The sequence below is a fragment of the Vibrio jasicida CAIM 1864 = LMG 25398 genome (assembly GCF_000400365.1).
In the GTDB taxonomy this organism is placed as follows: domain Bacteria; phylum Pseudomonadota; class Gammaproteobacteria; order Enterobacterales; family Vibrionaceae; genus Vibrio; species Vibrio jasicida.
The window spans coordinates 1-57,671 of record NZ_BAOG01000003.1 but is presented as its reverse complement, the minus strand read 5'-3'; the positions used below and the strand labels follow the sequence as shown (position 1 = coordinate 57,671).

Below are 57,671 nucleotides of genomic sequence, written 5' to 3'. Positions count from 1 at the left end.
ACAAAATCTACGGGAAAAAATACATTAACAAAGATTCGGGTAAGCTACTTGGGCACTCTCTCTCTTTCTTCTTTCATGCAGAAGATCTCAATGATTACTTTTGCTCCCCTTTCTTGAAAATCCCGATAAAGAAAACGAAAGCTTATTCTCAAAACAAAAAAATGGCGATTTGCACACTCACCCACTTTTGCTCCGATGAGCCCACCTTCTGGATCGATCATCAAATAGGGATCGATTACCTTGCGAGACACGCAAATGTTCATGATCTTTATTACTACGCAGTCGATAAGCTAACAGCCGATTACATGATCAACATTGGGGCCGAAAAGGTCGCGTTCGACACACCCAATAAGCATGGCATCGTTAAAATCGGCCATGAAAAATACATGCGTTGCTTGCTCAAATTAGATAGTGCGGTATGGGTAACAAGGCCAGAATTATTACTGCTTCTGAAAAACCACTATGCTTAATGTTCAACGACCATAATGTAACGAGCAATTGTTAGTTGGTTCATTTCAATAATAAAAACAAGGTAAGTTTATGTTTGGAGATTATCTAAAGCAGTTGAGAATTCAACATGGATTAACGCAAAGGGAACTTGCCACAAAACTAAATCTATCTAGCCCAGAATTCACCTCGGTTGACTCTGTCACCATTAGCCGCTGGGAAAGAAACGCCACAACCCCAAACTCGGTAAAAGCAATCAAAGTGCTACGACAACTGACTTTGGATCTCAAGCCGTATTTGCTGACAATAGAAGCCCCATCAGAAGGAACGATATTAGATGATATTCTCTATGATCGTTTTCACTCGCAACGTGCGCTACTAATGTCTTCTGAATACGAAGAATTGAAACCTCAGAAAGACACTAAAATCATTGAAGAATCGATGTTCTCGAATGAAACCGCAGATCATGCCAGCCGATTGAAGAACTTCTTTATCAATGCCGATGCACACTACCCTGGTTTGATTGACTTAGACTTATCGAGCTTTCATAAAGAAGATAAAGTTATCGCCAACGTTTACCTAGATGAAGAAAGCCATAAAGTCAGAGGCCACTCCATCTCTTTTTTATTCAAAATAGAAGATCTCGAATCACTCTTTACTAGACCGGAACATACATTACCGTTTAGTTTAGCGAAACCTTATACTGAAAATAGAGAACTCGCACTTTGCTGCCTGAGTCGATACGCCGCAAACCAGCAAGTCTTTATGATGCTTCACCCAACCTTAGTGGATTATCTTGCTGCAAGATCCAACATTACCAGCCTCTACTATTACTCGTTTGATAATCAGTTCTCGGAATACCTTGTCAGCTTAGGGGCCGAAAAAGTGGCCTATGATAGCCCTGATAAATCAGGTTCAGTAACGATAGGTAAAACGGCCTATCGCAAATGCTTACTTAAAATAGATACATCGATATTGTTAGCACAATCTTCAATGATATACCTACTCCATCAACATCAACGTCATAGCAAACGTTGTTAACCAAAACATAAAGACTATCTAAATTAATGTCGGACGATTCATCGCCGCCATTAATTTAGAATAATGACTCTACTGCAGCCGAATAAGGCTAAGTTCGGCAAATAACCTTAAATAAATATCTAATATACCCATATGAAATATGTTATCTGATATGAACATTTCTCACTTTTAAGATAAGGCCAAGAAATAATTTACAGCACGTATAATTGTAAATACATCATCAAGTTTTACTCTAAATTCTCAAAAATGCTGTAATTTCAGGGCTATCCATCCCAAAATTAAGACAAAAAATGCGAGAACTAGGCATCCATTCATTGCTCAATAGCACAAATGCCTTCTCAATTTAATATCAAACATAATACGATTCTTATGATATTTATGAACAAATACGACATGAATATTAATGCATTTTCAACCTCCTATCAGCCGTATCAATTTTAGAAGGAAGGTCGCAAACCGAATATCGTTTATGACCTTAAAACTATTCGGTAGAGGAATGTCATGCACATAACTTAAACGAAGAATAACAATTAGCTATGGACATGTTTTAGATATATGGGAGAAAGTAAGGTGTTCGGGAGTTATCTAAAATCAATAAGAACCGCGTTAGGGTTAACTCAGGAGCAAGCATCGATTAGGCTAAATCTATTAGGTGGTGATTTAGCAAATATAGATTGCGTCACCTTCAGTAGATGGGAAAGAGGCATCACTCAACCAAGCCTTAGTCGACGAGTAAGAGTGCTTCGTGCATTCGAGAATAATTTGCTGCCGTACTTATGTAGCCTAGGGCTAGACTTATCGCTAAAAGAAGATGTCGAGCAATTCGAGCTGTCGCTAAAGCAACGGTATCAGGATGCGATGTCAATCATATCTGGCATTGATTACAACAGTGTACGCCAAGTCGAGCACGAGTACATCGAAGAAGAGGAGCTGAGTCAAAATAATGAGCAAGACTTTATTCATAGTTTGAACAACTTTCACGACCAATTAAAGTCGCTCAATATCAAACACAACCTCTCTTCAATCGATCTGGTCGAATATCAAAAGGATGGCCGCGCGATCGCTTATAAGTACTTATCAAGAGGTAAACTGGTTGGTCATAACATTGGTATGTTTTTTAGCGACCCAACGTTAGAAAACGAAATTGATAGGACAAAGCGAAATCGTCTTCCCATCGATACCATCGATCTGAGATTAACGAAACCATTGAAAGACAAAGGTACATATTCCTACTACGCGATTAGCCAACATTCGAAAAGCGAACGAGTATTTCGCAGGCAATTGCACACTGAGTTTACTTTCCTCGCTCAAAATGCGCATATTCATCACTACTATGCGAGCGTGACCTTAAAGAGCTCTGTTGATGTCATGTTAAAAATGGGATTTAGCGTTGCCGCCTATGAAAGTGAAAATCCTGTTGGTGCAATTAAAGTTGGTTCAAAACGCTATACGCGTGCTGTCATGTACATCGAAACCAGTGAGCTATTTACTCAACCGGAGTTTCTTTACTTATTAACTTGCTGTGGTGTCTGTACGGAGCGCGAATGCGACACATGTCTAGAGCACCCACATTGCATTTGCTGATAATAAACATCGAATAACAAACAGCTCTTCAATTTTTCGCTACGTTAAGGTCAATGTCGACAACGTTTTGCTTCGTCGTTATTGGCCTTCCTCCGAATAGCAACGACCTTGAAAATTCACTAGCCTTTAACGTTCGATAAAGTTTCTATTCTTGCCTTTTTGCTGCAACTTACTTCTTGCGCCGCGTCCGTTGATATCACTATTTGTCGTCATCATATTTGTGATTGAAATAAATTTATAGGCAAATACCATTTTAGCATTCATTAATATGCTTAAGGTTGATTAGAGAACTTACTATAACGTACCAGTTCAATCACTCTTACAAATAAGTGAAAAGCACAAATAGTATCTTTGTTTATTAAATAATTTTCACGTAAGTGCATGAAAATAAAATTACTTAGCAATTTAAGGTTTTTTCATTTCATAGATGCTATCCAAAGTCAGAATACAATCACTATGATCAATCTTTGACGCGCGAAACAGACTTGTTCACAGGTGAAAAGCATGAAAAAGATTCGCTATCCATTCGATTTGCACGGAACGCTATCAATTCGATACAGGGATAAAGTAAACCCGATTTTCCTCGATACCGATGACGACAATCAATCAGTCATCGACATTGATGACTTTGCGGTCAGATCATTTAGCTACGACTCTGAAGATCGCCTACTTAAAATATCTCTGCAAAAAGCCTTGAACTTAACCGAGATCGCCGATTGCGGTACCGTATTTACAGGAATTGAATTAGAGCAGAATAATATCAAACTAGACATTGTTTATTGCCTGTACAATGCAGGTATTATCAGCTCAAGTATCTCTTACCCATTAGATGATGCCTCCCCTATTCAGTCTATCGCAGTAGCAAAACCTTTGACACTTCACTTAAAGTGACAAGGCAGCCTCATTAATAACAGGCGAAAAAGAAAGCCCTCACTCCTATAAGGAGTGAGGGCTTTCTTATGTATTCATCGTATATCGAAACTACATCTTTCTTGAATCGTCTTCAGTGCTCTCATAGAACGCTCTCTTACGCTCATACATGGCTTCATCTGCCATGGAGAACAAGTTATCAAGAGAGGTCCCCTCGCTTGATGCCCCACCAACTGAGAACTTAACTGGGTGACGCTTATGTTCTGAGAGTTCTATCCACTTGTCTTCTTGCGCAACTTCTAGAGAGAGGGTTAGTGCATCAAGCGCCGTGCTATCAATATTTTTCGCAATCACCGCAAATTCATCACCACCGATTCGGTAAAGCATGAATTCCTCTTTTAATACGGACTTAATCAATTGTGTTGATTTTGCGATTAACAAATCACCACGGTCGTGACCATAGTTATCGTTCAACATTTTTAATCCGTTAATGTCGATGATAATAATCGCTATTGACTTCCATCGCCCGTTTACCAACGACTGGCAAGCGAACTCATAATCTTCATCGAATGCTTTTCTATTTAGACAACGTGAAAGCTTGTCTCGACGAGCAAAATCTTCTAGTTCCAACCAAGAGTAGAGCTGCTTTTTGAATAGTTCGATCAGAATGCGTTCTTCTTCATTCATCTCATACTGACCATAATCGAAATAACCAAGTACGGTTCCTGTGGATGAGCGCATCGTTTTGATCTGCCCTCCCTTTGGATGGCTAAAACTAAACCGCATATCTGAACTTGTTATCAGACGATTCAACCCAGAGTTAATCACTCCTGGGATAGCATGATAACCAATACCTGCATGACTCGTGGTAAAGTTAATTAAAGTCATTAACTTCTCTTGGTGGGCTTCTTCTCGCGTTAAGTTGACACGCAATTCCGCTGTTTGCTCTTCAACTCGGAGCTCCAACTCTTGGTTAAAATTGGCGAGCTGAGCATTGGTATCCTGCACTTGCTGGTTAGCTTTCCGTAAATCTTGGTTACGAATTTCCAATTCATCCATGTGGTTGGTCAATTGTAACCACAACGAATCTAACAAGTTCATCAGTTGGCGGAACTCTTTAAATTGAAAACGTTTTGGTCGTAAGTCTGGGCGAGTGTTGTTTTTAAAACTGCGTACGACGATTTCCATCTCTCGAATCGGACGCGTAAGCCAGCGACTCGCGACCACGGCGATACATAACGTCACCACTAAGGTTGCGATTATGATATTGAGTAGCTGTTGCTTAGACTGCATCAACTCCTGATTACGTGCTACGTTAGACACAGAGTGAATCATCGAAACTTCTAATGGTTCAACAAAGTTGTTGTTCAGCACTTCAATATTGGTTAGATGTCGAGAGGCATCACCCTTCGTTTGACTGACAGAGCCATAATGAAAGTTGACACTTTCTTGTGCGTAAAGGAACGGTTGCGATATCTGAATCAAGTCCTGATACGACACTAATACAACAAGATAACCTTGGGGTTCATATTCGGAATCAGGCAGCAAAGTATATGGCAGCAATGGACTCACAAAAACAAGACCACTTTGACCACCTTTGAGTACCAAGCCTTCATCAAAATAGGTGGTATGAAACATTTTCCCTTGTTTGTATACCGCATCTGCTGCGCGTATTTTTTCTAATAACTTACTGTTTTCCAGATGGTAAACTGACCCGTTGCTCTCATACATCGGCTGCCAGTTTTTGTCTATGATGTACGTAGTACTGACGTTGGTCGCCAACTCTTCAAAGGTTTCAATCATTTGCCAAATGATGCTCGAGTAAAGAACGTTATCCATCCCCTGAACTAACAGGCGATCTTTCGAGTACCAACGCGTTAAATTGGCAATGAAGGTAAGGTCTTCTTTGACGGTTTTCTGAATACCTTGATTGGTATTCTCTAGCTTGATTTCTTTTTGCACTAACAAATCTGCTTGGTGTTTATCAATCATGCTAGTACCTACCCAATAAGCAGGTAACAACGATCCGAGCACCACGATCAACGTTAAGATATTACGCAAACTGATCATGATGAAGACTTCCTGCTTTTATGGATATGCTCGGAATGCTTTTGGATAAATTCAACCACAAACTCAGCGGCGCTTTCTGCTGGCATTCCAGCTTTAAAACGCTTGTAGCCACGAATCAAGGCCTCCCATGTGACCGCCATTTCCACCGTACTCGGCATAGCATAAGCGGGCGTTAGCTCTTCATACAAGTCACTGTAATAGGTGGTGTCAGAGTCATACCACTTGCGATTGATAGAACGATTAGTAGAAATCAAGTTTTGGTTGATGATCACATCTTCAATAAACTCTGGTTTTTGTACAATCATCGCCAAGGTTCGCATGGCTTTCTGCTTGGCAGGGTTGGCCATCGCCTCCTCGTTAAACGCCAACACTTTACCACCACTTAAAGAATGCATGTGATGATTGTTGTAAGTAGGCAAACTGCTGATTTTCAGTTCTTTAGAAAAATGTTGTTTTAGCTCGCCCAGAGCCCAATCACCATCGATAAGATAGGCAACTTCCCCTTCAATAAACTGCTGGCGAGCTTGCTCTTGAGAGTAGTTATCTTTGACAACTCCTTCTTGGGGCAACTCACCATAAAATCTAAGCGCCGCCGCTAGCGCACCAACATCAATATCGGTCACCGGTTTTGAGCGATGCTCCGAAAACATAGGTACAAACGACATTAAAAAGTACATGTTTGGATATTGCATCGCGAGTGAGGATTGCCCCTTCTTAGCCTCTTCCAACAATTTTTCCCACGTAGGTTGGAGCTCTTGGGTCAATTTAGTGTTTACGTACAACACAAGGTGGTTACCCAAACCTAAAGGCACACCATAAATGGCATTATCTACCGTTACCAATTCCAGAGCTTTGGGCTCAATGCTCTTTTCTTCTATCCAACTGCTAGGAATCTTAGCCAAGTCAAAGTAGTCATGCAGCCCAAGGAAGTCTGACGGCACCCAAATGACATCCGGTACGGTAATGCCAGTTTGCTTGGCCAATAACAATTCAGAGCGGATGTTGTTTACATCAAACTCTCTGATCGCCAATGTGTTTCCTGTTTGCTCTTCAAAACGTTCGTTGATTTCAGCAACCGTTGAATATTCAATGCCGCTCCATACTTGGATCTCCTGAGCAACAGTCAGGTTAGAGAAGCAAAGCAGTAAGGTTAAGCAGAGGTTTCTCACTAGAATTCTCGAAAATAGATGGTGTTACAAAGATAGCGAACCAATGTTGGTTATTCAAAACCGTCCAATGGTTCTGTGCGAATGATTCCATTAGAAAACGATCTTGTAGAAAGTAAAAAGCGCCGCTATTGCGACGCTTTGGAGGATTATATCACAGGTCTGGATTAAGCATACTCTTGCTCAAAGTTGCGCATAAAGTCGACCAACGCTTGCACACCTTCTAACGGCATTGCGTTATAAATTGAAGCACGCATACCGCCAACCGCGCGGTGCCCTTTTAGTGCTTTTAAACCTTTAGCGTCCGCTAATTCAAGGAATGTTCCGTCTAACTCTGGCTTTGCCAGTTGGAATGGTACGTTCATTAAAGAGCGGTTCTCTGGATGCACACCGTTACGGTAAAAATCAGACTGGTCGATGTAATCATAAAGCAGCGCCGCTTTCTCACGGTTCACTTGTTCAATAGCTTTAACACCACCCTGCGCTTTTAGCCATTTGAAAACTAGACCAGATAAATACCAAGCAAACGTCGGGGGTGTGTTGAACATAGACTCTTTTTCTGCCAGCACTTTGTAGTCCAAAATGCTTGGTAGTACTTCTTTCGCTAGACCAAGCAGATCATCACGAACAATAGCAATCGCGATTCCTGATGGGCCGATGTTCTTTTGCGCGCCCGCATAAATCACAGCGTATTTCGATACGTCAATTTCTCGCGAGAGAATCGTTGAAGACATATCCGCAACAATCGGTTTGTCGGTCACTGGTAGATCATTAATTTCAATACCATCAATGGTCTCGTTGGGACAGAAATGCACATACGCTGCGTCAGGGGCAATTTTCCACTCTGTTGCAGATAGTACGGCCGTTTTGCCATCAATCACTGTCTTCGCGTTGAAAACATCTGGTTCACAGTATTTTTTGGCTTCTGCCACTGCACTTTCAGCCCAGTAGCCACCATCGATGTAAGTCGCAGTTTCTGCATCACCTAATAGATTAAGCGGAACAGCGGCAAACTGAGCACGAGCACCACCTTGGCAAAACAGTACTTTGTAGTTACTTGGGATATTAAGAAGATCACGAAGGTCTTGCTCTGCTTCTTCCGCAACCTTGATGAACTCTTTACTACGGTGACTGATTTCCATCACTGAAGTTCCAAGATCTTGCCAATTAATTAGCTCCTTTTGTGCTTGCTGCATGACTGCTTTTGGCAGACCTGCTGGCCCTGCACTGAAGTTAAATACGTTGTCCGTATTTTGTTCCATGATGCTCATTGCTCCTGCTAAGTAAGTATGACGAAATTAATATCATGTTTTCGTGGGGATAAAAACAACAAAAGAGGTCTTACGACCTCTTTTTAATCTGAAAAAGCTAAAAACTTACGTTGTAAACTTGCCTATTGCATCAACGCAGGCATAAGCAACGCGATTAAAGGAAACTCTTGTCCATTTTCGAACTTCAGTTTCCCATCAGAAATTTGTGCTTTCAATTGGTAGCCGTTGTCTTTTTTCTCGATAAGTTCCATCACCATCAGCTCATCCACGCTTTCTTGGATGAATGGGTAAAGATCCACAAGCTCATCAGAGAAATAAGTGCTTAACGAACCACTTGTTGCCGTCATTAACTTCATTGGGTCTTGAGTGATATTATCCGTTCCTTCTGGTACAGACAATTGCCATTCGTTACGGAATTTACCTTCACCAAACGCAAGAGAAAGCTCATTCACTGACAATTTAAAGCCCTTGCTAAACAACGTATCAATGTGAGGAAGTAACGTTTGGATTTCTTGCTCATCTAGCATTGGCGAGTTTTGATAGATAGACATAATCTGATCAAACGATTGGCTGTCAACATCGGCGATTGAAAAGTCCAACTTAAAGTTGTCGACATCTGTCCCATCCGTCAAACGCAGTTGGTTGGCTTCTAGGTTCAATTTACTGTTGAGTTTGTCGCCAGTTTCATTAAGAGAAGTGTTACCGTTGTATGTCGCGTTCTCAATCATAAACATCGGAGCAAGTTGCGCATCAACGACATCCAGCTTCTGCAATGAGAACGTTTGTTCGCCTAACCAGTACCCCTTTGCTTGCTTACCTTTCCCTTGACCAGTCAGTTCGGTTAAATGAATTTCTTCGCCGTTTTCAAAATCCACTTGTACTGAAGGCACTGAAACTTGATAGTTCAGATCACCAAGCACCGTCACGTCACCAGTGATTTGTAATGGGCTCGTCGATAATGACATTCCTTGAGCATCGTTTTGATAGTTCCAGCTATCCAAATCTAAGGTAAAGGCAGTATTACCGTTTAGTTGGGTTTTACTGTGCATCGTAAGTGGTAGGAAATCAGCGTCCACCAGCTTAGAGTCCGCCGTAAGGCTGGTTAAACCGTGAGATAAGTCACTCGTAACATCGAAAGTTGTTGGCAAACCATCACGCTCAAGTTGAGTTTTGATATCTGGGTCAACCACGGTGTAACGAGTAAGGACAACCGAAGAGAGGTAACCGCGGTCGTATTTCACGATCTCGCCCTTCACCATGTCATCATTCATGTTTGCAATACCATCTTCAATTATGGTTTGACCAATCTGCCCAACCGCAAGTGGCCAACAAAGCGCAAGAGAAATGGCACCACCGATGGCACCTATTTTTTTAAGATTTTCCATAACATCACTTATTGAGTATTTGTGCTCAGTCTAACCCAAACCCTAAGCGGATAAAACATTGAGTTAAATCAGACTATTGATGGTTATTTTAGTTCATTAATCGAGAACAATACTCAGCTCTCAACCATTGCGGTGTTTAATTGATATGTTGTTTGTGCCAAGTTTTAACCGGAGCTCAAACACCTGTGAACCGTTACGCTGTATTGTGCCTCGACAATAATCCTATCAGTGCTGAGCAATTTCGATTGGAGTTGTCCGCCTTTTCAAGCAAATTTGATATTCTCTCTGTCGAATCCATAGAAGAAGCGCAGAGCGCACTCGAATACCTAGAAGAAAGAGAGCAAACCGTCGCTCTAGTCATCGCGAGTCACCACGCACACTTTAATGGTGTTGATTTTCTTATCGGTCTAGACCGAAAACCTCACACGCAAAACGCTCGGAGAATACTGATCAGTTGTTCATCCGATATCGAAGCTATTTTAACGGCGGTAAACGAAGGGCGTCTCGACCACTGCTTGACCAAACCTCTACCCGATAAAGTTCTTTTCAATACTGCCCAAAAAGAATTGACTCAATTTATCCTTCGTCACGACAAAGAAGATTTGCTCAGCTATAGCCAAATTCTCGATCAGCACAAGTTGTTACGTGCGCATATTGAAAACCAAATGAGTAACTATCAGGCGGGCTTTTTGAATGATTACCATGCCCTCTCTGATAGTGAATTGGCAGAGCAAGTGATTAGCGCGTTGCAATATTTTTTCACCCAAGATGACGATAGCGAAGCATGCCGAACCTACTCACCCGAACACTTACTAACGGTAGAGGGAGAGCCAAACAGCTTTCTATGGTTTATCACCAGTGGCGAGGTTGCGCTTTATAAGCGAGACGAACTTGGCATGCAACGTGAGGTCGTTCGTCACTCAAAAGGCAACATCGTAGGTGGCATGTCGTTTGTTACTGGAGAAAGCTCCTTCTCGACAGCGTTAACACTGACCAAAACAGAAGTCATAAAACTGGACAGAAAAGTGTTCCGTAAGGTGATGCAGAGTGATTCTAATTTGCTACCACTGTTTACTAATTTGCTCCTTCGCCACTTTAACCGCCGATTACAACGCAGTATCAATACCAAGTTGAAGCTACAAAAAACCTTAGAATCATTAGAGTCTGCTCATCAACAATTAATTGAACGTGAGAAGATGGCCATGCTCGGCCAATTAGTCGCAGGCGTAGCGCACGAGCTCAATAACCCAATCGCTGCGATATTGCGTGGCGTCGAAAATCTAACCCATACGCTGGAAGAATTACTCACCAAACTCCCAACCGACGACATTCAAGAAAAAGGCGTAGAACTGCTCATTCATGCCCAAAAAGCCAAGCCGGCCTCAACAGCAGAACTTAGGGAAAGAGTGAAACAACTCAACCATTACCTACCCGACCGCGCTTTAGGGAAAAAAGTGGTCAATCTAGGATTAGAATCAGACTTGGCCTTCATCGACAAACTCAATCGCCAAGAACCGGCGTCACTGCGCTCATTGGGAACGTTAGAACAATATCACCAAGTAGGCGCATCACTTCGCTCGATTAACGTCTGCGCCGCCCGTATTGCCGACATGGTTAAGAGCTTAAAAGGTTACGCTCGTTCAGATGATGAAACACTACACTATGCTGACCTTCATGAAGGCATAGAAGATACATTGGTCATCTTCGAGAATCGCCTCAAATTGCATCAGGTCGCGACAGATTATGCGAGCTTACCCAACACGTTGTGTCAGCCTATCGCGTTACAACAAGTGTGGACAAACCTCATTTCCAACGCAATTGACGCATTCCCAGAAAAAGGGAGACTCAGCATTCAGTCGCAACTAATCGAAAAAAACCATCAACCTTATGCTGTGATTTCGTTTAAAGACAACGGATGCGGCATTCCTGAACAACAGAAGAAAGCGATTTTCGAACTTAACTTTACAACAAAGAAAGAAGGTAACTTTGGCTTAGGTATCGGGCTTTCAATTTGCCAGCAAATCGTGGCAAGCCACAATGGTTGGATTGAAGTGGATTCAGAGTTGAACCATTTCACCTGCATGAAAGTTTGGCTGCCTATCACATCAGAAGGAGATGAAACATGACGAAATATCTGATTTTGTGCGTGGATGACGAAAGAGAAGTCTTGGATAGTGTCCTTCAAGATCTCATGCCCTTTGAAGATAACTTTGTTGTCGAGGGTGCAGAGTCTGTCACAGAAGCGAAACAGGTGATTGAAGAAATGACCGACGAAGGCGTTCGTTTGGCTCTCATTCTTTGCGACCATATTATGCCAGAACAAACTGGCATCAGCTTTTTGATTGAGTTGAGTCAAAATAGCGACACTCGATCTGCACGTAAAATTCTGCTCACAGGACAAGCTGGGCTAGAAGATACCGTAGAAGCGGTGAACCACGCCAGTTTAGACTACTACATCGCAAAGCCTTGGAAAGGCGAAGCGCTTCGAGAGGCGCTTGTGTCGCAACTGACTGCTTTCATGATAGAAAACGACGATAACCTTTTATCATGGACTGCAATTCTAGATTCCGAAGCCATTTTGAACGCTATGGCAAAACGACGCAGTAGCTTTGGTGAATAACCGCTCCCGATAGAAAACGCGGACAGATAAAGAGAATCTGGCGCGTTTTTTGCTGTTAAGTTGGCACAATTGAGTCAATTGACAAAACATCGACACATTTTTGTTGGTCGTAGACCTTCGTTTTTATTATGATGTCGAACAAATCAGATTACGGTTCAAGTGGTTACTTGGATCCATGGAACTATAAGACAAGGTTTATCGTTAGTTATGCGTAAAACACTATTAGCCGCTGCCCTTTTGTTGGCATCTAGCCAAGCTCTAGCTGCGAACGATTACAACGCTCCAGCAACAATGAGCAACTTTAGCTACGACTACATGGAAGCTCGTATCGGTGCAAGCCCAGTAACATTCGGTGCTGGTTTCAGCAAATCAATTCACCCAAATGCGCACATCATTGCTCGCATCGACTCTGAATTCGATGGTGATTTCGATTCAGCAGCGGGTTTTGGTTTCCACTCGCCACTAAACAACTGGGCTGATCTAACAGGTGCAATGCTAATGCGTGTTGTACAGCCTTCAAACTCAAGCAGTACTGATGTTGGTATGGAACTTAACCTTGGTGTTCGCCAATGGCTTGGTCCTCAACTAGAAGTGGGGGGTAAAGCTGGCTACGTGTCTATCGATAACGATGACGATTGGATTGGCTCTGTTTACGCTCGTTTCCACTCTACAGAGCTATTCTCTCTAGGTGCAGAAGCGCGTATTAATGATTTCTATGGTGATCAAGTGATGTTCACCACTCGCTTCAAGTTCTAATCTCAAGTTGATTGAAATCTAACTGAAGCCGAAAAACAAAAACCGAGGTACTCACCTCGGTTTTTTTGTTCTTAATTATTGATTCGTTGCAATGACTAACTCGAATGAAGTGGCTAAAAGCATCCAACTTCCTTTTGTCGCTTTCAACGCTCACTTTTATGACTCGCTGACTTCATCTAAGACGAGTCAATCATCGTGAAACTAAATAAGCTTACTCACACATTGCCAGTAGCTGCTTTTTACGTGGCTCTTGGATAAGTTTCCAATGAACGCCGTCAATTGCACCAGCAAATTTCCATAAAAGCTTCACGTCGACATCACTGCCGTACGCAACTCTTACTTTATTGAATACTTCCACTGGGCCAAGTTCCAAAAACGTCTCTACGTCATCGATTCCTGCTTTTTTCACCATACGTTCTAACGTCAGTTGCATGTTTGGCAGATCACGTAGGCGTCTACTGGCTGAGGACTTTTGGTATTTACGTTCCTTAATTGAACAATCTATAGATTTTTGTAACAACGTATCAAGACCAGCAAAGCCAGCATCGAATAAGTCTGTTACGTCATAGTAGTTAACTGTTGCCGTCGTTTGTTTTTTGACGTGCTTATATTTTTCACAGTTAAGTTGAGTAAATTCTGCGTCGAGTTCGTCTCCGCCGCGCAAGTAGCAACAGTCGTTACTTACAAGAGCAAACATAGCGTCATTGCTAAATAAACCAATGCCGCCGAACATTGAACGTTTCTGATACTCACTAAAATTGCTTACATAGTTAAAAAAAGCTTGGTCTGTCATGTCCATTGACCTCTTTAATCTGAATAAATTACCCCGATTAGCGATGTCACCAGATGAACAGCAGCTTAGTGCGAATTATAAAATGTCGATATGTTGGCGATATTTTTGTGAATTGCGCTCACCAACTGCCTTAATCATACTTAACGTTGAAAAATAAGTTAGGATCTATGTCACATATGCCAAAGTACAAATTCCACATACGTGATTAGTTTCACACTTACCCATCCTAAAGCGATGTTTTTTTGACACAATCACTGCCAAAAACCGAACGCCATGGTGATTAATACAGCAATTGCGAGAGTCAAACCTGTATTTAATTGATTACTAACATACTGTGAGGGTACACTGTACGAAAGCTCTCTAGCACAGCGTCGTAATGGAACATCTATCATTTTTTTGGCTACCCAATAATAAAGATAAGCTTATAAAAGCATTGGAATCTGAGTTCGCTCAACTGGTAGAACAATCCATTTCTACCGGTAAAATATCCCTTCCTCCCATCCCTGATGTCGTACTTAAAATTCAGCAGCTTTGTACTGAAGAACACACGACGATTGCCGACATTGCTAATGCCCTACTCGAAGACCCGGGCCTTGCTGCTGTCGTTGTTCGTGTCGCTAACTCTGTTATCTTTAACCGCCGCAACATCACCTGTAATGATCTCACGACCGCGGTTTCACGCTTAGGTATCCTGAGGGTAAGAGATATCGTTACCGCACAAGCTATTGAACAATTAAAGCACTCGGTGAACTTAACCAAAGAATGCAATGCCATCTTAGTAAAGAGCGCAGCGGTCTCCCGTGAGCTTGGCGCAGCAATGGTATTGGTGGTTCAAGAGTTTAAAAAACATGAGCCCGCTACCTATGGGCATCTCGAGCAAGAGAAAGCCTTACTTGTTGGCTTACTTGCAGATATCGGTTTGTTCTGCCTTATCAATGAATACCACCTGTATCTTGATAGAGGGAATTACCTCGATTCTGATATTGCTTTGCAAATATTCCAAACTCGCTGCTCTGCAACCAGTAAACTCGTGCTTGAGAAATGGGGCTTCGACAACGATTTCCGTGAAGTGTCTTCAAACGAAAAATATCAAACTTCCCGTCCAGAAGTGAGCTATCTGGATATCGCCCGCATTGCAAACCATTTACTGATGTTCCGTAATCAGGATGAGCGAATTGAAGAACACGAAGTAGAATTTAATTTAACTGGTGCAGAAGTCTTGTATGAACTCAGCAATATGAGTGATACTGACTTCCAAAGTGAAATTAAAGAAGTTCTCAGTGCCAGCGGCCTTTAATCTCCCGATACATCAAATCCAGCCACGTTAAAGCTCAAATAGTGTTTTGATTCGTTTATACGTGGCTAAGTTATTCTGCTTACCTCATAAAGGAATCATTGAGTTTTATGTTCTCAGGGATGCTATTTATCTTCGCCCCATTGGTGGTGGGCTATTTAATTCCAATTTCTCGAGCTTCGATGTTGGAGAAAATCAACAAGTCGACCTCATACCTCATTTACGTCATTCTTTCTTTGATGGGTTTGAGCCTTGCGGCATTGGACAACCTTGGTAGTAATTTACAAACTATTCTTCTTTACGCTGGCACATTTTTCGCCTGCCTGAGCGTATGCAACCTACTCGCTTTACCTTTGGTCGATAAGCTGCTTCCTTTGCAAACCGATCAGAATCAAAAGAAACTTCCTCTTTCGTCAATGGCTTTAGAGTCAATCAAACTTGTCGTTGTTGTGGGTGGTGGCCTAGTTGCTGGCTTGTTTCTTCCTATTGGTTTGTCTTGGGTGGACACAGCGAGCGAGTGGATTTTATTCCTTTTGCTTTTCTTTATTGGCATTCAACTACGCAATAGTGGTTTGACGCTTAGACAAATCCTACTCAACAAGCAAGGTATGGCGATTGCGACAGTGATCATTGCAACGTGTATGCTTGGCGGCGTAATTGCTGCAATGATTTTGGATCTTCCTCTTTATCAAGCTTTGGCGATGTCTTCTGGTTTTGGCTGGTATTCACTGGCTGGCATTTTGATGGGTGACGCCTTTGGGCCTATCTTTGGCGGCGCTTCTTTCTTAATTGAGCTGATGCGTGAATTGGTCGCGTTGATTGCCATTCCACTACTTATTCGCAGTTATCCATCTACAGCAATTGGCTACGCCGGCGCGACGGCGATGGACTTTACCCTACCCGTCATTCAAACCACGGGCGGTGTTCGATGTGTACCTGTTGCCATTGTAAGTGGCTTTATCTTGAGCTTATTAGTGCCAGTTATGATGCTTTTCTTTGTGTCTCTTGCTAGCTAGATCTCAGGAATATTCATTAACATCCATTACAATACGGCAAAAATTCAAATACCCAAGTAACCTCAAAATGCTCAATTCGAAGAGAATTTTCTGGTTCACCGCTTTGTTATCGAGCCCTTTAATTTTTAACTCTTGGATCGGTAATCAGTGACAGGCAAGGCATATGTCTATTGGGGTTACAAAGGGAATACAACCAAAAGGAATAATAATGAAACGCTTTGTCGTTGCGGCGCTCCTCGCTACAAGCTCAACTTTTACTTTTGCTGCTGATCAGCAATGTCTTGCAACTAAATACGATGGCTACATTGATGCTTCCCTACAGTGGTATCAAGATCTCGTAGACCTAACCGTGACTCAATACCCTGACTTAAACGAAGTTAGCCAATGGTTCTTAGAAGGCCGTAAACACCACTTCGAACTCAACCGTGAAGCAGTACATTATTTTCTAGAAAACGATCCAAGCCGAGTAGCAACAGAGCAACCGGTTGAAGCATGGTTGAAGCTAGAACAACACGATGTGAAGCAACTGGCGACACGCAGTGATGCCCTAGGTGAAGCGGCGAAGAAAACCTTCAGCGATCGTCAATCTGCTAACCATCCAAAGAACTACGACCTACGCTCAGCGTTTGCTGACTTGCTAAGCCATCCAAAACAGATCGATTCTGCGCTTAACAAGTATAATCAATCAATTGCTAAGATTGAAAAGCAGAAGTGTGAGTAAGACCCCGCCTAAAGTTTCATTTCAGCAACATGGGTTTCAATAATTAAAACGGGACTTTGCGCCCGTTTTGGTTTAGATTGTGCCGCTCGCATTACCAAAATAACTACAAAGATTCTTTGCTATGGTTAAGGAACAAAAAACCGCTGACGTTAGCTTCGAGAGCTTGTTAAAGATCTTCACGATTCCTGAAGGTCCAGATTCCACGTTGACGAAAATTGATGAAAGTCTTTCCCAAAACTTAAATCAATTCCTTCGTGAACACATCGTGGCAGAAGAAAAGCCTTTACGTGAAATCGAGAAAGACTTTTCTTCTGCTCAGATTCCTGAGCAACCTGAGTTTGTATCAGACCATACCGAGCACCTTTTAGATACCTTAGTATCTCACTCGGTTCACACCTCTGCACCAAGCTTTATTGGTCACATGACTTCTGCCCTGCCGTATTTTTTAATGCCGCTGTCGAAAATCATGATTGCCTTAAACCAAAACTTGGTGAAGATTGAGACCTCAAAAGCTTTCACTCCACTAGAGCGTCAAGTGCTAGGCATGCTACACAGTCTTATCTACGGTCAGGACGAAAAGTTCTACCGTAAGTGGATGCACAGCGCCAAACATTCTCTAGGTGCATTTTGTTCTGGCGGTACCATTGCCAACATTACTGCGCTTTGGGTTGCTCGCAACAAAGCATTGAAAGCAGATGGTGCATTCAAAGGTGTAGAAAAGGAAGGCCTTTTCAAAGCGATGAAGCACTATGGCTACGAAGGTCTTGCGATCTTGGTATCAGAGCGTGGCCACTATTCACTTAAGAAAGCCGCCGATGTCCTTGGTTTAGGCCAAGATGGCTTAGTTGCCGTCAAGACAGATGCAAACAACCGTATTGTTGTCGATGACCTTAAGGCAAAAATCACGGAGCTTGAAGCACAAAACATTAAACCGATCGCTGTTGTTGGTGTTGCAGGTACGACCGAAACGGGTAGCGTAGACCCCCTAGCCCAAATTGCCGAAGTTTGTGCACAGCATAATTGCCACTTCCACGTGGATGCAGCTTGGGGTGGTGCGACACTAATGTCGAACAATCATCGTCATCTACTCGGTGGCGTTGAGCTTGCTGATTCAGTCACGATTGACGCGCACAAACAACTGTACATTCCTATGGGTGCAGGCATGGTTCTGTTTAAAGATCCTGATGCAATGAAATCCATCGAGCATCACGCACAGTACATACTGCGTAAAGGCTCGAAAGATCTTGGCAGCCATACGCTTGAAGGCTCTCGTTCTGGAATGGCGATGCTAGTTTACGCAGCCATGCACATCATTAGCCGCCCAGGTTACGAACTGCTTATCGATCAGAGTATTGCAAAAGCGCGCTATTTCGCCGATCTCATCAAGCAACAAGAAGATTTTGAACTGGTCTCTGAGCCTGAACTTTGTTTATTGACCTATCGCTATTTACCAACTCACCTACGAGCAGCACTGGAAAAGGCACAGGGCACGCAAAAAGAAAAATTGAACGAACTGATCAACCAGCTCACTCAATTTATTCAGAAGCGCCAACGCGAAACTGGTAAATCCTTTGTCTCTCGTACTAGGCTGAATCCAGACCAATGGCAACGTATGAATACCATCGTATTTCGTGTTGTGCTGGCGAACCCTCTAACTACGAACGACATATTGAATGCCGTTCTTGATGAGCAACGTGAAATTGCTCAACAAGCACCAAGCTTGATGGCTAAGATTGAAGAAACTGTCGAAGACATTCTCAATTCTTGAGCGCCAATGTGAGTTACATCAAATTGAAAATTTCTTTCTTTTTGGTGTAACTCAAACATCATTATTGTGCCACTAGAGCAACATACCTTCGATCCCACATCCAATTCTGTAGTTTTTACAACATTTTGTTTGAGGCTTGTCAAATTCTCACGAAATAGTAACCGTATTTGTTTTAGCCAGATAAAGGATCGGGTTTATACTGAATTTATGGCGCTGGTCGTTTTCGTTAACGCCCCTCTCGACCGAGAAACTTTGTGTTTCTACCCGTTAACAGAGCCAGCGAGTTGTTCTCTATACCCTCGTGAACACTATGAATACATTAGAAAAAATCCAAAAAAACCTGGAGAATTTCAGTAAGTCAGAGCGCAAAGTTGCGGAAGTAATTATGGCGTCTCCACAAACTGCAATTCATTCAAGCATTGCAACGTTAGCGAAAATGGCTGACGTGAGTGAGCCAACTGTTAACCGTTTCTGTCGACGTCTGGATACCAAAGGTTTCCCAGACTTTAAATTGCACCTTGCGCAAAGCCTTGCCAATGGTACGCCTTATGTAAACCGTAACGTTGAAGAAGACGACGGGCCTGATGCCTACACCCACAAGATTTTTGAATCGACAATGGCGTGTTTGGACGTAGCGAAGAATAGCCTTGACGCGATGCAAGTGAATCGTGCCGTGGATCTTCTTACTCAGGCAAAGCGTATCTCATTCTTTGGTCTTGGCGCTTCTTCTGCGGTTGCGCGGGATGCACAAAACAAATTTATTCGCTTTAACATCCCAATTACTTGCTTCGAAGACATTGTAATGCAACGTATGAGCTGCATTAACTGCAGTGACAACGACGTAATTGTTTTGATTTCTCATACCGGACGAACCAAGAGCCAAGTTGAGATTGCAAACCTTGCTCGTGAAAACGGCGCGACGGTTATTGCCATCACAGCAAAAGACTCACCACTAGAGAAAGCGAGTTCATTGGCTATCACGCTAGATGTACCTGAAGACACAGACGTATACATGCCAATGGCGAGTCGTGTGGTTCAAATGACAGTCATCGATGTGTTAGCAACGGGCTTTACGCTACGCCGCGGTACTGGTTTCCGTGAGAACTTGAAGCGAGTAAAAGACGCGCTGAAAGACAGCCGCTACGACAAGCTAAGTCAGTACTAATAGAGATACGAAGGGGAGCTTAATTGCTCCCCTTTTTTGTACAGATAACCGCATTCGCTATCTCAGTCAATCGTTGACACTAGAGAGATCTGAGTGTGATTCAAGAATTTCAACTGAACTAGCATGAAGCTTGCTTTCTTCCATGCATTCCCCGCTACAATCGCACACTTGACGTAAGATATAGACTAATCGGTCTTGATTGAGCGGAAGAGGGTTTCCTTTAATAGCAACGGACATGAGGGCGTCATCGGCCACTTGTTCAAAAGAGGTTTGGCAAACCCCAAACTTACCAAGATGAGGCAACTCAAGTTTATCGAGCACCATTTTCACCCATAGCACACCGTCATGTTCATTAGCATTCGTTCTATCCGTGACAAGTTGTGCCAACCTCCTATAGCGACTGATCACATCCGCTCTGCCCGCTTGCTTTGCTGCCTTTATGTTCTCTTGCATTACGTGCGGCGCCAACCTTGCAGTAATCACACTATGGGGAGCATCTAACTTTCCGCCTAATGCCGAAGCTAAACCATGCGCAGCACCTAGTTTAGCATTAGTGATCGCCATACCTCCCAACAAGGCTGCGAAAGACAAATCTGATCTCGCCTTATGATTATCTTGCTTACAACCAGCTATGACAGAGCGGCTTAGCCGTCTGAGCCCCTCTTCGCACACCATGTCAGTTAAAGGGTTAGGGTCACCGCAGACATACGCTTCCATCAAATGAGTGAAAGCATCCATCGCTCCCCTTCCAGATGTGTATTGATCCGTACCATAAGTTAAGGTGGGATCCACAATAGCGACATCCGCTAACATCTCCGGACTGCGTAAACTAACCTTGACTTGGTCTTGCCCAGATTTGAGCACTGCGTTACGAGTCACTTCGGAACCTGTGCTTGCCGTGGTAGGGATAGCAATAAAATGAATCGGGTTGGTTTTTAGTGGGACGTTTCGACCAACAACTTCAACGTAGTCATACACATCCCCTTGATTTGGGATAATAGCAGCGAGCGCTTTCCCCATATCAATGACACTGCCCCCGCCAATCGCAATGACCATGTCTGGTTGAAACTTGCGCCCAAGCACGGCAGTTTCTTCCACCATGGTGATATTGGGTTCACCATTGATGGCGACGTGTTGATAGCGCATGTTCTGCGCTTTTAGATAATTAATGATAGGTGTGGCTCGTTGCGTGTCTTTACCAGTGACCAGTAAAACGCTATAGCCAAATTGATTGATTACAGACAGCGAAGATTGGAGCGCTCCCTCGCCGAAGATAATCCGTGTCGCAGTCATAAACTGAAACATACACTTCCTCCCCAAAACAACAACTCACACTAGATTGCTATGCTTTGCGCAAAAAAAAGTTGACCGAGTGCACCTTGCCGCCATTAACCCTTCAAAATGTGTGTTTTTATGCGTCACTTCACAGAGTTAGCTAAGCCCAAAGATCGATTAACTTTTGTTCTAAAAGTGACTTTTCTTGGCTTTAAGCTTAGTGCGTGTTTAGTTTTTATACGATAGATTTCGCCTATCGAAACAAGAGGCATTTGCTGCTTTATTTCCGGTTCTGGATCGGGCATAGTTGTCCCAACATACGAGAGCGAATCGCAGCATTGACGTTTTCGTTCGCTTTCAATAAGAATAGATTTAGGAGAAATAAGATTATGTTCGTAGTTATCTTTGGTCGCCCTGCATGTCCTTTCTGTGTACGTGCTAAAGAGCACGCTGAAACACTTAAGGCAAAACGTGATGATTTCAACTACCGTTACGTAGACATCCACGCTGAAGGGATTTCTAAAGCTGACCTAGAGAAAACAGTTGGTAAGCCAGTAGAAACTGTTCCTCAAATCTTCATCGACCAAACGCACATCGGTGGTTGTGATGACTTTGAAGCTTACGCAAAAGAGCACCTAGGTCTATTCGACGAGTAATTCGAATAACTGAATTTTTAAAAGCCGCTAGTAGCGGCTTTTTTATTATGTATTCAAAATGTTATTCCCTTACGTCAAGTAATAGTAAAACCTAAAAAAATTCACTTATCTTTTTGCTATATTTAGTTACAATTCGCAATTCTTAATCTTTTTCTTTGGCACACACTTTACCGAGCCACACAGTGAACATAGACGTCGTACATCTTCTTGAACAAAACCCCATTCTTCTAATCTTCGTCGTATTAGCAATTGGTCTTGCCATTGGCAAAATTCGCTTTGGAAAGCTGCAGTTAGGCAACTCTATTGGCGTGCTCATTACCTCGCTTATCATGGGACACCTCGGCTTCTCATTTAACGCAGAAGCGCTAACGATTGGCTTTATGCTGTTTATCTACTGTGTAGGTATCGAAGCTGGGCCTAACTTCTTCGGTATCTTCTTCCGAGATGGTAAGCATTACTTCATTTTGAGCATGACCGTGTTGGTCTCGGCTGTCGGCTTAACTTATTTCTGTAGCCATTATATGGGCCTAGATTTTGGCTTATCTGCCGGTATGATGGCGGGAGCCCTTACCGCAACGCCTGTTCTGGTAGGTGCACAAGATGCATTAAACTCTGGTCTTGCTACCATTCCGCGTAACATGGATTTTTCTCTCGTATTAGAAAATCTATCGGTTGGTTATGCCATGGCTTATCTGGTCGGTTTGATCAGCATGATCATGTTTGCCAAACTGCTGCCTAAATTGCAAAAACAAAACCTATCCGACTCAGCTCAACAAATCGCACAAGAACGCGGCTTAGGGAGTTCTAGTCAAAGAAAGGTGTATTTACCCATTATCCGTGCGTACCGTGTTGGCCCTGAGCTGATTGACTGGACAGATGGTAAGAACCTTCGTGAGTTGGGCATTTACCGCCAGACGGGTTGTTACATAGAACGTATTCGTCGTAACGGCATTCTTGCCCACCCAGACGGTGATGCAATCCTGCAAGAAGGTGACGAAATCGCACTAGTAGGCTTCCCAGACAGCCATGCGCGTCTTGACCCTAGCTTCCGCAACGGTAAAGAAGTATTCGACCGAAACCTGCTTGACCTTCGAATAGTCGAAGAAGAGATCGTGGTTAAGAGCGATGCCATTGCAGGCAAACGCTTGTCTGATTTGAACCTATCTGAATTCGGCTGTTTCTTAAACCGCGTAGTGCGTGCTCAAATTGAAATGCCGATGGATTTAGACATTGTTCTCGCTAAAGGTGATGTCCTTCAGGTGAGTGGTGAAAAGAGCCGTGTACATGGTCTCGCTGAGAAAATCGGTTTCATCTCGATCCACAGCCAAATGGCAGATTTACTCGCGTTTTGTAGCTTCTTTATTCTGGGCATTATGTTTGGCTTGGTGACCATGACGTTTGGTCAAGTGTCATTCAGCTTAGGTAACGCAGTCGGCCTATTACTATCAGGCATCACGCTGGGCTTCCTACGAGCAAACCACCCTACTTTCGGTTATGTTCCGCAAGGGGCGTTAAATATGGTCAAAGATTTAGGTTTGATGTTCTTTATGGTCGGAATAGGCTTAAGTGCTGGTGGCAAGATGTTCGAGCACTTGACTCAAGTTGGTCCACAGATCATTGGTTTAGCATTTATTGTAAGCGTAGTGCCGGTTGTTCTTGCATATCTAGTTGGCGCTTACGTGCTTAAGATGAACCGTGCCCTACTCTTTGGTGCTATTATCGGAGCTCGTACGTGTGCTCCAGCAATGGACGTAGTGAACGAATACGCTAAGTCGACAATTCCTGCGCTTGGTTACGCAGGTACGTACGCGATAGCCAATATCTTGATGACCTTAGCTGGTACCATTCTGATTATTCTGAGTTAATCACAATGAATGAGCGTTACAGATCAGTTAGCGCTCCTTATTCAAAGATTCTAGACAGAAAAAAGGCGCTCATTGAGCGCCTTTTTCAATTCCGCTAGAAACGATTAGATTTGTGTGAAATCTGTTTCTACTGCTGGGTTCACGTCTGCTTCGTAATCCACACCGTCAACACCAAAGCCGAATAGCTTCAAGAACTCTTCTTTGTACTCAACGTAGTCAGTTAGCTCTTTTAGGTTTTCAGACGTGATCTGTGGCCATAGGTCACGACAGTGTTGTTGGATGTCTTCACGCAGTTCCCAATCATCCAGACGTAGGCGGTTCACTTCATCTACTTCTGCAGCGCTGCCGTCTTCTTTGTAAAGACGTTGACTGAACATGCGGAAGATTTGTTCCATACAACCTTCATGTACGCCTTCTTCGCGCATTTTCTTGAATACCATTGCGATATATAGAGGCATTACAGGAATTGCAGAACTTGCTTGAGTCACAACAGACTTAAGTACCGCTACGTTTGCGCTACCGCCAGTTGCAGACAGTTTCTCGTTCAGTGCTGCTGATGCACGATCTAGGTCCATTTTCGCTTTACCTAGAGCGCCATCCCAGTAGATCGGCCAAGTTAGCTCAGTACCGATGTAGCTGTATGCGACTGTTTTACAGCCATCTGCTAGCACGCCAGCTTCTGATAGTGCATTAATCCATAGTTCCCAATCTTCACCGCCCATTACGGTTACTGTGTCTTGGATTTCTTGCTCAGTAGCAGGCTCTACGCTTGCTTCGATGATGACGTCTTTATTGGTATCAACAGCGGTCGACGTGTAAGTTTCACCGATAGGCTTAAGTGCTGAACGAATCAGTTCACCCGTTTCTGGCATTTTACGTACTGGAGAAGCCAGTGAGTAAACCACCATATCTACCTGACCAAGGTCTTCTTTGATCAGATCGATTGTTTTCTGTTTTGCTTCATTTGAGAACGCGTCACCGTTTAGGCTTTTCGCGTATAGACCCTCTTCACGAGCTAGCTTTTCAAATGCAACAGAGTTGTAAAAACCTGCTGTACCTGGCTTCTTCTCCGTGCCTTCTTTTTCGAAGAAAACACCGATAGTTGAAGCACCGCCACCAAATGCCGCAGCGATACGAGAAGATAGGCCGTAGCCACTTGATGCACCCACAACGAGAACGCGTTTTGGAGCGTTTTTAATTGGGCCTTGTGCTTTAGTGTAAGCAATTTGTTCTTTTACGTTAGCTTCACAACCCACTGGGTGCGTAGTAGTACAGATAAATCCACGAATTCTAGGTTTGATGATCATATTCAACTTCCTTTAAAAAACGTTGCTAGGATAAAAGGTTCAGCCCTACTTCGCACCTAATTTCTGTAAAAATGCTGCGAAAATGCAAGTGGTTGGAGCACTCACAGCATCATTTATGACCGATAGAAACAAATAAGCACCTCGGCTGAGGTGCTTATTTCGAACATTTTAGTGTGGACGTTATGCCGCTGAATTCAAATGCGATTTTTTCGTCGTCACATTAGTACGAACTTCTGAGAAGTCATGGCTAAAGTGGTCAACTTGAATTGCTTTGTAACGCAGCTTATCCGCCGCCATAATTTGATCTATTTCTTGCTCAGTTAACACATCCTCTTCAAACGCTTGCTGTAGGCGGTCATGTAATAGACCTTTGCGTGCAACTTTGCCATCTTTAGCCGCCTTCATCAGTTTGCGCTCTAATGGCTTAACGTCATACATCGCTAAAAATGCACGCTCCATCAAACCCACACTGTCGTCTTCGTCTTTACCGATGTAACAAAGGTGCGTCAGACGGTCACGCTGAGCGCCTGGGGTCATCATAGCCTCTGCCAGACCTACACACAGTTCATCACTCGGTGCTTTGAAGTGATTACCAAGTGGGAATAACAAGCCTTTCAGGACACCACCTACGTATTTCACAGGGAAGTTTGAGTACGCTTCATTCAGTGACTTAGACGCATTGTATAAGCAGTACTGTACCGCGTAATGGACAAAGTTTAGATCACCCTGTTGTCGACCTTCATCTTCGTACTTCTTCAACGCGGCTGATGCCATATAGAGGTAACTTAGGCCATCACCCAAACGAGCAGAGATCATCTCTTTACGTTTTAAATCACCGCCAAGCGTCAGCATCGCAAAGTCAGCACTTACGGCTAGCGCACGGCTTAGACGAGTAATGTCCTTGTAATATTGCTGCGTAGGGCCGCTCATGTGCGCCTTAACAAAACGAGAACCAGTTAGCGCTGCGCCAAGTGCGCCAAAGGTGTTACCCGTGGCATGTTTAATGTGCTTAAACAGCAGATCATCAAACTCTTTCGCACCTTCTTTCGAATCTGGGTTGGCCGCTGCTTCCATCTCTTTCAGTACGTATGGATGACAACGTGTCGCACCTTGACCGAAAATCATTAGGTTGCGAGTCAAAATATTTGCACCTTCGACGGTGATAGCAACAGGAATGCCTAGATAATGTTTCGCTAGGTAGTTCATTGGACCATCTTGAATCGCGCGTCCCGCATGGATATCGAAAGAATCGTTCAGGATAGTACGGGCCATTTCCGTCATGTGGTATTTAGCAATAGCTGTCACGATGCCTGGTTTCTCTTTCATATCAAGAGACGTCGTCGTCAGAGTACGTGTTGCTTCAAGTAGATAAGTTAAACCACCAATGCGTCCCATCGCCTCAGCGACACCTTCAAATTTACCGATGGACATACCAAACTGTTTACGGACATATGCGTAAGCGCCTGTGGTTCGTGTGGTAAGGTGACCGATCGCGGTGCCGAGCGCAGGAAGGGAAATACCACGTCCTGCCGACAAACATTCCACCAACATACGCCAACCTTTACCCGCGTACTCTGAGCCACCAATTAGCCAGTCCATAGGAATGAACACATCGTTACCACGTGTTGGACCGTTCATAAACGCAGAACCGAGCGGATCGTGACGCTCACCAATTTCCACACCTTCGTGATCAGCAGGAATCAATGCACAGGTAATACCCACATCTTTCTTGTCGCCAAGCAGGCCATCTGGGTCTTGAAGTTTGAATGCGAGACCAAGAACAGTCGCAACAGGTGCTAGGGTAATATAACGCTTGTTCCAACTAACACGGATACCAAGAACTTCTTCACCCTCGTGCGTGCCGTAACAAACTACGCCTTGGTCTGGAATACCGCCTGCATCTGAGCCAGCTTCAGGGCCGGTTAAGGCAAAACATGGAATATCCGTACCGTCAGCGAGACGTGGTAGCCAGTAGTCTTTTTGCTCTTGAGTACCATAGTGAGAAAGTAGCTCACCTGGGCCAAGAGAGTTTGGCACCATGACTGATACGGCCGCGCTGATACTTCGTGTGGCAATACGAGATACGATGGTTGAGTTTGCAAGTGCAGAAAACTCTCGGCCGCCGTATTCTTTCGAAATGATCAGGGAGAAGAAACGCTCTTTACGTAAGAACTCCCAGACTTCAGGTGGTAGATCACGGTCATCTTTTACGATCTGCTGATCGTTTAGCATTTCAAGTAACATCTCAAGTTCATTGTCCATGAAGGCTTGTTCTTCAGACGTCAGTGCTGGTTTTGGGTAGTGATGAAGCGTTGTAAAGTTAGGCTTGCCAGAAAACAACTCGGCATCCCACCATACACTACCGGCTTCCATTGCCTCTTTTTCCGTACTCGACAATGGTGGCAGTACTTTCTTAAACATTTTAAATGCTGGGTCACTAATCCATTTTCTTCGTAGAGAGCTCATAGTTCAGATCCTTTTGTTCACATTACCGCTCGCGGCTTTCACTTTTCTTTTTTATTGATTTAATTAGGTTTACTTGGCGGACATTCCTGCCGACAGGTATGGAATCAGTAGGTCGACGACAGACTTCGCATCGACGTCTTTTTGGAATTTACTTTCCGCAATTTCCGTTAGCGCTTGACTAGATGCCATGGTGAAAACACAAGTTCCAAGGGTAAAGTGTAATCGCCAAAACAGCTGTTCTTCTGTTAGTTCAGGGTTTGCTTTGCCTATGGAGAACATAAACAACTTCAGCACTTCGTCATATCTGGTGCTGATAAACCAGCGCAAGTGCCCCTGCACATCGGTGTAACCTCGCCCTATCAACAACATAAACAAGGCAGTACCGTTTGGTCGCACATCATTTAACGCCCGTAAGGGTAAGCGCAACGATTCGAATACCTCATCCATGTTGTAATCGTCACGGGTGTTTAGCTCTATCAGAGATGTTTTAATGCTCGGCATTAACGCTTCTAAATAGCGGTCTAAAACGGCTCTAACGAGCGTCTTTTTATCGCCAAAATGGTAGTTTACCGAAGCAAGGTTTACGTTCGCCTTACCAGTAATGGTTCTTAGTGATGTGTCATTGAAGCCGTATTCTGCAAATAGTCCTTCTGCTACATCGAGTATTTTTTCTTTTGTTGTACTTCTCGGGGCCATTTCAATCACTCGTATTAAACAACTGTTTGAAAATATACTCCCGAAACGACAGATTAACAAACGATTAACATCACATTTTCAAGCATTGGTCTGACCAGAGATAGAAAGTGCAGGCGTAAAGGAATGAATTTAAAGCGAATATTATTTTGTGAAAAAAACTTCTAAAAAAAATGGAACTGAATGGAATTAGCTCGGTCTGAATTACTGTAACAACTAGGGCATTTAAAGTTTTTCAGGCCGTCAAACTTGTTTCTTTCTGGTTGTTACATTGCTGCTTTTTCTTATTAACTCCTATGTTTGTATCCGCCCAGATAAATTTTCTTCTGGGCTTTTTTTCGTCTGTCGTTCCCCGCTATGCACTAGCAAATAGTAAATCCAAGATATAAAAAAACCTCTCAATTGAGAGGTTTTCGTATTTCAAATTGCTGCTCTAAAAGCGGTTCGCTTTAGTATTCCTCAGCAACCTCTTCTGACGCCTGCTTTGGCAACGAGAAGTGCAGTAACGCATAGCCAAGTACAGCGGCAGTGGTAGAGCCCATCAAGATGCCTAGTCGAGCATAAGTGTCAAACTCAGGACTCACGTTTGCAAACGCCAATGATGAGATGAAGATAGACATCGTAAAGCCGATACCACACAACACTGACACCGCAAAGATATGCATAAAGTTCACGCCTTTCGGCAGCTTAGCAATACCTAGTTTCACTGCCGCCCAACTGAATGTGAAGATACCCAGAGGTTTACCGACCAACAGACCCAGTGCAATACCTAATGGCAACATTGAAGTCAGACCTGACATCGATACACCCTCTAATGAGATACCTGCGTTTGCGAACGCGAATAGAGGAAGAATACCGAACGCTACATATGGGTGAAGTGCATGCTCCATGTGTTTTAGTGGAGAGTGTTCACCCTGCTTACCTTTCAGTGGAATAGCAAAACCGATCACCACACCTGCCAATGTTGCATGGACACCAGATTTCAGAACCGCGAACCAGAGAATAGCACCAACGATCATATACGGTGTTAGCTTAGTCACCCCTTTTGCATTCAGCATAAAGAGCAAGCCAGTCATCGCAAAACCAACTAACAAGGCCATTGTTGATAGGTCACCGGTGTAGAACAACGCGATGATCACTACAACACCAAGGTCGTCAATGATTGCAAGTGCAAGCAGGAACACCTTCAAAGCGATTGGCACACGTTTACCTAGTAACGCCATAATACCAAGCGCAAATGCGATATCTGTCGCCGCTGGAATTGCCCAACCAGAGATCGCTTCAGGGTCGCCAGCATTGAAAGCAACGTAAACAAGTGCAGGAGCCAACATGCCGCCAACCGCAGCAATTGCCGGGAAGATTGCGGTTTCTTTCGATTTTAGTGCGCCTTCAAGTAGCTCACGCTTTACTTCAAGACCGATTAGTAGGAAGAACACAGCCATAAGGCCATCGTTGATCCAATGGGATACTGACATACCAAATACATAAGTATGCAGCATAGCTTGATAAGTTTCGCCAAGTGGGGTGTTAGCAATGGTCATCGCAATTGCCGCAGCAATTACCAGAAGAATACCACCAGCGGATTCCATTTTGAAAAAGTCACGAATGACATCGTTCATGATTTCGCCCTTATATTTATTATCTTAATAAACGATTAACAAAGAATGATGAGAGTGTATAGCTGCTGAAAATTTTAGAATAATCGCTTGTTCAGAGTATAAACTTCGATTTTTCCGATGTATTCTTTACGACACATCGTATTTTTCAACAAGAACATATAAATTTACAAGACCTGACAATCTCCCTATAAGTCTATGTATTCACATAGATTACTATTAACTTAGTATAATATGTGACTGATTTTCGTGATTAACATGCAGTTTTACGACGAAAACTGCGTGTTTCAACGACAAAAAAGCCACCTTTGATGAGGTGGCTTTCTGTTCTTTTTAGTAACCGGTGAGTTGCATAAATCCCCACGCCTCATTGGAACCCGATGCGAGTATCGGTCCTTCCCAATAAGGGATCACAAACGGAAGCCACATGTCCGATTTTATGATTCTCGTCGTCAAATTGATGTTGTGCTCGGGGACATTAATGATCCATTGCAGCGGTAGCCTTCTTCCGTTTGATAAGCCAGTGACCTGCAAAGGTGTCATGGTTAATTCTTTCTCAGTTAAGTTGATCACCTTACCGGAACGTGTCGCTAAAGTGCCAAACAGATGGGGAACCTGTCCATGATGACGATAGCGACTCACCGTAAGTGCTCGTCCATCATCAAGATTGAAAACAAACCAGTCCCAGCCTTGTTGTCCTTCACCGATTAGGCCACTACCCCACTCTTTTTGCGTCCACGCAGCCCCTGTCACTTCAATATCCCGACCATTTAAGGTTAGGTTGCCTTTTACATTTAAGAAAGGTGCACTGAAGCTAAAGGATGCGACAGATTGGAGCGCGTGCTTAACTTGAAAGCCTTTATCGCCATTCACGACGAACGGGCCGCTAGTAGTGGTATTTAAATCCATACCAAAGGTATCTGTTGTCACCTCTAAGTTACCCGGAAAGGGCGTAGAACCTAACGCTCGCCACGTCCAATTATCTATCCACAGACGGAACGGGCGATTTGTCATTCCAGCTTGTCCAATGCCACCACGCGCCACTCTTTGTTCTTTCCATACTTTAGAGCCATTGCTAATCACAATATGGGAGATAAAAAGCTGTGGATTTTGCCAACCTCTGGTATCACGCTCATCTGTTGCAACTCTAAAGTAGCTCCATTGAACGTTGTAAACCTTGCCATGCTTATCTTGTAATTTGGCAAAGTAATTCCACCATTCATGTTGATAATCTGGATGGAAGCGAAAATCCTGAGGAAGCGAGACATGTTCATCTGGCAACACTGGTTCAAAGATCGTTTTGCTTTCTCTTTGTAGTACCGCGCTAATGTCACTCTCTTTCGTTGCCGTCGCTTCGGCCCAATGCGTGAAATACAGTGTCGCACCCGTTAATGCAATGAAAGCAATAAACACCAACACTGATATCGAGAAGATCTTTTTCGGCTTCATATTCTTCGTCACAGAGCATCCCTCAACGACTTCATCGGAGTACTCTTAATCATTCTGATCACTGGCAATGCCCCCGCGATCATGATGGCAAACATCGCCCAAGCAATCGTCTGAACATACTCCCAAGGGATCGTTTGCAACTCTAAAGACCAGCCAAAAGATTGCTTAATAATGATATCAACAATCAAATGTGCCAACGCTAATCCGAGCGGAACGGCAATAATGGCGGAGATCATACCAAAAGCAAACAACTGTAACCCACCAAGGAGGACAAGCTCTTTACCCGACACGCCCATACAACGAAGTAAAGAAAAGTGCCTTTGCCGTGAAAACTCGCCAGCAAGGGTGGCAAAGAACAAGCCAAACACAGCAATAATCAATGTAATGTTGCCTAGTGTGCCTGCAATCGCAAAGGTGTGGTCAAACACTCGCATGGCTTGGTTATAGATATTGTTGTTGTCGAAGACTCGGTCTTGTGACAAGCGGAACACGTTTTCTAAGCGACGTTTCAAACCTTCGCCATTAACATTGTCTTCAAGTAAAACGCCAAGCCCAACGTTACCTGAGCCCGCAAAATCATACAGCCAATTTCGGTGCGACATCATCACTTGGTTGTAGGGGTTGCCATAGTCGTAGTACACCCCAACAACTTGCCACCCTCCCCCTAACGGTGGCTGAAGATCAATATAGTCACCAGGGCGAATGTCGAGCTTCAATGCCATAGACTCACTGACCATCAGACTTTTTGAATGATGTAAGTGATACCAATAATTAGGCACACCAAGTTTTACTGTGAGTGAATCAAGTTCCCCTTCCGAAGCCCCTGTACTCACTACTTGAAGCGCTCCACGTTCCGTAGGCACATCTTTTTCCCAACGCCACCAAACGGTATCGACCTCTGGTTGTTCTTTTAACCAAGCACTCATGCGAGCTGCTGAGTTGTTCGTAGGGTAGATGTAGATATCTGCAGCAAGACGTTGGCTCAACCATTTGTCGGTCGTATCACGGAAACTGCCTACCATGGTCTCAACACCAATGTTCGCCGCAAGTGCCAGCATAAAGGCCATCGTAGCAACACCCCGGTAACTCATGCTTGCCGCCGCATCAGCGAAGAACCAACGGACACGAACCCAACGTAATGAATAAGAGAAACTTTGGAACATATGCCACATCAAAAATGGCATAAACAACGCCACGCTGATCAACATTAGCGCGATGATAGCAAAACCTGACTCTTGCGTTCTTGGAGCTTGATAAACCGCAACGGCCGCCACACAAAAAGCACAAGCAGCAAACGCCTGCCAAGAGAATTCACGTCCAGCAAAGCGCATCAAAGATAAACGAGAAGAAAGACGGATGGGTTGTGATTTCAACAAACGAATCAAAGGCCATAAACAAGAAATCAGAGCGCCCAACGCCGACATTGCCAAGCTATATAAACTCGATTCCCATGACCAACCAATGGTGAGACCAACGTTGGCATCGTATAAATCACTTAAGCTGGATGACACTGCAGGAATCAGTTCATTCGCTAAGATCAACCCGAAGAAGTTACCACAAGCCCATGCAACCAAAACTAGAATGGTCAGTTCTAACATCAATGCCTGTGCGAGCTGCATGCCATTCACGCCCGTTTGGCGAAGAATACCAACTAAACGTTGACGTTGGATAAAAGACAGAGACATTGCTTGATAGAAGATAAACAAACCAACAAGGAAGGACAACATTCCCATGGCCGTTAAATTCATGTGGAATGCTTTAGTAAGCGATTCTAACTCTGTTCGGCTATTGCGCACCAACGTCATGCCATTAGGTAGCATGTTTTTTAGCGCCAGAACTTTTTCCTCTGGCATTTCACCACAAGCAATCGCAGACAATCCTGAACTGCGTTGCAGCATTCTTAATAGAGAGATGTCCGTGACTAAACGCGTACCAGAAAGCAAGTTGTCACTATCAACCTTCAAAGGTCCGAGCTGACTGCCATCATTCAGCGTAATAAAGTCCCCATTACTCCATGACATATGTGCAGCTAAATCTTGACTGACTAAGATTGGATATGGCGGCTTCATTAACGTCAGCATTGGAAGATCTTTAAGCGATTTACCTTGCTGTAGCGGCAGCAATGCAACAGGGTCAACCCCCACTAGCATCAAACTTATATCGGTGTTGGTGTCTAAATGTAGAACATCAAATGGTGCGCATTGATTAAAACCAGCACGACGAAGCTGGATATAAAAGCCTTGAGGAATTTTGTTTGCAGAGTGTTTAGTACGAATACGGTAAGGCAAAGGGTTGGAAAAAAGTTTCTCACCAGTTTCGTAGCTCTGTTTCGCGTGTTGGTTAATTGAAGTCACACCAACAAGGAGTGATACTCCGAGGGTTAAACCAAGCCAAACAAGAATAATTTGAAGTGGGTAACGACGGTAATGACCGAGTAGCGCCTTAACTACGGGCCATAACATGCAATTGCCCTCCTTGAAGACGAATGCGGCCTTCCATGTGCTCAGCGACCTTTTCACTGTGCGTCACCAACAACAGCGTACACTCAAGCTGACGAGCAAGGCTGGTCAATAAGCGCATTACCGCTTCAGCATTTCGTTCATCTAAGCTACCAGTCGGCTCATCGGCAAGTAAGATCTTCGGCTCCATATACAGCGCACGAGCAATCGCAGCGCGCTGCTGCTGTCCACCTGATACCTCTTCTGGATAACGCCCTAAAAGCGGCATAAGATCGAGTGCAGAGAGAATTTGGCGCCATAAACCTTTGTCTTCAGGCAAGCCTTTTAACTGGCGACAGAAACGGATGTTATCTGCAATATTCAAAGTAGGCAGCAGGTTGAATTGCTGAAAGATGTTGCCGATGTTGTTTCGACGATAAAGTGTTCTTAAGCGCTCTGGAGCACTGTGCATCGCGAAACTTGGGTATTGGATTTCACCAGAGTCAGCGGTATCAAGGCCTGCAATTAAATTAAGGAGTGTACTCTTACCTGAACCACTCTCTCCCATTAATGCAACTTGTTCACCCTGTTGTAATGTTAATTCTGCCCCTTGTAGTACAGGATGAAATTCGCCCCCGTCTACATAGCCTTTACATAGGTCTGACAGTTTCAACATTGATTTTGCCGCTCAAATGGTGTTTAAAAATTGGAATCAGAATCTACACTAAAATCCGGTTGGTAGGAAGTAATTTGAATAGTTGATCACACTATCAGACTACAAATGCAACTTGTCTCGCGACCCTTCTTAAGCATCGATCAAATTTTTCATCCATTTCTTACTCGCCATGCGGTGTAAACATGTCCCCCACTTAACCACTTCCTCGGTTAGAAACAATAAGTAAACCCATTGTGGTTCAAAGCCTAGGTAGATAGCACCAAAGGCGGCAAGAGGAATGCTAATCACCCATTGCGCAATCAGATCTTGGTACAAGCAGAACTTCACATCCCCACCCGCACGAAGCACACCGACAATGGCCATCATAGGAACAGAGCGAAGAACCACGCCGACGGCAAGAATCACCATAAACTGTTCAGCTAGGTGGCGCGTTTCTGGTGTCAACGCACTGAAGGCGTCGAGAATAAGTTGGTTAGAAAACAGAAGTAAAATCGCCACCACGATAGCAATCGCCACATTGAGGATCACCGTCGCCCAAGCTTGATAATAAACAGGGCCAAAGTTCTTCGCTCCCAATTGATTGCCCACCAATACTGCCGCGGCGTTAGATGAACCAATCATCATAGCTAGAGCAATTGACTCTACCGGCGTCATTACTGACAATGCCGCTAAACCTTGAACGCCTGCTTGCCCCATAATCGCATGATAGGCAAACAAACCACCCGCCCAAGCAAGGAAGTTAAATGTGGTCGGAAGAGAGAGCTTCAAGAAACGTGTAATTTTATCCAACACCAAGCTGGCACGAATATCATCCAAACAAAACGCAATGATGTGTTTTTTAAACCACAGGTAACTGAATAAACAAGTTACTTCAATAGCACCACTGATAACGGTGGCAATGGCAGCCCCTTTAATACCCATTGCAGGAAAGCCAAATTGACCAAAAATGAGCACCCAGTTAAGGAAGATGTTGGACAGAATGCCGATGCCACTGAAAAAGGTGCTAAGCCCGGGTTGATGCATGGCTCGAAGACCGACAGCCATACTTGCGACACAGGCTACAGCAAACATACTAACCGATGAAATAACGAGATAATCAGCACCAAGTCGAATCACCTCTTCCGAATCCGTTGTCAGGCGCATGATTGGTTCTGGGAACAGAACGAACAACACCACCGTAAGGGCAGCGAAAACCATGGAGATCATCCACGTCAACGACGTACTTTGCCTTACACCTACTTTGTTTCCCGCTCCCCAGTACTGCGCTGTTAACAACGCCCCGCCGGTTGTGACGCCAAGGAGCATGATGGTCGTAACGAATGTCGCTCTTGCCGCAACGCCGACCGCAGCAATTTCAGCCTCTCCCAATTGACCGAGCATCAGTACGTCCACCAAGCTTCGGCTGGAGAACATCATGCTCTGTAAAGTTATGGGTAATGCGATGGCAAATAGTCGACGTAAAAACGACTTATCAGCATGAATAACCAATTGTGAGAAAAAAGTCATGCTCGCTCCGACGACAACTTATTGATAGAACGGGAAAAGTGTCTCATGATTATACCCAGTGGTGACTAATCCACCAGTAATAAAAGGATTCATAATGAAAAAGGTGTTGGTACTCGGGGCTTCCGGCTACATAGGCTCTCAACTTCTTCCACAACTGATCGATAAAGGTTACATTGTCACTGCAGCAGCTCGTCATATTGACTATTTAGAATCTCGAACTCAGCCACACCCTAATCTCACTCTCACTTATTTAGACCTCGCAGACGCAGAAGCGACGCTTGAAGTCGTAAATGATTTTGATTTGGTGTTCTTCCTTGTGCATGGTATGGCACAAGGTCACGACTTTGTTGAGTACGAGTTAAACCTCGCAGAGAACTTTAAAAATGCGCTTGAGAAAAGTCGCGTAGAACACGTGATCTATTTGAGTGCGATTCAGCCTCAAACCGGCAACTCTCAACACTTAGCAGCACGTAAAGCGACGGGGAAGATCATTCGTCAAGCCGGTGTTCCTGTTACCGAGCTTCGCGCAGGCGTGATTATTGGGCCAGGGTCTGCGGCATTCGAGATCATGCGTGACTTCGTCTATAACCTGCCGATTCTGATTGCGCCTAAGTGGGTCGACTCCAAAGCTAACCCAATCGCCCTACCCAACCTCAATCACTATTTGCTGGAACTGGCAGAAACCAAACCAACAGAAAGTGAAATCTATGAAGTTGGTGGGCCGGATACATTAAGTTATCGCGAGCAATTTGAAGTCATTTGTAAAATAACGAAGAAACCTTACAGACTGTGGTCAACGCCACTGCTAACACCCAAAATGGCATCGTATTGGTTAGCCATTGTGACGTCAGTTCCCACAAGTATTGGTAAAGCGCTGCTTGCTGGTTTAGAGCACGATTACATTGCCAATACCAAAGCCATTCACGAGCGATTTCCACAAGAGTTAATCAGCTATGAACAGTCCGTAGCGGACACCATCGCTACGGAGGGAACTTTTGTGCGTAGTAACGTATGGGGGTTTGAACCAGCAGCTCTCAAACGTTGGCAACCAGGCTACGGCTATTATCCAAAACAAGCAGGAGCAAGCATTAAGACAAAAGCTTCTGCAGAATCACTTTGGAAAGTCGCACAAAAGATCGGGAGCCCTGAAAAAGGCTATTACTTTGCCAACATCCTTTGGCGCACCCGAGAGTGGCTTGATATCTTCTTTGGTGGAGGAAAACCCATTCGAGTTTCACCACCGGGGCCAGAGCTCAAAGTAGGTGATTTCATTGATTCATGGAAGGTCATTCGCTGCGAAGAGAACCAGTTCCTCTCACTGTTTTTCGGTATGAAAGGTCCCGGACTTGGTCGTTTAGAAATTACAATCAAAGACGATGGCGAAGAGCGCGAATTCGATATCACCGCATGGTGGCACCCGCAAGGCTTCCCTGGTTTGCTTTACTGGTTTGCGATGATGCCAGCACACCTATTCATCTTCAAAGGTATGGTAAAAGCGATCGCCAAAGAAGCAGAGCATCTAGAGCGGGAGTAACGCCCCATTGCGCTTGGCCTCTCATAGCACTTTCAAACAAAGCAGATAAAGGCTATTTGAGAGTGCTATTGGAAAGGTTCTATATTGATTAACACTCTGTAAATTTAATTGAATTTATTTCAGTACAATCTCCATATTATTCTTAGCTCATACCTTTTTAGACCGGCTTTGTTCTGAACTTAGTGACTATAACGTTAAGCAGATTTTGGAATCACAATGGGCAATCGATACATCATTAGCAGTAAACACCACGATAACTTTATGCTTCGTCAGCAACACGTCGATAAGATCGCGTTGGTGACAGAGGGAGGCGGTCAGCGAGGCATTTTTACTGCAGGCGTGTTAGATGCCTTCCTGCATGCTGATTTCAATCCTTTTGATTTGCTGATTGGTACTTCTGCGGGCTCTCTCAACCTCGCCTCGTATATCTGTGGGCATCAAGGGCATGCCTACAAAATCATCACAGAAACAACACGACGCCCTGAGTTCTTTAAACTCACGAAATACTTGCTCAATGGTGAAGGGTTTGACTTAGATTTTTTAGTAGACAATGCCGAGATAAGCATCCCGTTAAACTGGGAAAAAGGTTCTGATTTACTCAAAACAAAGCAAGTCGTCGCCGTCGCGACACACGCACGGAACCTAACGACAGAATGTTTTGATGTCACCGTTGATAATTGGAAGGATGTGCTGAGAGCATCTTGTGCTATTCCCGCTCTGCACAAAAAGCCCGTTGTGTTTAATGGCGCACGTTGGTTAGACGGCGGTGTTTCTGCACCAATCCCAGTTGAAGAAGCTTATCGTCGAGGTTACAAACACATCGTCGTGATCCGGACGATGCCCATCGATTTTGACGAACATCATCCTTTAATAGAAGCAGTGCTAAAGCGCGCGCCATCCAAAACAATGAGTGAACTGTCGGCTATTTTGCTCAAACACGAAGAAACTTATCGACAAACTCGACGCTTTCTCGCCTCTCCTCCTGATGATGTAAACATTTACGAGATTTCTCCAGCGCGGAACTTACAATCTTCGGTTGTTGAGAGTACGAAAAAACAACTTGATGCCGACTATTTGCACGGTGCTCAACTGGGCCGCTTGTTTGTGACCAGCATAGGAAGAAAACTCAATATTCCTCACAAGCCCTATAAACGCTATCACCCCATTACCTCGGAATTGAGCCACCATAAGCAGGATTATCACCATCAAATAGATGACGTATGGCAAAACAGAAAGAGCGGTTACTTTAAAGGTGCGATGAATAATGATATCGCTTGGATTAACGTGAACCCTCAAAACCATACAAGAACGTTAGTCATTGTTCAGGGGCGAAATGAATCGTTTTGGAAGTACAAAGAAGTCATTTACGAACTCAGCCAATACTTCAATATCTATTCCTTTGATCATCGAGGTCAGGGAGAGTCGCAACGCTTGGCAGAACACAGCGAACTTGGACACGTGGACCAATTTGAACATTATGTTGAAGACTTAGCTCAGTTTCTTGAAGAGGTTGTAGAGAGCCAACATAAAGACGAAGTTATGATGCTCGCCCACTCGATGGGAGGTGCTGTCGCAACTCAATACCTCGCGAGTTATGATCACAACGTTAAAGCTTGCGCTCTAACAAGCCCAATGTTTGGTATCAAATTACCCAAAGTGGTTGGCGGCATTCAAACGGCCACCATTAAACTCATCAGTCAACTTCAGAAAACACCGAATTTCGCCCCTACCCAAACAGCATTTGTGACCAAAACCTTTGAAGGCAATGATCATACAAGTAGCCCTAATCGCTTTAAAGCCTACAGTGATTTGTTGAGCAACCATCCCAACTTGAGACTCGGCGGTGTTAGCCCTAAGTGGATTAGTGAAGCCGTTGCTGCCGGTAAAAATTGTTTAGCTCAAGCCAAAGACATTAAAACGCCGATTTTAATCGTGCAACCGGAGGGGGATAACGTTGTGTCCTTGCCTGCCCAAGACTTCTTCAATGAGCATTGTGCCAGTTCAAGGCTTCTAAGCATTCCTCATGCAAGGCATGACATTTTAATTGAATCCGACCGATATCGAGATTGGGCCCTGAAGCGCATCATGAATTTCTACGACCACAGCCATAAGTTTGTTTAATCGCTCGATAGAAGTAAATGTCAGGCCCTCAAAAACAAAAAAGCGTACACACCACAGTATGTACGCTTTAAAGAACCGTAATCTCCGATAAGTAACGTTTTTCGCTCACTTGTAGGTGAAAGTCGATTACTTATTGAGATGCTTAATACGGTCTAGTCTGCTTTAAATGACAACGGGATCTCTGCCAGCTGATTACCTTCATTCGCAGGGAAGATCAGGTATTCACCGTGGTATTTCACCATTGACTTGTAATCGGTCACCTTATGGACCATGTAGCCAGCTTGCGTTGCTTTCTCGACAAATTCAGCGTGGTTACCGCGAACAAACCAACTCATCGGTTTAGCAAGCACTTCACCATCAAAACAGCTTTCACATTGGTCTGCACAAAGCGCCAGAGAGTTTTGACCCTCAGTGAAGATTTGTACTTTACCACAACCAATCAGTTGCTCAGAAGTCGACACTTCCCACTGAGCTTGCTCCATAAGATCCAAAAACGCTTCAATGTCTGAATCTTTGATCACTTTCTGTTCTTCGCCTTCTGGGAAGAATTGTGCGTAATAAGCAGAAATACGTTTGAAGATAAACAGCAAGCCAGCATCGTTCCCTTTTGAACGACCCGCTTTTTGCCAACGCGTTAAATCATCCCCAACAGTGCGACCGAAACGCTGTGACTTTAGCGCTTTGGTCACCCAACGAACCAAGTAATGATTGTTAGCAACTGGCGCATTCGCCAATTTACCTGAACGATGTTCCTGATCCAGTTCTTCCAGAGCAGAATTAACCAAGTGTTGAATTTCTTTGGTGTAATTAGACATTACGCCTTTCTTCCTAAAGTCCAATAAAACAGTGCAGACAGCACTGAACAAGCAAACATAACGATGATCATCGGCCATGCAACACCGCTCGGCATTGCAGCAACCAGCGCACCAATAAGTGAACCAGTACCAAAACGCAAGGTGCCAGCAAGTGAAGATGCTGTACCAGCCATGGTTGGGTAACCACTCAACAACAACGCCATTGAGTTACTACCAATCGTAGACAAGGTACCAATAAACAGCACGACAAATGGCACCATACCCCACAAACCAAGGTTGAACATCCAACCAACAAACAGACCAATACCCGCGGTTAATTGCACAGCTAAACCAAAACGAAGCATGGTATGAGAGCCGACTTTTTTCACCAAACGACCGTTGATGCTGGTCATGATGATCATCGCCACGATGTTCAAACCAAATAGATAACCAAATTGGTCCGGTCGAACACCATACAAATCTATATAGATAAATGAACCCGCCGTCAGGAATGCAAACATACCTGAGAACGAGAACGCCCCAGAAAGCATTAAACCTAATGCTTCAGGATTTGAACACAAGCGTGCATAGTTGCGAATTGTTGTTCGGACTCTTAATGGCTGACGGTTTTCTGGTTTTAGCGTTTCCGGAATCATCCATAACACCAGCAAAATCACTACGACAGCAAAGATAGCCAATACCCAGAAGATAGAGCGCCAACCAAACCAAATCGCTAAGTGACCACCGATCATAGGCGCAACAAGCGGCGCAATAGTGATAACTAGGGTCACAAACGACATTGCACGTGCAAAGTCTTCACGGTCAAACATATCGCGAACGACAGCTTGGATGATCACGGCAGCTGCTGCTCCTGCAAAACCTTGTGCAGTACGTACATACGTCAGAGCATCAATACCATTTGTAGTTGCACTAACTACCGCCGCCAAACCAAAAAAGAACACACCTAAAATGAGTACAGGTCGGCGACCATAGCTATCAGCTAGCGGTCCATGAAGCAACTGGCCTAACGCAAAGCCTGCGGTGTACGCCGTTAACGTAATTTGCACTGCCCCTGCTGTCACGCCTAGATCTTTCGCGATAGTAGGCATAGCTGGCAGATACATATCGATAGCAAGCGGGGTTAATGCACCGATTGCACCGAGAACAAGAAACAATAAAAAACTGATTTGTGACTGGGGAGCACTTTGGGCTTTTTCTGTCATTGATTTACCTCTTGTTGTGGTCCTCCCATCAACATTCCACATTGATTGAGACAGATGAGTGACACTTCTCGAACACTGGCTTCATAACAGAGTTACAAAAAACAGTGCGTAGTATCCATACTATTGAGAAATACAGATGCTCAAGTACTTTTTCACTTTGTTAGTGTCACTTGAGCATTACTGACGAAAGTATACCAAGGCGGTCTTGACTAACTCGACGCTTAAACCTGCATGATGATTATGCGCAGCGACAATATAACCGAGCTAAAACGAAGAGGCGGTGAAGTTAACACCGTCTGTACTTATCGTCAGTAAGGACCAACAAGAGAAAAGGTTTTTCTCAGATTAAATACAGTTCAGCCTGCGTTTACGAGCAGCGAATACATGACTGGTTCAGTCATTAACACAAATTTGGTAGGAAACCCCATTCTGAGTGATTTCCTACCAAAACACTAGTTCCTATCGAGAACTAAACAATTTCCCAGAACAGCGATTATTTCCAATCAGAAAGAATTACTTTAATACCGATTCGACTTCTTCTTCGGTTAACACACGGTAATCACCGGGCTCTAGAGCTTCATCCAATACGATAGAACCGATACGCTCACGGTGAAGGTGTTCAACCTTATTGCCAAGAGCAGCAAACATGCGCTTCACTTGATGGTACTTGCCTTCGACAATCGTCAATAGCACTTCGTTTTCGGCTTCGTTCACGATTTCCAAGTGTGCTGGTAATGTCGGTTCACGTTCATTGCGAAGTTCTATCCCTTGGGCAAACTTCTCCACGTAGTCTGGCTCAATCGCATCCACCAACCAAACACGATAGGTTTTCTCACACTTGTGTTTAGGTGAAGTAATACGATGAGACCATTGGCCATCGTCAGTGATCAAAACTAATCCTGTCGTATCGACATCCAAACGACCAGCAAAGTGCAAGTTCTCTATTTTCGGCTCATCGAGCAGAACGAAAGCGGTCGGGTTATGCCCGTCTTCATGCGAACAAACAAAGTCCGCAGGCTTGTATAGCATGATGTAACGTGGGCCAGGTTTACCAACGTCACGACCATCCCACTGGACGACACCACCTTCTGGTACTTTAAAAGAACCACTTTTTTGTACTTCACCATTGATGGTTACTTCGCCACTTTTGATGATCTTTGTTGCCTGCTTGCGAGTCGCACCCAGAGCATCACACAAATATTTATCTAAACGCATGAATACCTCATTGAATTATACCCAAATGACCTCTGCCCAAGCCCATTTAAGCTAACAATCGGTAAGTAAAACCGCACTCAAAAGTCACTTGGGTATAAAAGTCGGGTATTATAGCGATCCTAATTAGAATAGTTGAGCAATTTCACAGATTTTCATGTACACCCTTCGCCCTTACCAAGCCGACTCTGTAAAAGCGGTGATTCATTATTTTCGCAAACACACCACACCAGCGGTCATTGTACTACCAACAGGTGCCGGTAAGAGTTTGGTTATTGCAGAACTGGCGAGACTCGCCAAGGGACGCGTATTAGTGCTCGCACACGTTAAAGAGTTGGTGGAACAAAACCACGCCAAGTATGAAGGCTACGATTTAAAAGGCTCAGTTTTTTCGGCGGGTTTAGGCAGAAAAGAAACCGATCAAAAGGTGGTATTCGCATCCGTTCAATCAGTCGTACGCAATTTAGATTCATTCAAAAACCAATTTTCCTTGCTGGTCATTGATGAATGCCACCGCGTACCCGATGATAAAGACAGCAGCTACCAAAAAGTCATCACTCACCTAAGAGAGCTCAATCCAGGTATCAAGGTCCTTGGCTTAACCGCAACGCCATATCGTCTTGGGATGGGGTGGATTTACCAATACCACACTCGCGGACAAGTTCGTACCGAAGAACCTCGTTTTTTCCGTGATTGTATCTTCGAACTACCGATTCGTTATTTATTGGATGAAAACTTCTTAACACCTGCACGTATGATGGATGCGCCAGTACTGTCCTACGACTTCTCGCAGCTTAAGCCAGCCAGTACTGGACGATACAAAGAAGCCGAAATGGATATGGTGATCGACAAAGCCAAACGCGCCACGCCACAAATCGTTGAACAGATCATTCAATACGCCAAAGAACGTCAAGGTGTGATGGTATTTGCTGCGACGGTACGACACGCTCAAGAAATTCATGGTTTATTACCTGAAGGGGAAACATCCATTGTGATTGGTGATACACCAACTCCAGAGCGAGATGCGATCATTCAGTCGTTTAAAAACCGTGAGATTAAATACCTAGTTAACGTCTCCGTGTTAACAACCGGCTTCGATGCACCGCATGTTGATTTGATCGCGATTCTACGGCCCACGGAATCAGTCAGCTTGTATCAGCAAATTGTAGGTCGTGGTCTGCGTTTATCAGAAGGCAAAACCGAATGTTTAGTGCTCGATTATGCCGGTAACAGCTATGACTTATACCAACCAGAAGTGGGCGACCCAAAGCCAGACTCCACCAGCGAGATCATCACTATTCCCTGCCCTGCTTGCGGATTCAACAATAACTTTTGGGGCAAGTTAGACAGCAATGGTTTCTTGCTTGAGCACTTTGGCCGTCGCTGCCAAGGCTATTTTGAAGATGACGAAACCGGAGAACGCGAGCATTGTGGTTATCGGTTTAGAGCAAAATACTGCGGCGAATGTGGTGCAGATAATGACATTGCGGCTCGTATTTGCCATGAGTGCGACGCCACACTTGTCGATCCAGATAAAAAGCTAAAAGAAGCGTTGAACCTCAAAGACGCGCTAATTTTTGAATGCACAGAAATGGACTTGTCCGTGTTCAAATCCAGTGATGGAAAGTCACAACTGAAAGTCACGTACTCTGGAGAGTCTTATCAAGGTGAAGGGAATGCATTGGTGCATGAGTTTTGGTCTTTAAACACCAAAAAGCAGAAGCAAACCTTTAGAGATCAATTTGTTCGCCCTCATTTAGCCGACAAGCATCGTCCATTTGAAGAGGCTTCCCCGACCAAAGTGGTCGCGAATCAGCATCGCTTTCGCTTACCTCAATTTGTAATAGCGAGAAAGTCTGGTCGTTTTTGGAAGTTACGAGACAAGATTTTTGAAGACGAATTAAAGCAGTAATCGGCACATTATCGCGTCCAGATTGAATACAACGGCGCGACATGATTACTGAAAACTCTCGGTTATTTTGAGCGGTACATATCCCGGTCAGCGAGTTCGATAACGTCTATCAGGGATTCATTCCCTGTTGCTTTGGCCACACCTGTCGTTACTTTTACTTCTACATTATAACGATCTAAAGGCTTGGCAACGATGTTCTCCTTGAGTCGTAAAGCTAAGTTTTCCGCAGATTCTAAGGAACAAGAAGGAATCACCGCTACAAACTCATCTCCGCCCAAACGAATCAACCAATCGCTCTGACGGAACGTAGATTGCATCGTTCGAGCAATATGAATCAATGCCATGTCACCAGCATTGTGGCCATGGTTGTCATTGATCTCTTTAAACTTATCACCGTCAATCAAAATCACAGAGTAGTGGCCTTGTTTTATTACCTGCTCAAATTCTTCATCTTCAAACACCTTCCGGTTATGTAGAGACGTCAATTCATCTTTGCTGGCATTTTTTATTGCATGCGCTAAGTGGTTTTGATGCCTTATATTAGAGGAATACAATCGATGGTAGGTGCGCACCACCCCCCAAGCGACCAACAACACCCATAGATTATCGATCAGCACCTTTACTACCGGAAGCTGATAGATGACCACGCTCGTATTATCGAGAGGTAGCACTAATCCTCCAGTAAGGTCATAAAAAGGGTACTTATCATGCCCTATCGTGACATAGTAATGCCCATTTACTTTTTCTGATGTGAGGCTTTGACCATCTAAAAAATGGTAGTTCACATAAACTTCAACAACGACATCTCCCAAAATCTGACCATTTAAATAAACGGGACTGGAGATGCTGAATGCGGTTTCACCGGTTTCTGTGTTATTGAAGTTTTCCGAGAAGATGACGCGATCCGCTAAGTCTGAGTCGTGCATATTCAAAGTACAGGAACGAGTTTGACTACATAGCATGGGATCAAACATCGATGCGTCGATAGCAAGATCATCATTCGCTTTCGAGAAGATAAGTTTCTTTCCCTCATAAGAACGATAGTAGATATGAACGTTAGGTCGTTCTGTTAGTTCTCTATTGTAGCGAAACAAGTCATCTAGAGCAGAAAACGCGATGCGTTCATTTGGGGTTAATTCTGCATCGTTAAGAGATTTAACTCGTTGCGAGCTCTCTATTTGTTGTTGGGTAAAGTTTACATCGGATTGGTTCTTCAAATCAGACTCAATTCGTAGCCCAGTTAATATCGCGGTACTTTTATAAAGTTCCAGATAGTTCGCAATAGAGGCAAACTCTTTTTCGCTGCGATTGATCGCCCATACGCTCATCACTGAAACTACGACGATATAGAGGCAAAACGAAATCACTAATGAGTTTTTCGACAATTTAAAAAGAAGCATTCTTTATCCTAGAACTCCATGCATACACTATGAACTGCACCGAGCTATCCAATTAAAGTGCTCTATGATTTGTCCAGACCAATTATATGTAACATTTATATCAACAGCATATCGCGCGAAAAATATACATTTGTTGTGTTTTTGTTTATAGGCATGTTGCAAAACGCGAACCCGTCTTTTGCCTAATTAGTGTCAATTTTCTCTATAAGCTATTTAAATTACGGAATTTATATTTTTAACGGTTCGAGCGCAGAAAATTTTGCACCTAAATCCACATTCACTTTCCATTCATGTACAAGCGGATATAATTTTGCTAACTCTCCCAAAAAGGCTTTGCTATGTCTAAATCCTTCATTACACGCAAGCTACCCATGCTGTTAGGTTTAGTGCCACTTTTGTTGTCTGCGCCAAGCTTTGCGAATCATCACGATCACAGTGACCATCATGACGACAAAGATGGACACGCCATTGTTCGTGACGTTGAAAAACCGGGAACCCGAATTGAATTCGATGAAGATCAAGACGAAGTCTATCGCGCTGTGCAGAAAGGCTACATTCGCCCTTTCTCTGATATGTATGAAGCGGTGGAGAATGATCTTTATGGGCGTATTATTAAAGTAGAGTTGGAAGAAGATGACGATGAATGGGTTTACGAGCTAAAAATCCTATTCGATGACAGCGTGATCAAAGTGGAATACGATGCTGCTACGCTTGAAATGCTAGAAATCAAAGGTCGTAACTTCAATAAAGCGCTCAAACCGCAATAATCCATCAAACATAATAAGAAGAAAGAACATGAAAATACTTGTTGTCGAAGATGAACCTCGCCTAGGCGAACAAATTATCGAAACTTTAGAAAACAATGGTTGGGTACCAGAGTTATCCCAAGATGGCATTGATGCGCTTTATCGCGCGACGTCTGAAGAGTGGGATGTGATCGTGCTTGATTTAGGCCTGCCAAAACTGGACGGTTTAACAGTACTTAAGGGGATTCGAGATGAGAACATTAACACCCCTGTTGTCATACTCAGTGCACGTGACACCCTATCTCAACGCGTTGAAGGCTTAAACGCAGGCGCGGATGACTACTTAACAAAGCCATTTGAAATGATGGAGTTAACGGCTCGATTACGAGCTCAATTACGTCGAGCATCTGGTAATGCCTCCCCAGTAATGAAGATTGGGGATTTGAGCCTAGATACGCGTTCTTCGAAAGTTCTATGGCAAGGACAAGCGGTTAGCCTTACTGCATTGGAATACAAAGTGGTCGCGTATTTCATGCATAACCCAGAGAAGGTCATTTCGCGTACTGAGTTGGTGGAACACATTTACAAACAAGACTTTGACCGTGACTCCAACACCATCGAAGTTTTTATCGGTCGTATTCGTAAGAAAATCGCACCAAAGATCATTAAGACCGTGCGTGGCTTGGGGTATCAGTTGAATGCCGAGTAAAAACAAACTGCCAATGCACGTTCTCAAGCGGCTAAGTATTAAAAGCCGCTTAGTGCTTGCAGCGGTGGTTTGGCTCACCGCAATGATCCTCGCTGCCGGCGTGACAATTCCAACTCAAGTTTATCATTACATGGTGGATGACACTCGTTCACAATTAAATGTCTTTATGGACGAAATAGCCGCTCAGCTTGAAGTTGACAGTAAGGGACAACTTTCTCTTTCTACTCAACTTTCCGACCCTCGCTTTAGTCGCCCTTACAGTGGTTTATACTGGAGCGCCTCCACAGAGACCAGCCTCGAACGCTCTCGTTCACTTTGGGATAAAAAAATCACTTATAAGGGGCTCGATAAAAACGCGTTTGGTGCACGAGATGAAAAACTCATCACCATAAAGAAAACCCTTTATCTGCCCGACTATAACGGTCCTATCGATATCATCATTGGTGTTGATGAAGATCCAATTGAACACACTATTCAATCTCTCACCGGTCAATTGTGGATTATATTAGGCTTGCTATTCGCCGGCGTCTTAGCCGTTATCTTGCTTCAGATCGCTTGGTCATTGAGCCCCCTAACAAAGCTGCAAAGAGAGCTTGCCGAGCTCAAATCGGGCAACAAGAAGGGGCTGGAAGAAGAATATCCAAAAGAAATTTCACCTCTAATTTCCGATCTGAATGCCTTGCTCTTTCACTACCAAGAGCTACTTGAACGAGCGCGTAACCACGCGGGTAACTTATCTCACGCGTTAAAAACACCACTCTCCGTGTTAAAAAACGAAGTGCAGAGCTTATCCCCTGAAACTCAAACGAGATTGAATGCGCCGATTAATCAAATTCAACAACATATTGATTACCACTTAGGTCGAGCTCGTATGGCCGGCTCTATGAACATCCTATCGGTAAAATCTAACCCATCAGAACGCGTTGATGCGATCTCTATGGCGTTCGATAAAGTGTATGCCGTAAGAGAAGTCACATTAATCAATGAACTTGATTCTGAGTTGAACGTTGCCGTTGAGAAAACGGATCTTGATGAAATGGTGGGTAATCTACTAGAGAATGGTTACAAATGGGCAGCGAGCATTATTCGTGTCCATTCTACGCAAGACAAAGACAACATTCACATCATCGTTGAGGATGATGGACCTGGTATCCCCGCCGAGCAGTTATGCCAGGTAATCAAACGTGGTTACCGATTGGATGAAACCACCCCTGGCTCAGGTTTAGGCCTGAATATTGTGAGTGAGATGGCCCACAGTTATCGTGGCCAGCTTGAGCTTTCACAAAGCAAAATGGGCGGTTTAAAAGCCACCCTTATTTTGCAAAAGAGTCGAGTTTAAATCACATCAGGTGAGAGTTCCGAAATGGCACTTGTCGATACTTCATCGTTAGGTGCCATTTTTGTATCTGGCCGCTGATTAAGTAAATTTAAAGCGAGTGAAGGCTCGCTAATCAACAAGACATTCCCATCAGAGTGATAGTCATGTTGATTGTCCATGGCGACAGGTTGTGCCAACGAATACAATTCCCCTACTAAGGCTAAATGACTCATTTCGATTTGATTTGCCAAACGGTCTCTTTCACTATCTACATTGGGATCAATCCGATGCAACACAGTCACAATACCGGAATAATGCGCTAACTTGAGTCCATCATCGTAACTTATCGCCCCGACCCAAACCGACTGATTTGAGCTTGCCTCTTGCCCTGCTTGCCACCAGCGTATATGAGAGCGTTTAAGTAAGCTTCCGGGTTCTTGAAATGCCATCGCTTGTGGTTTGCCATTCCAAAACAAATCCGACACAGGTGGCAGCTTTTGCTTCAACAAACTCACATAATCAGACAACTCAATGTCGTTTCTTGAGAATGTTTGATTTTCTAACCAACCCAACTCTTGCATTAGTGTTCTCGGTGATTCACCGACGTAGACCAAATTTACAGCCTGAGCGTCAAACACATTGGAACGTCCTGGGTACACTTTAAAACCGAGATCGTTAAACGCGATTGGTTGAATCTCAGTGGACTCGACTTGCTGAACATTATCGTCAGCAAGATAGAAAAAATGACCATAGTTTGCAGCAACCAAACACAACACTAATGCCGTCAGTGATTTGGTCCACTTGCGTGACCAGTTCTTTTTCCACGCAACAACGGTAAATGTCACAGCCACCAATACCGAAGCAATAAGAAGTTTATGTTCAATTAAGATTAACTTTAAGGAATCCAATGGCAACCAAGTTTGCAGACCTGCCGCAATTAAATATCCAGCAACAACAAATTGCCCAACACCGAGTATCAAACCTATTGATGAACAGATGGTAAAGCGCTTCCAACTCACGTTCACTGAACCCGCCATAAATGGCACGACCCAAGCGACGGGGCCTAGTAGGCGTGCAAAGATCAAAATGGCGTTACCACGCTTTTTCATCAGCAAGCGACAACGGGCAATTGGGCGCTTCGTCTTAGCTTGCCAACGAATTAGCTTTCTCTGGGTTTTAGAACCCGAATGTTTACCAATAAAGTAACTGAGTTGATCACCAAACCAACCACCAATGAGGACGGCGATTACGCCCAAGATGATGCCTTGGTGTAATTGATAGCCCGCAGCGAGCAGAAACGGCTCGCCCGGGACAAAGAGATTTGGTCCAATCGTCGCATCTAGAAATGCCCCTAAGAACAGACTGATTGCTTCCGGCATACAGCCTCCAACGATTATGAGTGTTGATCTTTATAGTGACCGAATTTGTATTCCATTTCGTTGTTACGCATTTCCCCAAAGAAGAATCGACGTACATTCGCTTTGAAATAGGTCATGCCCATTTTAAAGAAACCATCTTGCTCCAAACGACGCGGATCGAATTCGAATGTCATTGGTAAAAAACGGAATCGCCATGTTTTTGAAGCGCGTTTCACGTAATCACAATCTTCGCAAAGCGTGATGGATTCATCAAAACCGTTAAGCTCTTTATGCGCACGCTTGGTCGAGAAAATACACGCGCCAACAGCGGTTGGGAATGTGTACTGGGTAATGAACAAGCCTGTATTAAACAAGCCATAGCCAAGTTTGTGCGCCATTGGTAATTCCTTTGCCCCCATGTACACACCGGCCACTTCTAACTTCGCATCTTCTAACTTGCTCATTGCACGACTTAGAAAGTCGCTTGGCAAACGTACGTCTGCATCCAAGAAAAGAATGCGTTCGTATTTCGCCAACTCAGCCCCCGTGTTACGTCCTAAGCTGACACCACGAGTCTCCATTTGATGAACGGTAAGTTCTGGTAATGAGCTTTCGTAAGCTTGTGCAACTTCACGAGTCGAATCTTCGCTGTTCGAGTCCACCACAACCACTTCAAATTTCTGATGTGTTTGTTTAGTTAAATCTTCGAGTAGTCGACCAATACGTTTTTCTTCATTTAGGGTAATAATCACGATACTGACTGGGTTCATAATGCGCTCCATTGATGCTCTCGTTAGGTGTTGGGCCAAGAATAGAACCGAGTGGCTTAACGGTTACTGAGGTCAGCATTCATTTTGCGTTCATTTCGTTAATAACAGATGTCGATGATTATCCATTCACAAAAATGATGCCTGTCGAGAAAGGGAAGAAAAATACAAGTAAAGGAAGGTAAATAGGTTAAAATCGCCTCAAAGTGAACAAACTTTTATCTAAGCGATAAAACTTGCACTCTTACTATCCAAAGATTGCTGTCTTTTTATTGATTTGGGTGCATTTATGGTTGCTGAACCCAGACCAGGATGATAGTATCCGCGCTCGCTTGAACAGTTCCTGTTTCAAGCTTTACCACGAACTCAAGGTCGCATTGTGGTTCGTGAAGTTTAATTTTTACTAATTTGAGAGTAAATACTATGAAATTCGAAGCAGTAGTACGTACTGAACTAGGTAAAGGTGCGAGCCGCCGCCTACGTCACGCTGGCAAATTCCCTGCAGTTGTATACGGCGGTGAAGCAGCAGCAGTTGCTATCGTTCTTAACCACGACGAGATCGTTAACCAAATGGACAAGCCTGAGTTCTACGAAGGTATCGTTCTAGTGATCGACGGCGCTGAAGTTAAAGTTAAGCCACAAGACGTTCAACGTCACGCGTTCAAGCCAAAAGTTGAGCACATGGACTTCATCCGTATCTAATTCCCTACCAAGGAATTAACGGATAAAATCCAAACCTTTTGCATAAAAAGATTATCGGACTTACCAACCGAGATATCTAAAAAATTCAAAACCCCGGAGCCTTACCATCTCCGGGGTTTTACTATATATGGCCGATGAAAATTCCCACGCAAACTCCAAACACAAGAGAGCCCCAAACATGGGAGCGCCATGGATTCGAACCAACTATGTTCGTGCGATGTACTTCACCAAAGTGAGGTCATTCAACACCATGCCCTCAATGACCTCTGCCTCCTCCTCTCCTGACCGCACAAAGCCACATTTTTTATAGAAGTTCAGCCCCTGTTGATTCGTATCCAACGCTTTAAGGCTGATTTGCATCACCGGTGTGGACAACAAACGCGTTTCTAGCTCATCAATCAATGCGCTACCCGCTCCTTGCCCGTAGTAAAGAGGCGAAACATAACAACAAGTGACAACTGCTGTCTTATCCTCACTAGAATGATTCGGTAGCTCGTAGCTGAGAAAACCAACTATCTCTTTACCCTTCTCTACCACAATCAAATTTGCCAATTGTTCTGTCATCACCCGTGTCCACATCTTTTCTCTGCGCTCAAGAGTAAACTGACAAATATAACTTTCAGGCATCAATCCTTTATAGGCGACTTGCCATGAATCGACATGAATCTTGGCGATAAGCCTAGCTTCATCCCTTAGTGCGTTTCTTACTGTATATCCCATTGCGCGCCTTTCTTATAACTCTTGAGTAAACACTCTCTGACGACTGTATGCTTCAAATCCCAGTGATTGGCACAACTTTGTTGAAGGTGTATTTTCAATGTTTACTCGATACCTAACTTTACGCTGTCTTGCCTTCACCTCACGGACTAAGTGAGCAAGCAGCCGCTTCCCATACCCTTTCCCTCTCGCATATGGAGAAACCAATATGGACAAAGATTCAAACGGTTCCTTTCCCGGATAACAATATGACGCCAGTACCGCAACGAGCTTTTCATTGTCGAAGATGCCATAAAAGAAATGACTATCCAGCTCAAAGTCCGCCTTTTCTATATCCTCACTACTATTCTGGCTTAAAAAGAATTCAAGTAATGAAAGATCGGATTCGATAGTAAGCGGAATTATTTCGTCATCATTGTTGACGTTATCGTCATTAAATAAATAGTAGTCGACATCGTCATAATCACAGAAGAATTGCTTATTATTTAATTTCCGTTCGATCTCACTTGGTTGAAAATGTCTTATTTTATTCCATAGCCCTTCGGGACAGGATATAAACGTCGTTGCATCGGATTGGTATAAAAAAACCGCAGCCTGATCGGAGAACTTTTTCCAATATTCAGGGTCGTAAGAGTAACCGTTGTACATTTTATCGATGGCTGTGAACTGCTTCTGCCAAGAGCAATCGATTTCCGCTGTGAGCGCGGCTGATTTTTTGAGCATCCCTACCTCTCAACATGCTGTACAGAAAAATCTTAACTATATGTTTCGCATACATTATAAAAACATGAATCTGGTAAAATAATAATCAATCCTTGGTTCATATCTCGCCAAAATGCGTATTGATTCACACTAAGAAAACACATTCAATTGAGCTGCTCACAATTTTAATAAACCACTTCGCAAAAACCTTTCTAAATACGATTTCTGTTTATTTGTCGACATCCATTGCAGGCTTGTTATTTCCTTTATTCAACAAAACTATAAATAAGATATAGATCACTAAAGTTTCACACTAATTCCGTATATTTCACGCCGTAATAAAATCAAAATCACAAAGAAAGGATCCCTTATGAAGTTTTATAAATCCCTCTTGGTACTTTCTGTCGGTGCTGCGCTAGCTGGATGTGGCTCAGACAGCGACAACTCTCCAGTTACCTGTGAGACCGCAGACTCTTGTACTAAATTTACTGTTCTTCATACCAACGATAACCACGGTCGCTTTTGGCACAACAGCGACGGCGAGTACGGTATGGCAGCACGTAAAACACTTATCGAATCTATTCGTGCAGAAGTTGCTGAAAACGGTGGTGAGTCAATTCTGCTGTCTGGCGGTGACATCAACACAGGTGTACCAGAGTCAGACATGCAAGATGCCGTGCCAGACTTCGTAGGTATGAACCTTATTGGTTACGATGCAATGGCTGTCGGTAACCACGAATTTGATAACTCTCTAGACGTATTAGACATGCAGGCAGAGCTTGCTGACTTCCCGATGCTAGCTGCAAACATCTACAAGAAAGATGCAGACGGCAAAGTAACTGATGAACGTTATTTCGACCCTTACAAAGTATTCACGGTTAACGGTCTTAAAGTGGCGGTTATCGGTCTTACAACGAAAGACACTGCAAAACTGGTAAACCCAGACAATGTTGCGGATATCTACTTCGAAGATCCACAAGTTGAAATCCAAAAAGTACTTGCAGAAATCGAAGCAAACGAGAAAGTTGACCTAGTGTTCGCTACAACACACATGGGCCACTACCAAGATGGTCAACACGGCAGCGAAGCACCTGGCGATGTTCTACTTGCACGTTCTCTTGAAGAAGGTGAGCTGGACGCAATCATTGGTGGTCACTCTCAAAACCCAGTATGTATGGAACCTGGCACAAACAACTACGCTGACTTCAAACCAGGTGATGACTGTGCTCCAGACCAACAAAACGGTACTTACATCATGCAAGCGCATGAGTGGGGTAAATACGTAGGTCGTGCAGACTTCGAATTTTACGACGGTAAACTGCACCTAGCTAAATACGCACTAATCCCTGTAAACCTTCTTGATGACAACGATGAAGTGATCGGTGAGTACATCAAGCACGATGCAACAGTGAAGTCGATCCTTCTTCCTTACCAACAACAAGGTCAAGACTTGTTGGATGTTAAAGTTTCAGAAACTGACGGCAAACTTGAAGGCGACCGTGGCGTAGTTCGTTCAGAGCAAACTAACCTTGGCCACCTATTGGGTGAGGCATACCGCACTTATGAGCTAGTTAACGCTGACTTTGGTGTAATGAACTCAGGTGGTGTGCGTGACTCAATCCAGAAAGGCGATATCGCTTACCGCGATGTACTAACCGTACAACCTTTCGGTAACTTCGTAACCAAAGCAACGATGACCGGCCAAGAAGTTAAAGATTATCTAGACGTAGTTGCTACGAAATCTGCGGGCTCTGGTGCTTACGCTCAACTAGACAACATCACGCTATCTGTTGATTGTGACGCAAGCGATGTCACTATCACAGACATCAACGGTAAGGGCTTCAACCTAGCGGATACTTACACGTTCTCAGTGATCAGCTTCAGCGCGGCTGGCGGTGATGATTACCCAGTGATCGATGTTGAATCAACTCAAATGACAGATGCTTCTGTACTGCGTGAGTTCTTCGTTAAAAACCCTCAGATCTCTGCGGCAGACTTTGACAAGAATCTAGGCAATATCGAGTACTTCAGCAACGGTCAAGCTGTGAAAGGTTGTCCTGCTTCAGGTAGCTAAGCTACTAAGTGTCTACACTTAGATGTTGACAGCTATTCGGTTGCATAACAATCGAAACAAAAGCGTGTCAGACTGACTCTAAGACCAACCGGAGCCCAAGTGGCTCCGGTTTTTTATTGGTGCTAAATCCCTGAAAAAGCAGCCCCTTCATAAATCGTTCAAAAAATGTTCATTTGCGTTATTGACGCCTATGTGCGGGGCTTCTATGTTTGATAAGGTCTTTCAAATAAGCAGATTCATTGACTAACTTTCGCGATTCATTTTTATTCGCGCAGCTAATGATTCTGAGAAAGATTTGAATGGCGTTACAAACACTGCTCTCAAACAATTTGTCTTTAGGACTTCAAACGACGGCGTTGTGTCTCCACGTGCACGCCAATGAGCAGCGATCTGGACGTCAATGTGTTCAAACTGCTGCCATCGAGTTCTGGAGGTCAAAAATGAAACGAGCCAGCAACAGCTACAGACTGCAACTGATTAAAGAAGTGGTAACTCGCAGAGAACGTGAAGCATGTACTGATCCCATGGCAAACTATATTCATCAACTAATGGATGAACTGCCAACCAGTCGATTAGAGGTGGAGCAAAACCACCGCTTTGCCGGAAGCCACTTTGACGAACAAGCAGGAGGCTGGGTCAGTGACCAATGGTCAATGAAATAACGCCAACCACTTTTTCAGAGGTGGAAAATGGATAGGAGCTTCCCGGCTCTTATGGATAAGTATCTCAGACTGGGCCGGGAATAGTTGAATCCCACTATCAACTAAAACAAGTCTTGCTGCGGTGATGATCCATCCTGTGGCGATTCTGCTTTTGCCTTCCCTGCCAATACCTTTCTTCTATAGCGTTGACGACATAGCTTGATCACGTGTAACTGTTGTGCAGGGGTAAAGCTTAGCCAATTAAACCGCTCTTCTCTCTTACGCATGCATCCCTTGCAATACCCTTTTTCGTCGGAAGTGCAAATTCCAACGCAAGGACTTGGGACGGTAAAAAACTCCAGTTGCTCCATGCTCAAACCGTTCTATCGTTAGCTTGTTTAAATCCAATACGTTAATAGTCGAATAACTGTAAGAAATTTCTAAGTTTTCGGTGAATATCAATACCGATAATGGGATCTCTGTTATAAAATACGCTGTGTTTAAAAACATACGAAACCATAACCGTATGCTGACAAAAACAGTGTTTTATTACCTATACTTACCACGTTTTCTAAAAACGGAGTCAATAAAATGAAGCTTAGCCTAAAAACGTTAGTAGCAGCAATCTCACTTCCAGTTCTGATGACTGCATGCGCTAGCAACGGTGATAATGTGAAAGAAATTACGGCTCAAGATCTACAGCACCATAACTGGGAGCTGGTTCAAATCGATGGCAAAAACATTGCATCGGAAGAACAAAAGAAAGCCCCTCGCTTAGAAATTGGTGAAAACCTAACAGCGAACGGCAACGCAGGTTGTAACAACTTCTTCGGTCAAGCAGAACTGAAAGACAACCAACTGCGCATTGAGAAAATGGGTATGACCATGATGATGTGCGTAGGCGATCAAATGAAGATTGAAAAAGTAATGTCTGAAACGCTTTCTGATTGGAGCGACGTTACTCTGACTAACGACGGTCTAGTACTGAAAAACGCAGATCACGAACTAACGTTCACACTGCGTGACTGGGTAAACTAATCCCATATTCAGTTTCTAAGACAATACGTCTCTGAAATGATGAGTCTCTAAAAAAGCAGCCATTGGCTGCTTTTTTTGTTTCTAATGTCCGACAGATTGCTTCGCAAGCTTTTCAGGATCGTCATACACCGCATGACGGTCAATCATATCCAATGTGGCTTCGTTCATGCCTCTCACCGCGACAATCGCCCCTCCTTTTCGGAACTTCACGATGGCTTTATCAAGCGCAGATATTGCCGTGATATCCCAGAAATACGCATCCGATAAATCAATCGTGATGTACTTAGTGGCATTACCGAAGTCAAACATATCCGTAAAGCTATACGCAGAAGCAAAGAAGATTTGCCCATGCACTTTATGAATGGTGTGGTCGTTATCTATGATCACCTCATCCGACACTTTCATTAGGGTTCGACTCTGGTTCACATAAAACACACACGCCAATAGCACTCCGACTAACACACCTATTGCTAAGTTATGCGTCGCAACAACCGCAATCACGGTTGAAACCATCACAAGGTTTGTGGACAGACTGTGCTTACGCATTTCGGCAATCGAATTCCATGAAAATGTGCTGATAGAAACCATGATCATCACCGCTACCAACGCGGCCATCGGGATCTGTTTAAGGTAGTCACCCAAAAACACCACCATGATAAGTAGAAACACACCAGCGCATAACGTAGACAACCGCGTACGTCCACCAGACTGAATATTGATCATTGATTGGCCGATCATAGCGCAACCCGCCATACCACCAAACAACGACGAGACCATATTCGCAATCCC

General features: G+C 43.9%; 48 protein-coding genes (1 of these 48 running past the window's edge). 24 read left to right on the top strand and 24 right to left on the bottom strand.

The window, feature by feature from the left end; translation table 11 throughout:
- The 4 genes from VJL_RS00370 to VJL_RS00355 all read left to right on the top strand — a co-directional run.
- A protein-coding gene (locus VJL_RS00370; RefSeq protein WP_038874634.1) for a helix-turn-helix domain-containing protein crosses the window boundary here: on the top strand, window positions 1-470 show its 3' portion. Its footprint begins 463 nt before the window's first position; 470 of the gene's 933 nt are visible here — the last part of the coding sequence; the start codon falls outside the window, past its left edge; its stop codon occupies window positions 468-470.
- A 70-nt stretch (window positions 471-540) separates the two neighbouring features.
- Window positions 541-1,488 (top strand): helix-turn-helix domain-containing protein, encoded by a 948-nt coding sequence (locus VJL_RS00365; protein WP_038874632.1) that lies wholly within the window; start codon window positions 541-543, stop codon window positions 1,486-1,488.
- Between the two features lie 570 nt (window positions 1,489-2,058).
- Entirely contained in the window at window positions 2,059-3,072 is a 1,014-nt protein-coding gene (locus tag VJL_RS00360; protein WP_038868752.1) for a helix-turn-helix domain-containing protein, read from the top strand.
- Window positions 3,073-3,576: 504 nt separating this feature from the next.
- Window positions 3,577-3,963 carry a hypothetical protein gene (locus VJL_RS00355; RefSeq protein WP_038868696.1) on the top strand — a complete coding sequence of 129 codons (387 nt, stop codon included), beginning with the start codon at window positions 3,577-3,579 and terminating at the stop codon, window positions 3,961-3,963.
- Between the two features lie 90 nt (window positions 3,964-4,053).
- Here VJL_RS00355 and VJL_RS00350 read toward each other — a convergent pair whose 3' ends face one another.
- The 4 genes from VJL_RS00350 to VJL_RS00335 form a co-directional block, all read right to left on the bottom strand.
- Window positions 4,054-6,012, bottom strand: coding sequence for a diguanylate cyclase domain-containing protein (locus tag VJL_RS00350; RefSeq protein WP_038874630.1), 1,959 nt, complete (start codon window positions 6,010-6,012; stop codon window positions 4,054-4,056).
- A complete protein-coding gene (locus tag VJL_RS00345) occupies window positions 6,009-7,181 on the bottom strand; it encodes a sugar ABC transporter substrate-binding protein (protein ID WP_038868698.1) in 1,173 nt (390 codons plus the stop codon). The genes VJL_RS00350 and VJL_RS00345 overlap by 4 nt, the downstream gene beginning before the upstream one ends.
- Window positions 7,182-7,345: 164 nt before the next feature.
- The gene (serC, locus tag VJL_RS00340) at window positions 7,346-8,440 is read right to left on the bottom strand and encodes a 3-phosphoserine/phosphohydroxythreonine transaminase (protein ID WP_038874628.1); all 1,095 of its coding nucleotides are present in this window, start codon (window positions 8,438-8,440) and stop codon (window positions 7,346-7,348) included.
- A gap of 131 nt (window positions 8,441-8,571) precedes the next feature.
- Complete coding sequence (locus VJL_RS00335; protein WP_038874626.1) at window positions 8,572-9,834, bottom strand: DUF945 family protein; 1,263 nt, start codon at window positions 9,832-9,834, stop codon at window positions 8,572-8,574.
- 185 nt (window positions 9,835-10,019) lie between these two features.
- Here VJL_RS00335 and VJL_RS00330 point away from each other — a divergent pair, with 185 nt between their 5' ends.
- The 3 genes from VJL_RS00330 (at window position 10,020) to VJL_RS00320 (ending at window position 13,210) form a co-directional block, all read left to right on the top strand.
- Window positions 10,020-11,960 (top strand): ATP-binding protein, encoded by a 1,941-nt coding sequence (locus tag VJL_RS00330; RefSeq protein ID WP_038874623.1) that lies wholly within the window; start codon window positions 10,020-10,022, stop codon window positions 11,958-11,960.
- Window positions 11,957-12,454: a response regulator gene (locus VJL_RS00325; RefSeq protein ID WP_038868702.1), complete on the top strand. Its 498-nt coding sequence runs from the start codon at window positions 11,957-11,959 to the stop codon at window positions 12,452-12,454. Before VJL_RS00330 ends, VJL_RS00325 begins: the two co-directional genes overlap by 4 nt.
- A gap of 207 nt (window positions 12,455-12,661) precedes the next feature.
- Window positions 12,662-13,210, top strand: a complete 549-nt coding sequence (locus tag VJL_RS00320) for a hypothetical protein (RefSeq protein WP_038868703.1) — start codon at window positions 12,662-12,664, stop codon at window positions 13,208-13,210.
- A gap of 211 nt (window positions 13,211-13,421) precedes the next feature.
- On the opposite strand, the gene VJL_RS00315 is transcribed toward VJL_RS00320, so the two are convergent.
- Window positions 13,422-14,009 carry a TfoX/Sxy family DNA transformation protein gene (locus VJL_RS00315; RefSeq protein ID WP_038868704.1) on the bottom strand — a complete coding sequence of 196 codons (588 nt, stop codon included), beginning with the start codon at window positions 14,007-14,009 and terminating at the stop codon, window positions 13,422-13,424.
- A 370-nt stretch (window positions 14,010-14,379) separates the two neighbouring features.
- On the opposite strand from VJL_RS00315, the gene VJL_RS00310 reads away from it, so the two are divergent.
- From VJL_RS00310 to VJL_RS00290, 5 genes are all read left to right on the top strand, one after another.
- Window positions 14,380-15,300, top strand: coding sequence for an HDOD domain-containing protein (locus tag VJL_RS00310; protein WP_038874621.1), 921 nt, complete (start codon window positions 14,380-14,382; stop codon window positions 15,298-15,300).
- Window positions 15,301-15,407: 107 nt separating this feature from the next.
- Window positions 15,408-16,313 carry a LysO family transporter gene (locus VJL_RS00305; protein ID WP_038868707.1) on the top strand — a complete coding sequence of 302 codons (906 nt, stop codon included), beginning with the start codon at window positions 15,408-15,410 and terminating at the stop codon, window positions 16,311-16,313.
- Window positions 16,314-16,521: 208 nt separating this feature from the next.
- Window positions 16,522-17,034, top strand: a complete 513-nt coding sequence (locus VJL_RS00300) for a hypothetical protein (RefSeq protein ID WP_005442243.1) — start codon at window positions 16,522-16,524, stop codon at window positions 17,032-17,034.
- A 121-nt stretch (window positions 17,035-17,155) separates the two neighbouring features.
- A complete protein-coding gene (panP, locus tag VJL_RS00295; protein WP_038874619.1) occupies window positions 17,156-18,802 on the top strand; it encodes a pyridoxal-dependent aspartate 1-decarboxylase PanP in 1,647 nt (548 codons plus the stop codon).
- 310 nt (window positions 18,803-19,112) lie between these two features.
- Window positions 19,113-19,967 carry a MurR/RpiR family transcriptional regulator gene (locus tag VJL_RS00290; protein WP_038868710.1) on the top strand — a complete coding sequence of 285 codons (855 nt, stop codon included), beginning with the start codon at window positions 19,113-19,115 and terminating at the stop codon, window positions 19,965-19,967.
- Window positions 19,968-20,033: 66 nt separating this feature from the next.
- On the opposite strand, the gene VJL_RS00285 is transcribed toward VJL_RS00290, so the two are convergent.
- Window positions 20,034-21,272 (bottom strand): iron-containing alcohol dehydrogenase, encoded by a 1,239-nt coding sequence (locus tag VJL_RS00285; protein ID WP_038874616.1) that lies wholly within the window; start codon window positions 21,270-21,272, stop codon window positions 20,034-20,036.
- A 359-nt stretch (window positions 21,273-21,631) separates the two neighbouring features.
- Here VJL_RS00285 and VJL_RS00280 point away from each other — a divergent pair, with 359 nt between their 5' ends.
- Window positions 21,632-21,898 (top strand): GrxA family glutaredoxin, encoded by a 267-nt coding sequence (locus VJL_RS00280; protein ID WP_005428550.1) that lies wholly within the window; start codon window positions 21,632-21,634, stop codon window positions 21,896-21,898.
- A gap of 182 nt (window positions 21,899-22,080) precedes the next feature.
- On the top strand, window positions 22,081-23,763 hold the full coding sequence (locus tag VJL_RS00275) for an aspartate:alanine antiporter (RefSeq protein WP_038868712.1): 1,683 nt from the start codon (window positions 22,081-22,083) through the stop codon (window positions 23,761-23,763).
- A gap of 104 nt (window positions 23,764-23,867) precedes the next feature.
- Here VJL_RS00275 and fabV read toward each other — a convergent pair whose 3' ends face one another.
- The 8 genes from fabV to VJL_RS00235 all read right to left on the bottom strand — a co-directional run bounded on the left by fabV (window position 23,868) and on the right by VJL_RS00235 (window position 35,914).
- Window positions 23,868-25,070 (bottom strand): enoyl-ACP reductase FabV, encoded by a 1,203-nt coding sequence (fabV, locus tag VJL_RS00270; protein WP_038874615.1) that lies wholly within the window; start codon window positions 25,068-25,070, stop codon window positions 23,868-23,870.
- A 180-nt stretch (window positions 25,071-25,250) separates the two neighbouring features.
- The gene (locus VJL_RS00265; RefSeq protein WP_038874613.1) at window positions 25,251-27,536 is read right to left on the bottom strand and encodes an acyl-CoA dehydrogenase; all 2,286 of its coding nucleotides are present in this window, start codon (window positions 27,534-27,536) and stop codon (window positions 25,251-25,253) included.
- A gap of 69 nt (window positions 27,537-27,605) precedes the next feature.
- A complete protein-coding gene (gene psrA, locus VJL_RS00260; RefSeq protein ID WP_038868716.1) occupies window positions 27,606-28,232 on the bottom strand; it encodes a TetR family transcriptional repressor PsrA in 627 nt (208 codons plus the stop codon).
- A gap of 446 nt (window positions 28,233-28,678) precedes the next feature.
- Window positions 28,679-29,848 (bottom strand): Na+/H+ antiporter NhaA, encoded by a 1,170-nt coding sequence (gene nhaA / locus VJL_RS00255; RefSeq protein ID WP_038868717.1) that lies wholly within the window; start codon window positions 29,846-29,848, stop codon window positions 28,679-28,681.
- Between the two features lie 330 nt (window positions 29,849-30,178).
- Window positions 30,179-31,294, bottom strand: coding sequence for a lipocalin-like domain-containing protein (locus VJL_RS00250; protein ID WP_038868755.1), 1,116 nt, complete (start codon window positions 31,292-31,294; stop codon window positions 30,179-30,181).
- 8 nt (window positions 31,295-31,302) lie between these two features.
- Window positions 31,303-33,756 (bottom strand): ABC transporter permease, encoded by a 2,454-nt coding sequence (locus tag VJL_RS00245; RefSeq protein WP_038874611.1) that lies wholly within the window; start codon window positions 33,754-33,756, stop codon window positions 31,303-31,305.
- Window positions 33,737-34,408, bottom strand: a complete 672-nt coding sequence (locus VJL_RS00240; RefSeq protein WP_038874609.1) for an ABC transporter ATP-binding protein — start codon at window positions 34,406-34,408, stop codon at window positions 33,737-33,739. The genes VJL_RS00245 and VJL_RS00240 overlap by 20 nt, the downstream gene beginning before the upstream one ends.
- A gap of 129 nt (window positions 34,409-34,537) precedes the next feature.
- Complete coding sequence (locus VJL_RS00235) at window positions 34,538-35,914, bottom strand: MATE family efflux transporter (protein WP_038868720.1); 1,377 nt, start codon at window positions 35,912-35,914, stop codon at window positions 34,538-34,540.
- 94 nt (window positions 35,915-36,008) lie between these two features.
- Between VJL_RS00235 and VJL_RS00230 the strand changes: the two genes are divergently transcribed.
- Both VJL_RS00230 and VJL_RS00225 read left to right on the top strand, forming a co-directional pair.
- Window positions 36,009-37,448 carry a DUF2867 domain-containing protein gene (locus VJL_RS00230; protein ID WP_038874607.1) on the top strand — a complete coding sequence of 480 codons (1,440 nt, stop codon included), beginning with the start codon at window positions 36,009-36,011 and terminating at the stop codon, window positions 37,446-37,448.
- 216 nt (window positions 37,449-37,664) lie between these two features.
- A complete protein-coding gene (locus VJL_RS00225) occupies window positions 37,665-39,569 on the top strand; it encodes an alpha/beta fold hydrolase (protein ID WP_038874604.1) in 1,905 nt (634 codons plus the stop codon).
- A 152-nt stretch (window positions 39,570-39,721) separates the two neighbouring features.
- Here VJL_RS00225 and VJL_RS00220 read toward each other — a convergent pair whose 3' ends face one another.
- From VJL_RS00220 to rsuA, 3 genes are all read right to left on the bottom strand, one after another.
- Window positions 39,722-40,384: a DUF2913 family protein gene (locus VJL_RS00220; protein WP_038868724.1), complete on the bottom strand. Its 663-nt coding sequence runs from the start codon at window positions 40,382-40,384 to the stop codon at window positions 39,722-39,724.
- Window positions 40,384-41,586, bottom strand: a complete 1,203-nt coding sequence (locus tag VJL_RS00215) for a Bcr/CflA family multidrug efflux MFS transporter (RefSeq protein WP_038874603.1) — start codon at window positions 41,584-41,586, stop codon at window positions 40,384-40,386. Before VJL_RS00215 ends, VJL_RS00220 begins: the two co-directional genes overlap by 1 nt.
- A 513-nt stretch (window positions 41,587-42,099) precedes the next feature.
- Window positions 42,100-42,801 carry a 16S rRNA pseudouridine(516) synthase RsuA gene (gene rsuA / locus VJL_RS00210; protein ID WP_038874601.1) on the bottom strand — a complete coding sequence of 234 codons (702 nt, stop codon included), beginning with the start codon at window positions 42,799-42,801 and terminating at the stop codon, window positions 42,100-42,102.
- Window positions 42,802-42,955: 154 nt separating this feature from the next.
- On the opposite strand from rsuA, the gene radD reads away from it, so the two are divergent.
- The gene (gene radD, locus VJL_RS00205; RefSeq protein WP_038874600.1) at window positions 42,956-44,710 is read left to right on the top strand and encodes a DNA repair helicase RadD; all 1,755 of its coding nucleotides are present in this window, start codon (window positions 42,956-42,958) and stop codon (window positions 44,708-44,710) included.
- Between the two features lie 62 nt (window positions 44,711-44,772).
- Here the strand turns inward: radD and VJL_RS00200 are convergent, their stop codons facing one another.
- Window positions 44,773-46,110, bottom strand: a complete 1,338-nt coding sequence (locus VJL_RS00200; protein ID WP_038874598.1) for a GGDEF domain-containing protein — start codon at window positions 46,108-46,110, stop codon at window positions 44,773-44,775.
- Window positions 46,111-46,448: 338 nt separating this feature from the next.
- Between VJL_RS00200 and VJL_RS00195 the strand changes: the two genes are divergently transcribed.
- From VJL_RS00195 to VJL_RS00185, 3 genes are read left to right on the top strand one after another with little or no spacing between them, the layout of a single operon-like run.
- Entirely contained in the window at window positions 46,449-46,877 is a 429-nt protein-coding gene (locus VJL_RS00195) for a PepSY domain-containing protein (RefSeq protein WP_038874596.1), read from the top strand.
- A 28-nt stretch (window positions 46,878-46,905) separates the two neighbouring features.
- Complete coding sequence (locus VJL_RS00190; protein WP_038868732.1) at window positions 46,906-47,565, top strand: response regulator transcription factor; 660 nt, start codon at window positions 46,906-46,908, stop codon at window positions 47,563-47,565.
- Window positions 47,555-48,904, top strand: a complete 1,350-nt coding sequence (locus VJL_RS00185; RefSeq protein WP_038874594.1) for an ATP-binding protein — start codon at window positions 47,555-47,557, stop codon at window positions 48,902-48,904. The genes VJL_RS00190 and VJL_RS00185 overlap by 11 nt, the downstream gene beginning before the upstream one ends.
- On the opposite strand, the gene VJL_RS00180 is transcribed toward VJL_RS00185, so the two are convergent.
- Complete coding sequence (locus tag VJL_RS00180; RefSeq protein WP_038874591.1) at window positions 48,901-50,262, bottom strand: LssY C-terminal domain-containing protein; 1,362 nt, start codon at window positions 50,260-50,262, stop codon at window positions 48,901-48,903. The genes VJL_RS00185 and VJL_RS00180 overlap by 4 nt on opposite strands.
- A 14-nt stretch (window positions 50,263-50,276) precedes the next feature.
- Window positions 50,277-51,011, bottom strand: coding sequence for a glycosyltransferase family 2 protein (locus VJL_RS00175; protein WP_038868736.1), 735 nt, complete (start codon window positions 51,009-51,011; stop codon window positions 50,277-50,279).
- A 420-nt stretch (window positions 51,012-51,431) separates the two neighbouring features.
- On the opposite strand from VJL_RS00175, the gene rplY reads away from it, so the two are divergent.
- Window positions 51,432-51,710, top strand: a complete 279-nt coding sequence (rplY, locus tag VJL_RS00170) for a 50S ribosomal protein L25 (RefSeq protein WP_038868737.1) — start codon at window positions 51,432-51,434, stop codon at window positions 51,708-51,710.
- A gap of 204 nt (window positions 51,711-51,914) precedes the next feature.
- Here rplY and VJL_RS00165 read toward each other — a convergent pair whose 3' ends face one another.
- Together VJL_RS00165 and VJL_RS00160 are read right to left on the bottom strand one after the other, a co-directional pair.
- Window positions 51,915-52,430: a GNAT family N-acetyltransferase gene (locus VJL_RS00165; protein WP_038868738.1), complete on the bottom strand. Its 516-nt coding sequence runs from the start codon at window positions 52,428-52,430 to the stop codon at window positions 51,915-51,917.
- A gap of 12 nt (window positions 52,431-52,442) precedes the next feature.
- On the bottom strand, window positions 52,443-53,150 hold the full coding sequence (locus tag VJL_RS00160) for a GNAT family N-acetyltransferase (protein ID WP_038874589.1): 708 nt from the start codon (window positions 53,148-53,150) through the stop codon (window positions 52,443-52,445).
- A 349-nt stretch (window positions 53,151-53,499) separates the two neighbouring features.
- Here VJL_RS00160 and ushA point away from each other — a divergent pair, with 349 nt between their 5' ends.
- The gene (ushA, locus tag VJL_RS00155) at window positions 53,500-55,203 is read left to right on the top strand and encodes a bifunctional UDP-sugar hydrolase/5'-nucleotidase UshA (RefSeq protein ID WP_038868741.1); all 1,704 of its coding nucleotides are present in this window, start codon (window positions 53,500-53,502) and stop codon (window positions 55,201-55,203) included.
- Window positions 55,204-55,643: 440 nt separating this feature from the next.
- On the top strand, window positions 55,644-55,865 hold the full coding sequence (locus tag VJL_RS00150) for a hypothetical protein (protein WP_038868743.1): 222 nt from the start codon (window positions 55,644-55,646) through the stop codon (window positions 55,863-55,865).
- A gap of 101 nt (window positions 55,866-55,966) precedes the next feature.
- On the opposite strand, the gene VJL_RS27620 is transcribed toward VJL_RS00150, so the two are convergent.
- On the bottom strand, window positions 55,967-56,215 hold the full coding sequence (locus VJL_RS27620; RefSeq protein WP_080774337.1) for a DUF1289 domain-containing protein: 249 nt from the start codon (window positions 56,213-56,215) through the stop codon (window positions 55,967-55,969).
- A 220-nt stretch (window positions 56,216-56,435) separates the two neighbouring features.
- On the opposite strand from VJL_RS27620, the gene VJL_RS00145 reads away from it, so the two are divergent.
- Complete coding sequence (locus tag VJL_RS00145) at window positions 56,436-56,882, top strand: META domain-containing protein (protein ID WP_038874586.1); 447 nt, start codon at window positions 56,436-56,438, stop codon at window positions 56,880-56,882.
- A gap of 81 nt (window positions 56,883-56,963) precedes the next feature.
- On the opposite strand, the gene VJL_RS00140 is transcribed toward VJL_RS00145, so the two are convergent.
- The coding region (locus VJL_RS00140) for a SulP family inorganic anion transporter (RefSeq protein WP_038874584.1) at window positions 56,964-57,671 on the bottom strand (708 nt) is incomplete at its 5' end.

Excerpts from the sequence above, each read along its gene's own strand:
- VJL_RS00365 (WP_038874632.1), top strand. The coding sequence starts at position 541 with ATGTTTGGAGATTATCTAAAGCAGTTGAGAATTCAACATGGATTAACG.
- VJL_RS00355 (WP_038868696.1), top strand. The coding sequence starts at position 3,577 with ATGAAAAAGATTCGCTATCCATTCGATTTGCACGGAACGCTATCAATT.
- VJL_RS00350 (WP_038874630.1), bottom strand. The coding sequence starts at position 6,012 with ATGATCAGTTTGCGTAATATCTTAACGTTGATCGTGGTGCTCGGATCG.
- serC (WP_038874628.1), bottom strand. The coding sequence starts at position 8,440 with ATGGAACAAAATACGGACAACGTATTTAACTTCAGTGCAGGGCCAGCA.
- VJL_RS00335 (WP_038874626.1), bottom strand. The coding sequence starts at position 9,834 with ATGGAAAATCTTAAAAAAATAGGTGCCATCGGTGGTGCCATTTCTCTT.
- VJL_RS00325 (WP_038868702.1), top strand. The coding sequence starts at position 11,957 with ATGACGAAATATCTGATTTTGTGCGTGGATGACGAAAGAGAAGTCTTG.
- VJL_RS00320 (WP_038868703.1), top strand. The coding sequence starts at position 12,662 with ATGCGTAAAACACTATTAGCCGCTGCCCTTTTGTTGGCATCTAGCCAA.
- VJL_RS00315 (WP_038868704.1), bottom strand. The coding sequence starts at position 14,009 with ATGGACATGACAGACCAAGCTTTTTTTAACTATGTAAGCAATTTTAGT.
- VJL_RS00310 (WP_038874621.1), top strand. The coding sequence starts at position 14,380 with ATGGAACATCTATCATTTTTTTGGCTACCCAATAATAAAGATAAGCTT.
- VJL_RS00305 (WP_038868707.1), top strand. The coding sequence starts at position 15,408 with ATGTTCTCAGGGATGCTATTTATCTTCGCCCCATTGGTGGTGGGCTAT.
- VJL_RS00300 (WP_005442243.1), top strand. The coding sequence starts at position 16,522 with ATGAAACGCTTTGTCGTTGCGGCGCTCCTCGCTACAAGCTCAACTTTT.
- panP (WP_038874619.1), top strand. The coding sequence starts at position 17,156 with ATGGTTAAGGAACAAAAAACCGCTGACGTTAGCTTCGAGAGCTTGTTA.
- VJL_RS00290 (WP_038868710.1), top strand. The coding sequence starts at position 19,113 with ATGAATACATTAGAAAAAATCCAAAAAAACCTGGAGAATTTCAGTAAG.
- VJL_RS00285 (WP_038874616.1), bottom strand. The coding sequence starts at position 21,272 with ATGTTTCAGTTTATGACTGCGACACGGATTATCTTCGGCGAGGGAGCG.
- VJL_RS00280 (WP_005428550.1), top strand. The coding sequence starts at position 21,632 with ATGTTCGTAGTTATCTTTGGTCGCCCTGCATGTCCTTTCTGTGTACGT.
- fabV (WP_038874615.1), bottom strand. The coding sequence starts at position 25,070 with ATGATCATCAAACCTAGAATTCGTGGATTTATCTGTACTACTACGCAC.
- VJL_RS00265 (WP_038874613.1), bottom strand. The coding sequence starts at position 27,536 with ATGAGCTCTCTACGAAGAAAATGGATTAGTGACCCAGCATTTAAAATG.
- psrA (WP_038868716.1), bottom strand. The coding sequence starts at position 28,232 with ATGGCCCCGAGAAGTACAACAAAAGAAAAAATACTCGATGTAGCAGAA.
- nhaA (WP_038868717.1), bottom strand. The coding sequence starts at position 29,848 with ATGAACGATGTCATTCGTGACTTTTTCAAAATGGAATCCGCTGGTGGT.
- VJL_RS00250 (WP_038868755.1), bottom strand. The coding sequence starts at position 31,294 with ATGAAGCCGAAAAAGATCTTCTCGATATCAGTGTTGGTGTTTATTGCT.
- VJL_RS00245 (WP_038874611.1), bottom strand. The coding sequence starts at position 33,756 with ATGTTATGGCCCGTAGTTAAGGCGCTACTCGGTCATTACCGTCGTTAC.
- VJL_RS00240 (WP_038874609.1), bottom strand. The coding sequence starts at position 34,408 with ATGTTGAAACTGTCAGACCTATGTAAAGGCTATGTAGACGGGGGCGAA.
- VJL_RS00235 (WP_038868720.1), bottom strand. The coding sequence starts at position 35,914 with ATGACTTTTTTCTCACAATTGGTTATTCATGCTGATAAGTCGTTTTTA.
- VJL_RS00230 (WP_038874607.1), top strand. The coding sequence starts at position 36,009 with ATGAAAAAGGTGTTGGTACTCGGGGCTTCCGGCTACATAGGCTCTCAA.
- VJL_RS00225 (WP_038874604.1), top strand. The coding sequence starts at position 37,665 with ATGGGCAATCGATACATCATTAGCAGTAAACACCACGATAACTTTATG.
- VJL_RS00220 (WP_038868724.1), bottom strand. The coding sequence starts at position 40,384 with ATGTCTAATTACACCAAAGAAATTCAACACTTGGTTAATTCTGCTCTG.
- VJL_RS00215 (WP_038874603.1), bottom strand. The coding sequence starts at position 41,586 with ATGACAGAAAAAGCCCAAAGTGCTCCCCAGTCACAAATCAGTTTTTTA.
- rsuA (WP_038874601.1), bottom strand. The coding sequence starts at position 42,801 with ATGCGTTTAGATAAATATTTGTGTGATGCTCTGGGTGCGACTCGCAAG.
- radD (WP_038874600.1), top strand. The coding sequence starts at position 42,956 with ATGTACACCCTTCGCCCTTACCAAGCCGACTCTGTAAAAGCGGTGATT.
- VJL_RS00200 (WP_038874598.1), bottom strand. The coding sequence starts at position 46,110 with ATGCTTCTTTTTAAATTGTCGAAAAACTCATTAGTGATTTCGTTTTGC.
- VJL_RS00195 (WP_038874596.1), top strand. The coding sequence starts at position 46,449 with ATGTCTAAATCCTTCATTACACGCAAGCTACCCATGCTGTTAGGTTTA.
- VJL_RS00190 (WP_038868732.1), top strand. The coding sequence starts at position 46,906 with ATGAAAATACTTGTTGTCGAAGATGAACCTCGCCTAGGCGAACAAATT.
- VJL_RS00185 (WP_038874594.1), top strand. The coding sequence starts at position 47,555 with ATGCCGAGTAAAAACAAACTGCCAATGCACGTTCTCAAGCGGCTAAGT.
- VJL_RS00180 (WP_038874591.1), bottom strand. The coding sequence starts at position 50,262 with ATGCCGGAAGCAATCAGTCTGTTCTTAGGGGCATTTCTAGATGCGACG.
- VJL_RS00175 (WP_038868736.1), bottom strand. The coding sequence starts at position 51,011 with ATGAACCCAGTCAGTATCGTGATTATTACCCTAAATGAAGAAAAACGT.
- rplY (WP_038868737.1), top strand. The coding sequence starts at position 51,432 with ATGAAATTCGAAGCAGTAGTACGTACTGAACTAGGTAAAGGTGCGAGC.
- VJL_RS00165 (WP_038868738.1), bottom strand. The coding sequence starts at position 52,430 with ATGGGATATACAGTAAGAAACGCACTAAGGGATGAAGCTAGGCTTATC.
- VJL_RS00160 (WP_038874589.1), bottom strand. The coding sequence starts at position 53,150 with ATGCTCAAAAAATCAGCCGCGCTCACAGCGGAAATCGATTGCTCTTGG.
- ushA (WP_038868741.1), top strand. The coding sequence starts at position 53,500 with ATGAAGTTTTATAAATCCCTCTTGGTACTTTCTGTCGGTGCTGCGCTA.
- VJL_RS00150 (WP_038868743.1), top strand. The coding sequence starts at position 55,644 with ATGAAACGAGCCAGCAACAGCTACAGACTGCAACTGATTAAAGAAGTG.
- VJL_RS27620 (WP_080774337.1), bottom strand. The coding sequence starts at position 56,215 with ATGGAGCAACTGGAGTTTTTTACCGTCCCAAGTCCTTGCGTTGGAATT.
- VJL_RS00145 (WP_038874586.1), top strand. The coding sequence starts at position 56,436 with ATGAAGCTTAGCCTAAAAACGTTAGTAGCAGCAATCTCACTTCCAGTT.